This window comes from Amycolatopsis sp. NPDC051371, from assembly GCF_040682155.1.
Lineage (GTDB): Bacteria > Actinomycetota > Actinomycetes > Mycobacteriales > Pseudonocardiaceae > Amycolatopsis.
In genome coordinates, this window is the sequence record NZ_JBFBAG010000007.1 from 1 (window position 1) to 55309 (window position 55309).

Sequence of the window (55309 nt, forward strand, 5' to 3'; positions counted from 1 at the left end):
GCGCGAGCCGCGTTCAGGATGTTCTCCCGACTGCTCAGTCCGGTTGCGGCCGGCGCGGAGCCGGAGTCCCTCACCATGGCGTCATGATAGGTCCGGCCGGCCTCGCTCCCCCACCGGGCACGCCGCGGCGACACCCCTCCGGGTTCGGGGTTCCGGCCGGACTGACCGGGTGCATCAGCCCGGCCGGAGACGTCAGGCGACGGTCGCGTCGACGGTCACCGGGATGTTGCCGCGGGTCGCGTTGGAGTACGGGCAGATCGCGTGCGCCGCTTCGACGAGCTCGTCCGCCGCCGCCTGGTCCACACCGGACAGTTCGACGTGCAGCTCGGCGCTGAGGCTGAACCCGCCCTCCGGAGTGGCGTGCACCTGCACCTCCGCGACCACCGCGGAGTCGGTGACCGGGGTCTTCCGCTGCGCCGCCACGGCCTTGAGTGCCGAGTGGAAGCACGACGCCCACCCCGCCGCGAACAGCTGCTCCGGGTTGGTCGCGCCGCCGGGGCCGCCCATCTCCTTGGGGATCGCCAGCGTGACGTCGAGCAGGCCGTCGTCGGACCTGGCCTGCCCTCCCGCGCGGCCGTCGCCGGTGGAGGTGGCGATGCCGAGGTACAGGGGGTTGCTCATGACGGGAGGTTCCTTTCTCCATCGCGCACCGAGACCGCGATACCGAACGTTCTATCGCTATCCATCATGAGAGACCTGCCTACCCCTGTCAAGACCGAACGTTCTATCCTCTTGTCGCGACCAGCTGTAGAATGATCGCTACATACAGCGTGCGGGACGAAGGGGCGAAGCGTGACCGAAGCACGAACCGCGGGGGATTCGTCGAGCAGGATCACCCTCGGCGACAAAGTGGTGTCACGGCTGGCCTTCGGCGCCATGCGGCTGGCCGATTCCCGGATCTGGGGTCCGCCGGCGGACCGGGCGCATTCGATCCGGTTGGCCCGGAAGGCGATCGAGCTCGGTGTCGAGCACATCGACACGGCCGACACCTACGGGTTCGGCGTGGTCGAGGACATCCTGCGGGAAGCCCTGCACCCCTACCCCCACGATCTGCTACTCGCCACGAAGGTGGGCCAAGTCCAGCCACGGCCTGGTGAATGGGTGCCGATCGGCCACCCCGCCTTCCTTCGGCACCAGTGCGAGCTGAGCCTGCGCCGGCTGGGCGTGGAGCGGATCGACCTCCTCTACCTGCACCGCGCCGACCCGCAGATCCCCTTCCTCGATCAGGTGGGCACCCTGCGGGAACTGCGGGACGAGGGCAAGATCGCCCACGTCGGACTGTCCGAAGTGGGAGTCGAGCAGATCGAGGCCGCCCGGACGATCATCGACGTCGCGGCGGTGCAGAACATCTACAACCTGACGACCCGCACCTGGGACGCGGTCCTGAACCACTGCGAGCGCCATCGCATCCCGTTCGTCGCCTGGTTCCCCGTCATGCGCGGTGAACTCGCCAAGCCCGGCGGCGCCGCCGCCGAGATCGCGGCGGAGACCGGAGCGACACCGGCCCAGGTGGCGCTCTCCTGGTTGCTGGCGCGATCCGACGTGCTCTGCCCGGTTCCCGGCACGTCGTCGCTCGCCCACCTCGAGGAGAACGTCGCGGCCGCCTCCCTGCGGCTCACCGGCGACCAGATCGCCCAGCTCACCTCGGCATGACTGCCGCGGTGTTCACCAGCAAGTCGCTCGGCGCGCTGACCGGCCTCGTCATCGAGCGCCTTCGCGTGAGTGACGACGTGGCCGCAGCCAAGTTCGGCACCGGCTCACCGATCGACGACCCCGCCCGTGAGCAGCAGGTGCTCGACCACGTGCGGAATCAGGCCGGCGCTCTGGGGCTGGACCCGGAGGCGGTGACGGCGTTCTTCCGCGACCAGATCACCGCGAGCAAGGTGGTGCAGAAGGGGCTGTTCGCCCGGTGGACGGCGTACCCGCACGAAGCTCCCACCACGCGGCCGGACCTGGCCCGGATCCGCGCGCGTCTCGACCGGCTGACCACGGCGCTGCTCCGGCAACTCGAGGCCACTGTGGACGTCCTTACCGAATCCGCCCCCGGCCCCGTCCCGCTCGCGCCGGCCGACGGTTCGGCGGTGGTCCCGGACCGGCTGGACGCCCTGCACCGCCGGGCGCTCGGTACCGCACTGCACTCGGTCGTCCGCACCGGATAGCGGCAAGATCGGTCAGGACTCGATGCCCGCCGTCCGGAGCCACACCACCCGGCAAGTCTCGGCCGCCTGGTCGAGCGCCTCCGGCGAAACCGCCGACGCCCGGTAGAACGTCCGCTCGACCATCCAACACAGCGCGCCCGCGAGAGCCCCGGCGCCATCGGGCCCCTCGTGGGACGCGACGCCCGCGCGGACCAGGATCGCCGTGATGGCGTCGACGAAGATCTCCGCGGTCTCCGTCCACAACGCCCCGATCTCGGGGATGGCCGGGGACTGGTCGATCGCGACCCGCATCATCAGCCCGTGCTCCCGCCAGCGGTCGAGGGTGCGCCGCATGGCCGTCGCGATCGCCTCCCGCGGCTCCGCGGGGTCGCCGGCCGCCGCGCGGGACTTCTCCTGCAGCGCTTCGACAGTCTTGGCGAAGAGGGCGACCAGCGCCTCCTGCTTGGAGCTGAAGTAGAAGTACATCGACGCGCGCGACAGCCCGGCGCGCTCGGCGATGTCGTTCGTCGTCAGCGCGTCGAAGCTCTTGAGCGCGAGCAGGTCCTCCAGGGCTTCGAGGATCTCGGCTTCGCGCCGGTCCCCTTTGGACGGCGCGGCGGAGCGCCGGCGCCCCGCCTTGACCGGATCGGGCATCGTCAGTTCACCGCGATCTGGTGGCCGTCCGGGAAGTCCGTCGACCGCGACAGCTCTTCCCACGCTTCGATGTCGGCGGCCACCGCGGCCCGGCCGCTCGCGACGAGCCGCAACGCGTCCGAACCGAGCACGAGGTGCACCGGCGGCTTCTCCGCCTCGATGACGGCGAGCACGGCTTCGGCGGCCTTGGCCGGGTCGCCCAGCTGGTTGCCGCTGGCGGCCTGGCGGGCCGCCCGGATCGGCTCGAAGAGCTCGTCGTAGTCCACGATCGACCGGTCGCTGCGCACCATCGAACGGCCCGCCCAGTCCGTCCGGAACGAACCGGGCTCGATGATCGTCACCCGCACCCCGAACCCCGCGACCTCCTTGGCGAGGGTCTCCAGCATGCCCTCCACCGCGTACTTGCTGCCGCAGTAGTACGCCAGCCCGGGCACGGTCATCAGCCCGCCCATCGAACTGACGGCGAAGATGTGCCCCGAGCGCCGCTTCCGCATCCTGGGGAGCACCGCGTGGACGGTGGCCGCCACCCCGAACACGTTGACGTCGAACTGCGCGCGCAGTTCGGCCATCGGGGACTCCTCGAACACACCCTCGTGCCCGTAGCCGGCGTTCGCGATCAGCACGTCGATCGGGGCGACACCGCGCTCGACCTCGCCGACCACGGCGAGGACCGCCTCGTCGTCGGTCACGTCGAGCAGCCGCGCGTGAGCGCGTCCGGGCGCCAGCGCCTCGAACCGCTCGAGGTCTTCGGCCCTGCGCACCGTACCTACGACGGTGTGACCGGCCGCCAGGGCGCCTTCGGCGAAAGCGCGGCCGAGACCGCTGCTCGCGCCGGTGATCAGGAACGTTCGTTGCGTCATGCACCCGACTCTACATGGTGTCCATTAAAATCGACACTGTGTCGACTATCTCCCCGGGCCTTGAGCGGCGGCCGTGGCTGTCCCCTTCGACACTGGCCCGGTGGGTCACGGCTTGCGACCGACGGCGGCGTAAAAGCACGGCCGGGCCGGATCATCGGCGGCCACCGGCTTGACGGCGCGCCAGTCCGCGGCGAAGGACACACCGGGATCGAAGAGGTCGAGCCCGGCGAAGAACCGGGTGAATTCCTCCTTGCTGCGCGCGGTGGAGGGAAGGGGTGTGCTGCCGTACGCCTCCTGACCGGCTCGCAACTGCCGGCGCGCCTCTTCGGTCGCCTCCTCGACACTGACGTGCGAAGCCACGAGGTGACTACCGGAGGGAAGCGCGTCGAGGTAGCGCGCGACGAGGGCGTGCGGCTCGTCGCCGGGAGCCACGAAGTTCAGCACCGCGACCAGCAGCAGCCCGACCGGCTCGGTGAGATCGAGCATGCCGTGAAGTACCGGGTTGTCCAGGATGGTTTCCGGGCGGCGCAGGTCGCCGTGGATCATGGTGGCGTGGGGTTCGCCGGCCAGTTCGCGTTGTGCGGTGGCGATGGCTTCACCGTCGAAGTCCACGTAGACGACGCGGCTGTCCGGGGCGGTGGCGTGCGCGATCTGGTGCACGTTCGGCGCGGTCGGGATGCCGGAGCCGACGTCGATGAACTGGCGGATTCCGGCCGAGACCAGTGCTTCGACCGCACGGGTGAGAAAGCCTCGGTTGTAGATCGCCAGGTCGGGCGTGAACGGGCAGAGGGCCACGACCCGCGCGGCGAACTCCTCGTCGACGGGGTAGTGGTGCTTCCCGCCGAGGTAGTGGTCGTAGAGGCGGGCCGCACTCGGCTTGGTGAGGTCGAGGCGTGCGTCGTCGGGCATCGGCAGGGCTCCGTACGGGGATTGACGAGTCACCGGATCATCGAGCTGATCGGACCGTCCGGCGGGGGAGATCGGGAGGCTTCCGCGATCTCGGCGCGTCCGTGCACAGCTCTGTATGTAGCGATCACTATACACAGTTGCGCAGAGATCAGCCGGAGTCCGCGAGAGCACTCGCAGCCGAAGGAGCGCGAACCGACGTCTCAGCCCGGAAGGGGGAAACCCTACGCCGTCAAGGCCGCGTGGGCGGCGTCCTCGTCCTGATGGACGGTTCCGCCCGAGATGCCGAGGCCGCCCACGCACACGCCGTCGTCGAACAGCGGGAAGCCGCCGCCCACGGCCCCACACGCGGATCGGTGACCAGGGAGTTCCAGGTGTGCGTCGCGAGCCGGAACGAGGCCGCGGTCCACGCCTTGTCGACCGCGACTTCGGCGGCGAGGAACGGAACCCCGTCGGCGCGCTCGAAAGCCACCAGGTGGCCACCGGCGTCGGTGACCGCCGTCGCGACACCGAAACCGGCCGTGGCGGCCTCGTCACGCACGGCCTCGATCAGCGCGACGGCCGCGGCGCGGCTGATCGAGCGCGCGCTGTGCGTCCTCGGCCCGCTCACTTCAGCCCGGAATTCGGGGTGGGGACGACCCTGGTGACCTTGATCCGGTCGACGAGCAGCAGCCGCTTCACCTCCGGGTCGAACTCGTTTCGCCAGCGGTCGCTCTGGTAGACGTTGGCGTAGAGGGTCTCCCGCTCCTGTTCGTCTTCGAACCGGCGGATCCACACGTAGCCGTCCGGGTCCTCCTCGTCCACAAAGGACGCCGTGACCGACATGCCCTGTCCGGTTTGGAACGGGATGACGGCGTCCTCCATGTAGCGGACCCATTCGTCGCGGTGCCCGGGCCGGACCTGGTAGCGGCGGATTTCGTAGAACATCGGGTGCTCCAGTTCTGGTTGCCGGGCCTCAGGACGCGACGCGCAGGACGAGCTTGCCGCGGGTGCGGTTGGACTCGCCTCGGGTGTGCGCCTCGGCGACCTGCTCGAGCGGGAACACCTCTTCGACCTCCACCACGACCTCGCCGGAGTCGATCAGCGCACCGATGGCGGTGAGCGCGGGCCCGTCCGGCTCGACCAGGAACGGTGACACCCGCATGCCCTTCGCCTCGGCCGCGGCGGCCAGCTCGGGCGACACACCGGCCGGAACTGCGACGAGCAGCCCACCCGGGCGCAGCACGTCCAGCGACCGCGTGCTGGTGTCGTCGTGGTGGTCGCCGACCAGGTCGAGCACGACGTCGACGTCGGAGACCGCGTCCTCGAACCGGACGGTGGTGTAGTCGATCAACTCGTCCGCGCCGAGCTTGGTGAGCCAGTCGTGACCGCCGGCCCGCGCGGTGCCGACCACATGGGCGCCGAGGTGCTTGGCGAACTGGACCGCCAGGTGCCCGACACCGCCGGCGGCGGCGTGCACCAGCACGCGCTGCCCCGGCCGGACGTGCGCGGCGTCCACCAGGGCCTGCCACGCGGTGAGCGCGGCGAGCGGCACCGCCGCGGCCTGCTCGTGACTGACACTCGTGGGCTTGCGGGCGAACTGCCGCGCCGGTGCGGTGACGTATTCGGCGTAGCCGCCGGCGGCCCGCGGGAACCAGGGCATGCCGTAGACCTCGTCACCTTCCTGCAGGGTCGTGACCCCGAAGCCGACCTTCTCCACCACACCGGAGACATCCCAGCCCAGGATGAACGGTGGCTCGCCGAGCACGCCGGCCATCCCGGCCCCGGCCCGCGTCTTCCAGTCCACCGGATTGACGCCGGCCGCGTGCACCTTCACCCGGACTTCGGTCGGCAACGGTTCCGGGCGGGGTACTCGCTGCACCGAAAGCACCTCGGGACCGCCGAGGGTGTGCTGGACGACGGCGCGCATCGATGTGTCGGACACTGGTTCTCTCCTCGGATCAGCTACCGGGAAAGACCACGACGTGATCTTTCCCTTGACCCGGCCAAGGTATCCGCGGGGATATAGTTACCCGCAAGGGTTGCAACTTCCCAAACGGAAGTATCGAGGTGAAAGGCTTACCATGACCACTGTCTGCCTGACGGGACAGCATTCCGACCACGACGTCTACGCGGCACAGTGCCCGTGCCGGGCGATGCTGGACCTGCTGGCGAACAAGTGGTCCGCACTGGCCATCGGCGCGCTCGAGGACGGTCCGCAGCGGTTCGGCCGGCTCCAGCGTCACCTGCAGGGAGTCAGCCCGAAAGTGCTGACCCAGACCTTGCGGCGCCTGGAGGATTCCGGCCTGGTCGATCGCACTGTCTACCCCGCGGTGCCACCCCACGTCGAATACTCGCTCACCGAACTGGGGCACAGCGCAGCCGTGCCCCTGCGGATGCTGCGCAGCTGGGTCGAGGACAACATCGACAACGCCGCCCGCGCCGGCGCGTCAGCGGCATCCTGCCTCGGCGAGAACACAGCGCAAGCCTGAACGCACCACGGCTCGGAAATCCACTGTGGACTCGATGCCGGGTCCGGGCTCGACGAGCAGCTCTCGAGTGAAGCGCGCGAACCAGCGAGACGGCAGCGAGGCTCTCATACAGCGTCATCGGCGGTCTACGCTGGTGCAGAACGGCTTCCACGTGGGTCCGGCTGGACGCACGGGTTCGTGGGCGACGCACCGCTTTCGCCTCAAGGCCGGCAATGCGAAGTCGTTGCTGTCGGCGAGGCATACGAGCAAGTCAGGCGCCCCGGGCAGGCGGTGAGGCCGTACAGCGAGCTGCCGCAGGGGCTCCGATCGTCGAAGCGCGATCTGCCCTGCTGGTCTAACGCTGAGTCGCAACCCAGCTGCTTGCCCTGAAATAAGGACCATAAGGTCCATCTTTGGCGGGGGTGGATGTGCACGGCCAGAGCGGGCGCGACTACTGTGCAGGCCATGACGGCCGACTGGTACGACGGGCGCTGCCCGCGTCTCGACACATCGGAGCCGGATTCTCGTGCACGCGTTGTGGCAGCAGCGACCGCACTCCTGATGCACCACGGCGTCAGCTCGCTCATCCCGGCGCGCATCCAAGCTGCCGCCCGCGTGAGCCGAGCCGAATTCGAGCAGTTGTTTCCGGACTCGGACGCGATCGTGGAGGCGATCGTGTTCACCCAGCTCGACGCTGTGCTACGAGTTCAGCGTTCCAGCCTGGAGGCCGTCCAGCATCTCGCAGATCTGGAACAGTGGCTGTCACGGCCGTTCGCCCCACCCGCTTCGGAAAGCAGCTGCGTACTCGGCTCGCTGATCCACCACCTCGCCGACCGGCACGATCGGGGCCACCAAGCGCTCGCCAGGGCGTTCTCCCAGTGGAAGACGATGCTGGCTTCAGTCTTGTCCCGCCTCCAGGCGGCCGGCGAGCTCGAACTCGGCGCAGCCCCCGAGACACTCGCCGTCGGCCTCATCGCCGCCCTGCAAGGAGGTCACCTGCTGGCGCACCTCACCCAAGACGCCGACCAATTGCGCGTGACGCTCGAGATGGCATTCGACCAGGTTCGCACCTATGCGACATGATGGACGATATGGTCCACGTGAGGAACGGTGGCCAGCGCGAGACGGAGCTCTCCCTTCGCCGGGCACGGCGATCTCGCGTCCGGCCACCACTACGCATGCGCACGGTCGGCTCAGCCGGTCGGTCCGAACCGGCTGACACGGATCCGCTTCACGTCGGCTCCGACGCCGACGAGCAGGCTGGTGGCCGTGTCGCAAAATCCCTGCGAACCGCACACGTAGATCTCGCGATCGGCCTCGGCAAGAGGACGGAGATCCTCGGCCGTGAGGTGGCCCACGGGCCGGGAACTGCGCGCCGGAGCTTGGCGGGTGTAGACGACAGTGGTCTCCGGACCGGCGATTTCGTCTGCGTAGTAGAGCTCTTCGGGTGATCGTACGGACACGATCAGCCGCATCACGTCGGCGCGGTTCGCGCGTCGGGCGAGCCGCAGCATGGACATGAGCGGGACCACTCCGGAGCCCCCGGCGACGCCCAGGATCGGTGCGGCACCGTCCCAGGAGAAGAACCTGCCGATCGGGCCGCGGACCTGCAGGACGTCACCGACTTCGACCACGTCGTGCAGAAACGCCGACACTTCGCCGTCCGGCAGCTTCTCCACCGTGAGCTCGATCTCGTCTCCGCCGGGGGCACTGGCCACGGAGTAGTCCCGCTGGGCGTGGTAGCCGTCCGGGGCGGTCAGCCGGACGACGTAGAACTGGCCGGCCCGGTGCGTCCGGGGTTCGGCGAGCCGCAGCCGAAACGTCTTCGCGTGCGGCGTCTCCTCGCCGATCGCGGTCACCACGCCGGTCTGCCAGGACGAAGCAGTAGCCATCAGTCCCCCTGGTAACGCTGCTCGAGCCACGGGTCGCCGTGGTCGTGATAACCGTTTCGTTCCCAGAAACCCTGCTCGTCCTCGGCCATGAACTTCAGGCCGGACACCCACTTCGCGCTCTTCCAGAAGTACAGGTGCGGCACCAACAGCCGCGCCGGGCCACCGTGGATGTCGTCCAGCGGTGCGCCGTTGACGTCCCACACCACCCAGGCCCGGCCGTCGACCACGTCCTCGATCGGCAGGTTGGTCGTGTAGCCGGTGTGCGACCGCGCCAGAACGTAGGCCGCGTCGTCCTGCAGTCCGGTGACCTCGAGCAGCGTGTCGACGGAGACCCCGTCGAACGTCATGCCGAACTTGGACCACGTCGTGACGCAGTGGATGGCACCCTCGTACCGATCGCGTTCGAGCTCGTGGATCTCGTCCCACGTCCAGCTCGTCGGCGTGTCGACGAGACCGTCCACGGTGAACGTCCAGTCCTCGGTGTCGATCGAGGGCGTCGCTTCCGCGTGCAGTACCGGCCAATCGCTGCCCGCGTCGTACTGCCCGGGTGGTAGCCGCGGATCCTGGCTGGAGCGCCCCCGCCCGACGAAGCCTCTGGTGATTGCCATACGTGTCTGCCTTTCTCGATCGTGTGCGTCGCGTCGACGGTCATTCCGCCACGATGTGGATGGCTGCTTCTTCGGCTGACGCCGCAGCGCCGTCCACGCCCACGTCGGAGGCGAACAGGTAAGGATACGCCTCGTCGGCGTCCGGGTCCTCGACCAGCCGTCCTGCTCGAAGCACGCCGACTTGGCCGTCGTACAGTTCCCCGTCCGTATCGGACGCGTCACCGAGCCCGTCACCCTGATCCGCGACGGGAAAAACGTCCGGCAGCTCCCGTGCGAGCCGTTTGCCGAGCTCCTCGTGGCCGGCGGCCTCCCGCGCCGTCGTGCCCCAGTCGAAGACCGCGATGGGGTGGTCCGGCGGCGTGTAACCCTCGTCCAGAACGTCCGACACCCCGCGGTCCACGAGGCTGTCCTCGGGTTCCAGCAGACCGTTGTCCAGGTCGAAACCGCCGTCGTACTCGTCAGAGTCGTCGCTCATGGAGTTCTTCCATCCGATCCGCCGCGTTGTTTCGGCAACCCTAGCTCTACTGGACTATTTAGTCCACGAGAGTGATTCGGTTCAGAGGACACCTGGTAGTCACGCGGCGTGTTCGGGTTCTCGTCGATGTCGATCTTGGCGATGGTCAGGTTCCTGATTTGCTCGGCAGCCACCCGCGACCTCCGCATCACAACATGGACGCCATAGTTCATTAGTGTCGGCCCAGACCTGCCTCTTTCTGTCCGGGGGCAGAAATTTACGGGGGCATGCCACCTCGTGACACGGACGGTCGAGTCCATGTCGAACGGGCGGGTGGCCGCCGCGCTCCAGTTCTTACGGAAGAAGAACGTCCTCGCCGGCCGGGGGAATAGAGCTGGTTCGTGGCGTGTCTGTACATCTGCACGTCCAGGTGCGTTTCACCTGATCCCCCAGCTTCACGCCACAAGGCGGGGAAGGGAGAGCTGTGCCTCAGCAGGCCAACTACCACAAGAGTCCGGAAGCTGTGTCTCGGCTGAATCCGGAGCAGTACCGCGTGACCCAGCAGGACGGCACGGAACGTCCCTTCGCGAACGCGTACTGGGACAACCACGAGCCGGGCATCTACGTCGATGTCGTGTCCGGCGAGCCGCTGTTCGCTTCGGTCGACAAGTACGACAGCCGGTCCGGCTGGCCGAGCTTCACCAAGCCGATCGTCAAGTCGAACGTCGTCGAGCGCGGAGACTTCAGCCACGGGATGATCCGGGCGGAGGTCCGCTCGCTGAACGGAGACAGCCACCTCGGCCACGTCTTCGACGACGGCCCGCTCGACAAGGGCGGTCAGCGCTACTGCATCAACTCCGCGTCGTTGCGGTTCATCCACCTCGACGACCTGGAAAACGCGGGCTACGGCGACTACCGCAGCCTGTTCACCAGCGACACCGACGACAAGTGAGGAGACGACACGGCGACCGGCGCGCTGGTGTCGTGTCCACCCGCCCTTGTCACCGCCCCCGGCCCGGCAGGGCCCTCCCCAGCCGGCCGGCGGCTTGATGCGTCCGGCGCGCGGACCCCGGTTCGCGCGCCGGCGTGTACCCAGCAGAGCCAGTGCGAGCGAGGAGAGCCCCGTGTCGGACCAGCCCCAGGCGATCGATCCGCTTGTCGCGACCACCGTGGTGGAGATCGTCGCCCTGCTGGTCTCCCCCGTACACGCCTTCGAAGGCCGCCCCGCGGACGGAGCGCGGCCCGACCCGGACCCCGTCGAGCGCGACGAGGTCTCCGTGCGCGCCGGGCTCGGGCTCGTCGGCGACCGGTATTTCAACCATCCCGCCCACCGCCGAGCCGCCGTGACCCTCTTCGCCGCCGAGTCACTCGACGTTCTCGCCCGAGACCTCGATCTCGCCGCGGTGCCACACCCTCACCTGCCACGACGCAACATCGTCGTGCGCGGGTTCCCCGTCGACGAGCTGGCTGCGCCGCGGGGTGGGGTCGGGGCTGTCTTCGGCCTCGACTCCGGGGCGGGCGAAGTCCGGTTCCAGGCCTATCGCCCTGCCCACCCGTGCGCATGGATGGATGTGGTCCTGGCGCCTGGTGCGTTCCGCGGGCTGCGCGGGCGCGGCGGCGTGCGTTGCGCCCCTCTCGACGACGGGCTGCTGCGCGTCGGTCCCGCAACTCTCACCGTGGTGCGCTCCTCAGCGGCCCACCATCCGGCGTAGCCGCCGGCGGGTGGTGCTCTCGCGCCGGGAAGTGCTCAGAGAGCACCGGGCGGAAGCCGCGATCCGCACGACCAGAGCCGGGTTGGTCTCAGGGCTGGTAGCTGCGGATGTGGTCGATGGCCATGTCGAGCGCGATGCGCATCGGCTTGACGTCGTGCTCGGTCTGCGCGAGCAGATACCCGCCTTGGAGAGCACCCATCAGGCCGATGGCGAGCCGTTCGGGATCGGCATCAGACCGCAGCTTGCCGGAGTCTCGCATCCGCCGCAGACCGTCGGTGATCAGGCCACGCCAGGTCTCGAAGTGACCCGCGAGAGCCGACCGCGCCCGCTCGTTCTGGTCGGAAAGCTCGCTCGCCAGAGAGCCGAGCCGGCAACCGTGAGCCCCGTTGCGCAGAGCGCTGCGCTGGATGATCGCGTCTCGCCAGCGCTCGAGCCCGCGGATCGAGTTGAGCCGGCGCAGCTGCTCCCCCTGGCCGGTCAGCACGTCCTCGGCCTGGTACTCGATCACGTCTTGGACCAGGGCGTCCTTATCGGGATAGTGGTTGTAGAGCTGCGACTTACTGGTGCTGCTCGCCGCGCGGACATCGTCGAGCGTGGTGGCGGCCACGCCTTTCACCGTCATCAAGTCGACCGCGGCCCGGAGAATCCGCGCCCGGGTCGCCTCACCACGCGCTGTGCGCCGAACAGGCTTCACAGTGCTCTCCGGTTCCACCACGGCACCAGGTTATCGCACCGGCACCGACCACGACGTCAGACGCGGCGGAAGACGGACTCTGCGGACCACTTCCGAGTCGGCGAGAGTATGCAGGCGGCCTGGCCGCGCGCCGTCATCTGCGGTCATCCGTGTCCCAGGACAGTCGAGACTTGCCGGGCCAGCTCGGGTACGACCTCGGCCTCGAACCACGTGTTCCTGGCATGCCAGCGGTAGTTCAGCGGTGACGGGTGCACCAGCGGGAACTCGCCAGGGAGGAATTCGCCGTAGGCGCGCACGGTCTCGGTGAGGTTCGGCTTGGCCCGGCCCGCGAGGTAGAACCGCTGTGCGTGCGCGCCGATGAGCACTCGGAGGGCCACCTCGGGCATCCCGGCCAAGATCCGCGGATGCCACCGCGGCGCGAAGTCCCTGCGCGGCGGCAGGTCGCCCGTCTTGCCCTTGCCCGGGAAGTAGAAATCCATCGGTACGATGGCGAACAGCTCGGGATCGTAGAACTCGTCGTCGCGGACACCGAGCCACGAGCGCAACCGCACGCCGCTGGCGTCGTCCCACGGGATCCCGCTCTCCTGGGCACGCCTTCCTGGCGCCTGGCCGATGATCACGATGCGCGCCGAGGGCGACCCGGCCCACACCGGACGGTAGCCGAGATCACGAGCCCACGCGTTGGAAGGGTCTGACGTCAGCTCGTCCACGACCGCGCGCAAAACGTCTGCCAACTGCACTCCGGGTCTGGTTGTCGGGAACTTCGGGCGCACCGCGTCCGAGCTGACGCACGACGCTGAGCGAGACGATAGTCGAAGTGGACTATCTCGTCCACCTAGCTGGAACGGTGGGGACACTTCGCCGCTGCAGGCGACCGTCCTCTCCAGACGGTGTTCCGGATCAGCTTTCGCGCATAGTGTCGAACCATGCAGACTTGGCGTTCGGTTGCCGTGCCCCGCGTCCCTGGAACCCCGCCCCCGTTGCGGCTTCACGACACCGCGACCGGTCAGCTCAGGCCTACGGCACCGGGCCCCGAGGCGAAGATGTACGTCTGCGGCATCACGCCCTACGACGCGACCCACCTCGGCCACGCGGCGACGTACCTGGCCTTCGACCTCGTCCACCGGCTGTGGCGCGATGCCGGCCACGACGTCCACTACGTGCAGAACGTCACCGACATCGACGAGCCCCTGCTGGAGCGGGCCGAGCGGGACCACGAAGACTGGGTGGTGCTCGGCAGGCGCGAGACCGCGCTGTTCCGTGAGGACATGGAGGCACTGCGTGTGCTGCCGCCGCGGGAGTTCGTCGGCGCTGTGGAGTCCATCCCCGAGATCGTGGAGATGATCGGCGAACTCCTCGCGAACGGCTCGGCCTACCGAGCTGAGGACCCTGTCCACCCGGACATCTACTTCGACCGGTCGTACACAGGCCGCTTCGGCTACGAGTCGAACTACGACGAGGCGACCATGGCCGGGTTCTTCGCCGAGCGCGGCGGCGACCCCGGCCGCCCGGGCAAGCGCGACCCGCTCGACGCGCTGTTGTGGCGGCTCGCCCGGCCCGGCGAGCCCTCGCGGGAATCCGAGCTCGGCGCGGGACGGCCCGGCTGGCACGTCCAGTGCAGCGCCATCGCGCTCAACCGGCTCGGCCTCCGGTTCGACGTCCAGGGCGGCGGGTCGGACCTCGTGTTCCCCCACCACGAGTACAGCGCAGCACACGCGGAGGCCCTCACGGGCGACCATCCGTTCGCAGGGCACTACGTCCACGCCGGGATGATCGGGCTTGCCGGCGAGAAGATGTCGAAGTCGAAAGGCAATCTGGTGTTGGTGTCGCGGCTGCGGGCCGACGACGTCGACCCGTCGGCGATGCGGCTGGCGCTGTTCGCCGGGCACTACCGCACCGATCGCGGGTGGACCGATGAGCTGCTGCACCAGGCGCAGGAGCGGCTCGCGCGCTGGCGGGAGGCGACGTCGGCGCAGGCGGGCCCAGCTGCCGAAGGCACGATCGCCAAGCTGAGGGACCGTCTCGCCGACGACCTGGACACCCCGTCGGCGCTCGGCGCCGTCGACGCGTGGGTGGTGGACGCGCTGGAGCACCGGGGCACCGACACCGACGCCCCCGCCTCGATCCGGAACGCCGTCGACGCTCTCCTCGGAGTCGCCCTGTAGCGGGGCCCGGTCCAAGTCGGCGAGAACCGCATCCCGGCGGCACGGTAAGAGGCGGTCGCCGGTGGCCACCAACAATCGATCACCCACCGGGAGGGGCCGCCTGATCATGCCGTCCGCCGTCGATCGACTCCGCGCCGAGCTCGACTTCGCAGCGGCCGTCCGCCGCGGCAGTACCGCTGCCGGTTCCGGATCATCGCTTGGCGGTCGGTGATCTCCCTGACGGACGAGAGCGATCGTGAACTCGTCCTCCACCACCGCCTTCCGGCCTATCTCGCGGCCGTGAGCACGGCCGTCGGCGTGGGCGTGGAGTCCTGCACGGCCGATTTCGGCAACCCCGCGTCCGCGTACATCGCGCTGGACACGCGGCTACCGCGTCATCCGGGCCGGGACGTCGCCCTGCTGTGGGACGAGCGGCACGGCTGGTCGGGCCGCGATCGAGAACGACTCCGGGCAGGACCTGCTGGTGGTCGCCTACCTCGGCGGCGAGCTGGTGCCCCGGCCGCAGCGGCTGGTCCGCTTCCTGGCCGCGGTGCGGCGCGGCGACGTTCCCGCCGTGCCGGTCACACCTGTGCTGCGCGACGGCGAAGCGGTGCTGCTGGCGGGGCTGCGCCGCTACCGGCCCGACGGCTGGCACCGGCCTGAGTGAGCGACGGCGAACGACCGCCTGGTCGACGATCCGGACGCTATCCGGGTTCCGCGCCTTGCTTCTTCCGCGTGGCCGAAATCTCAGTCCGGACACGTACACCGCACGATCCCGAGCACCAGGTGCGCCCCCGACGACCGAAGTCGAGGAAGTAGTTGGAGCATCCGGCCGCCGGACAGGCACGAAGGCGCTGCCGGTCACGGCCGCCGAAGAGCTCCACCGCCTGACGGGCGATCTGACCGACGGCCACGACACCGCCCGGCACGTCGCCCTGGACGCTCACCTCGGGCTCAGACCGCGGTCGCCACACCAACGCCGGCCAGTGGGGTGCCCCGGCGACCGCACTGTTGACGACTTCCAGCGCCGTCGCGCGATCCAAGACCGTCGGGAGGATCTTCGAGCCTCGGTCCCCCGTCAGTTCATGCGCCAGGCAGCGAATTGCGTCACGGAGCCTCCTCAAGTCGTAGGCGGCCATGTGAGCGCTCAGCGGAGTCGCCGACGCCAGCCAATGCGTGAACGATCGAGGCTGCTGAGGCAGCCGCGGCGCGATCTCCCGGACCCAGTCCATCGCGGACTCCGGGGTGGCCAGGACGTCGCTGACGCCACCGGGGGCCGACCACACCGTGTTCATGAGGTCGACCGGCAATTCCTCGCCGATGAGCCGCGCGTGGCGCTGGGTCGTCAGCATCTTTCACCTTCTTCTCATGAGCCGCGTGTTCCCCTGCGTAAGAACCACCGAAGATCAGGTGCTAACGGTCCAGGACCGCGGGTCGAAACTCTCGAGGTAAAACATGAGCGACTGGGACGCACTGAACGAGTTCCTCCGGACCGATCCGCGGGACATCGGGTGTGACCTCGCCCTCGACGCACTCCACACCTACTCGGAGATGGCGGCCGCCGGCGCGAACCCCGAAGAGCTTTTCCCCGGGCTGGCTGTGCACCTGAAGTCGTGCCGGGCCTGTTCAGGGGATCACGACGCCCTGGTCCGCGCGATACGCGAATTCGGTGGCGACGAACGCCGCTGATCAGTCAGGGTCACTGCTCGCCGGCGTTGTCCTCGGAGTGGTCTCCCGGGATCACCGCTTCGGTGAGCACCTGCGACGGCGCGCTCCCGTGGCTGTTGACCCGCTGCTTGCCGAAGAAGCCGATCTCGCCCTCGTTGTGGAGACGCTCGATCATGTGCGGGTAGTGCAGCTCGAACGCGGGCCGCTCGGAACGGATCCGGGGCAGCTCGGTGAAGTTGTGCCGCGGCGGCGGGCAGGACGTCGCCCACTCCAGGGAGTTGCCGTAGCCCCACGGGTCGTCCACCGTCGCGATCTCGCCGTAGCGGTAGCTCTTGAAGACATTCCAGATGAACGGCAGCGTCGAGGCACCGAGGATGTACGCGCCGATCGTCGAGATCGTGTTCAGCGTGGTGAAGCCGTCACTGGTCAGGTAGTCCGCGTACCGGCGCGGCATGCCTTCGGCACCCAGCCAGTGCTGGACGAGGAACGTGCCGTGGAAGCCGATGAACGTGGTCCAGAAGTGCCACTTGCCGAGCTTCTCGTCCATCATCCGGCCGGTGATCTTCGGGAACCAGAAGTAGATGCCGGCGAAGGTCGCGAAGGCGATGGTGCCGTAGAGCACGTAGTGGAAGTGCGCGACGACGAAGTAGGTGTCGGAGACGTGGAAGTCGATCGCCGGCGCGGCCAGCATGATGCCGGTCAGGCCGCCGAAGAGGAACGTGACGAGGAACCCCACCGCGAAGATCATCGGCGTCTCGAAGGACAGCTGGCCCTTCCACATCGTGCCGATCCAGTTGAAGAACTTCACGCCGGTCGGGACCGCGATCAGGAAGGTCATGAAGGAGAAGAACGGCAGCAGCACGGCGCCGGTGGCGTAGAGGTGGTGCGCCCAGACGGAGAACGAAAGCGCGGCGATGGCCAGCGTCGCGAAGACCAATCCCTTGTAGCCGAAGATGGGTTTGCGACTGAAGACCGGGAAGATCTCCGACACGATCCCGAAGAACGGGAGCGCGATGATGTAGACCTCGGGGTGGCCGAAGAACCAGAACAGGTGCTGCCAGAGGATCACCCCGCCGTTGGCGGGGTCGAACACGTGCGCACCCAGCCGGCGATCGGCTTCCAGCCCGAAGAACGCCGCGGTGAGGATGGGGAACGCGACGAGGATCAGGATCGACGTCACCAGGATGTTCCAGGTGAAGATCGGCATCCGGTACATCGTCATGCCCGGCGCGCGCAGCGAGACCACGGTGGTGATCATGTTGACGGCGCCGAGAATGGTGCCCAGGCCGCTGACGATCAGGCCCATGATCCACAGGTCGGTGCCGGGACCGGGGGTGTGCGTGGCTTCGGACAACGGCGTGTAGCCGGTCCAGCCGAACTCCGCCGCGCCGCCGGGGGTGAGGAAGCCCGAGACGACGGTCAGGCTGCCGAAGAGGTAGAGCCAGTACGAGAACGCGTTCAGCCGTGGAAAGGCGACGTCGGGCGAGCCGATCTGCAGCGGCAGGATGAAGTTCGCGAAGCCGAACAGGATCGGGGTCGCGTACATCAGCAGCATGATCGTGCCGTGCATGGTGAACAGCTGGTTGTACTGCTCCTGCGAGAGGAACTGCAGGCCGGGCCGCGCGAGCTCGGTGCGGACCAGCATCGCCATCGCCCCGCCGATCATGAAGAAGGCGAAGGCCGTGACCAGGTACATCACGCCGATCTGCTTGTGGTCCGTGGTGCGCATCAGCCGCAGCAACGCCGAACCCTTCACGGAACGGCGTACCGGGTAGGGCCGTGTGACGATGGGGCCGGGGGCGGTGGTCTTCATGGTTTGCTCCAGCTGGACACGGAGTTTTCCGGCGGTTCCCCACCGTTGACGAACGCGGTGCGGGGCTGCTGCACCGACGCCAGCGAGACGATGTCGCGGCCGAACAGCCCGGCGGTCAGCCAGATCGCCAGCACGCGGACCTTGCGTTCCCAGCTGGGAATCGCCAGCACGTGGTAGCCGCGGTGGAGCAGCCAGGCGAGCGGCCCTGTGAGCACCAGCCGCCGGTACTGGAAGATGCCGTGCCCGATGCCGAGCGTCGCCACCGCGCCGAGACTGCGGTGCCGGTAGTTCTTCGGCTTGCCGCCGTGCAGGGTCGCGGCGATGTTGCGGGCGACCAGTTTGCCCTGGCGGACGGCGTGCTGGGCGTTGGGCACCGTGCGGGTGCCCGGGACGGGAGCGGTGAGGTCCTCGATCCCGGCGTCGTCCCCGGCGGCCCACGCGTCGGGGACCGGCTCGATGTCGGTCCCGACCCGGAGGTCGGGCCGGACGACGAGGAACCCGCGCTCGTCGACCGGCAGATCGGTGTGCCTGCCCACGACCGGGTTCGCCGCGTTGCCCGCTGTCCACACGATCAGCTCCGAGTCGAACGTCTCGCCGGTGGAGAGCACCACTCGTCCACCGGTCGCCGACTCGATCTGGGTGTTCAGGTGCACCCGTCCCCCTCGCCGTTGCAGGAAGCGCACCACCCAGCGGCCGGGCGAGCCGGTCACCTCGGGCAGGATCCGCCCGGACGCCTCGACCAGGTGGAACCGCGGCTCGTCGTGGTGCAGTTCGGGATAGTGACGCAGGAGCGAGGTCGCCAGCGACAGCACCTCGGCGAAGCCTTCGACGCCGGAGAAGCCGCCGCCGACGAAGGTGACGGTGAGCAGTTTCCGCCGCGACGGCCCCGGAGGGAGCGTGGCCGCCCGGTCGAAGGACGTCAGCAACCGGTCGCGGATCGCGACCGCCTCTTCCACGTGCTTGAGCCCGATTGCCTGCTCCGCGATGCCGGGCACCGGGAACTTGCGGGTGACCGCGCCCGCGGTGACCACCACGACGTCGTAGCCCAGTTCGAACGTGTCGCCCTCGGCGGGCCGGACCGTGACCACCCGGTGCTTGTGGTCCATCGCGGTGACCATGCCGGTGATGACGCGCGTGCGGTGCAGGTGGCGGCGCAGCGACACCGCGGCGTGCCGGGCCTCGATCGAACCGGCCACCACCTCCGGCAGGAACGGCTGGTACGTCATGTACGGCCGCGGGTCGACCACCGTGACCTCGAACTGGCCCCGCCGCAGCTTCTTTTCGAGCTTCCACGCGGCGTAGAAGCCCGCATAGCCGCCGCCGACGATCAAGATCTTGCGCATGCCGTCTCGCCTCACCCGGGAAGCCGGCCGAGGGACAAGATCGACGTCCGGCGGCGCAAGGCGAGCGCGGCGACCAGCAGGGCCGCCGCGCTCGCGGCCACCTGGAGCGTCACGGCGACTTCGAAGACCCGGGCCAGGACGCCCGCCCCGGAATGCACGACGACACGGAGGCGGGCGGGCCCACCGAGGACGAAGTGGAACAGCACGCCCAGGACCAGCGAGCCGGACGCCGAGGCGAGGACGAGAGCCGCTCCGTCCCGTGCCGCGACCCGGAAGTGGCGTGTGATGCCGATCGCGGGACCGACGATGCCGAAGACGGCGAGGCACGCCCCTTCCAGCACGGCGACACCTCCGGCGAGCAGCCCCAGCAGCAGGAAGTCGGCCAGCACGAGCACGGCCTGCACCGTGACCACGGCCGCCAGCACCCGGTCCACCTTCGCGACCAATCGGGGCAGGCGGAGCACCGCCGTGCCGTTCACTGCGTTCGTCATGGTTGCTTGGCGCCCGGCCGGCCGGACTTCTTACCGCCGGTTCGTGCGGCCCGCGCTCAGGCGTAGCGGCCGGAGAACTCCGAACCGTCTTCGGTGTGGGTGAAGCGCAGACCGACGATCGAGCCGCCTTCGACCAGCCACCGCAAGTCGTACGACGCGCGGTAGCTGGGTGGCCAGAACGACGCGAAGCGGCCGTGGCTGTCGACGTACCACTCCCCGCGCGTCGGGTGGCCGCGCTCGACGTAGGTGGTGACGCCGTCGGTGTCGAAGACTTGTCCGGTGCCGTCGTCGTAGACGATCCGGCCGGCCGTCAGGGCGGCGACCAGGTTCTTCGCGGCCACTCGCTCGCCATCAGCGGGGCTGAGTGACTCCAGTGAACGGGGCATGGGATTCCTTTCAAGGCCGGATGCCGACCGAGGCGTGCAGGGCGACCCAGCTGGCCGCGAACCTCGCGACGCCCTCCTGCTCGAGCGTGGTGCCGACGTCGTCGAGGTCGATCCCGGCCGCGGCGAGGGCGGCGATGTCCGCCGCCGCCTCTTCGCCGCGTCCGGCGACCTGGTCCCCCGCGACGTCGCCGTGGTCGGCGAACGCCGAGAGCGTCGCGGGCGGCATCGTGAACACGGTCCCGGGCGTGACCAGCCCGGTGATGTACTTGGTGTCCGGAAAGGACGGATCCTTCACCCCCGTGGAGGCCCACAGGAGCCGCTGCGGGCGGGCGCCGTCTTCGGCCAGGCTCCGCCACCGGTCGCCCTCCCACACTTCCGCCAGGGCTTGGTGAGCGAGCCGCGCGTTGGCCAGGGCTGCGCGGCCGCGCAGCTCCCGGATGCCCTTGGCGTCGAGCCGCTTGTCGACCTCGGTGTCCACTCTCGACACGAACAGCGAAGACACGGAGTGGATCGACGTGAGGTCGTGGCCGTTCTCGCGTGCCTGCTCGAGCCCGTCGACGTAGGCCGCCCCGACTTCGGCGCAGCGCCGCGCCGAGAAGACCAGGGTGACGTTCACGTTCACCCCGGCGGCGAGGGCTCCGGTGACGGCTCGGACGCCGGCCCGCGTGGCCGGGATCTTGACCAGGAGGTTCGGCCGGTCGACGAGCTCCCAGAGCTGGACGGCCTCCGCGATGGTCGCGGCGGTGTCGTCGGCGAGTTCGGGGCTCACCTCCAGCGAAACCCGGCCGTCGACGCCGCCGGTCTTTTCCCAGACCGGACGGAGCACGTCGGCCGCGCGCTGGACGTCCCAGATCATCACCGCGAACGGCCTCTTCGACGTCGATCCCGTTCGCGGCCAAGTGTTTCAACTGTTGATCGTAGCGGCTGCCGCGGGCGACAGCGTTCGCGAAGATCGTCGGGTTCGTCGTGACGCCCACGACCGAGCAGTCTCGCACCAGACGTTCGAACTCGCCGTCCTCCAAGATGTCGCGGGAGAGTTCGTCCAGCCAGATCGAAACGCCGGCGTCGCTGAGCGCGCGGAGCCGGTCGGGCTTGTCTTCGGTCACTTGGTCTGCTCCTGTTCCAGCGCCGCGGTCTCCTCCGGCGGGTCCGGTGTCCACAGTGAACCGGGTACCGCCCGCCCGCCGGACCCGAGCTTGTTCATCTTCTTCGGCACCGGTGCGCCCTGGTAGTCGAGCGGGGTGGTGGCCAGGGGCTGGTGGATTTCGATGAACGCACCGTGTGGCAGGCGTTTGATGACGCCGGTCTCGACGCCGTGTTCCAGCACCTCGCGGTCGGCCCGCTGCAGGCCCAGGCAGATCCGGTACGTCACGTAGTAGGCGATCGGCGGCACGAGCAGCACGCCGATGCGCCCCGCCCACGTGGTGGCGTTCAGCGAGATGTGGAACTGGTCGGCGATGATGTCGTTGAACCCCGACAGCTCGATGACCAAGAGGAACCCGAGCGCCATCATGCCCAGCGCCGTGCGGACCGGTGCGTCGCGCGGCCGCTGGAGCAGGTTGCGATGACCGGTGTCCTTCGCGAGCTTCCGCTCGATCCACGGGTAGAGGATCAAGATGCCGAAGAGCAGCGGCATGCCGACGGCGCCGGGGAAGAACACCGCCGGGATCGTGTGGTCCCCGAGGTAGACCTCCCAGGCCGGCCAGATCCGGAGCATGCCGTCGGCCCAGGCCATGTACCAGTCCGGTTGCGAGCCGGCCGACACCTGCGCCGGGTTGTACGGGCCGAAGTTCCACACCGGGTTGATCTGGAACAGACCTGCCAGGAGAGCGGTCACGCCCGTGACGAGCACGGCGAGCGCGCCGCCGTGGAGGGCGAATTCGGGCACGATCCGGATGCCGACGACGTTGGTTTCCTTGCGGCGCACGCCCGGGAACTGCGTGTGCTTCTGGTACCACACCAGCGCCAGGTGCGCGCCGGTCAGGGCGAGGAGGATGCCCGGCAGCACGAGGATGTGCAGCGTGTAGAGCCGCGGGATGATCTGGTCGCCGGGGAACTCCCCGCCGAAGAGCGCCCAGTGGATCCAGGTGCCGATGACGGGCACCGACAGCACGATGCCCGAGAGCGTCGCGCGGATGCCGGTGCCGGACAGCAGGTCGTCCGGGAGCGAGTAGCCGAAGAAGCCCTCGAACATGCTGATCAGGAGCAGCAGCACCCCGATGACCCAGTTGGCCTCCCGCGGGCGCCGGAAGGCGCCGGTGAAGAAGATCCGGAAGGTGTGCAGGAGGGACGCGGCGATGAAGATCAGCGCACCCCAGTGGTGCAGCTGCCGCACGAAGAGGCCGCCGCGGACGTCGAAGGAGATGTCCAGCGTCGTGCGGAACGCCTGGGACATCTCCAGGCCCTGCATGTTCGTGAAGCTGCCGTGGTAGACGACTTCCTGCATCGAGGGGTCGAAGAAGAGCGTCAGGTACACGCCGGTCGCGATGACGAGGAGGAAGCTGTACAGCGCCACCTCACCGATCAGGAAGGACCAGTGGGTCGGGAACACCTTGTTCATCTGGTGGCGCAGACCCTTGGCGAGGTGGTACCGCTGATCCGCGTTGCCCGCGGCCTCCCCGAGACGCCTTTCCAGCGCGCCGGCACCCCGGGTCGGCGTGGTCAGTGAGCTCATGGTGTATTTGTGTCGGCGACCGGGGTCGGTCTTACTTTCACCTACGGGCGCACGCGGATGATCGTTTTTCCTTTGGTGCGTTCGGTCGGGTTGAACGCGGCGACGGCGTCGTCGAGGCTCGCCACGGTGCCGATGTTGGTCCGCAGCCGGCCGTCGCGCACCCGCTGCACGATCTCGCCCAGCTGGACGCGGTCGGCTTCCACGACGAAGTCGACCGCGCGGCCCTCGGTGGGCCGGACCTCAGGCGGGCCGGCGATCGTCACCAGCGTCCCCCCGGCCCGGACCAGGCGCGCCGACCGCGCGCCGAGGTCACCGCCGAACACGTCGAACGCCAGGTCGACCTCGCCGACGTCCTCCAGCTTGTCGTTCTCCAGGTCGACGAACTCGTTCGCCCCGAAATCCCGCGCTGCTTCCCTGTCCGCCGCGCGCCCCGTGCCCACCACATGGGCTCCCGCCTCACGCGCGAGCTGCGCCACCACCGACCCGACTCCCCCGGCCACGCCGTGCACGAGAACACTTTGCCCCGCCTCCAGCCGACCGTGCACGAACAAGCCCTGCCACGCCGTCAGACCCGAGATCGGCAGGCTCGCGGCCACCGTGAAGTCGACGTCGCCCGGCAGCGGCGCCAGGTTGCGCGCCTCGACGACCGCGAACTCCGCCAGCGTGCCGTCCCGGGTCCAGTCCGTCAGGCCGAACACCCGCCGGCCCACCGACAACCCGGCGGTCCCGTAACCCAGGGTCGCGACCACACCGGCGACCTCGTGCCCGGGGATCGACGGCGTCCGATCCCGGTCCAGGCGGTCCGTCCACGTCGAGGGCCACGACAGCTCTCCTGGAGTGAACCCCGACGCGTGCACCTCGACCAGGACGTCGTTTCCCGCCGGCGCCGGATCGGGCCGGTCCGCCAGCTTCATCCCGGCCGTTCCGGCGGCCTCGTCCGACACCACGATCGCCTTCATCCGGCACCTTCCTCTGTGTAGGGGATCTCTACATGAAAGTGAACAGCCGGTCTGCTTCGAACCGCGAGATCGGGCCCTTGTACGCCTTTTCCCGGTCGGGGTAGCCGAGAGCCATCAGCACGGTCGTGGTGTGCCCGGTCTCGCGGATCTTGAACGCCTTGTCGACACTGGTCGGGTCGAACCCTTCCAGCGGCGTCGCGTCGAAGCCGAGCTCGACGGCCGCCATCATGGTCATCCCCATCACCATGTACGTCTGCTTTTCCATCCAGTGGTTGAGATCCTTGTAGGCGTAGTTGCGCAGGTTCAGGAAGTCCCGGGTCATGTACTGCCACATCGCGCGCTTCGCCGGGTCGGGGAAGCGTCCGTCGGCGTCTTCCTTGCCGAACACCTCGTCGAGGTGGCTGTCCGGCACGTCCGCCCGGGTGGTGAGGATGAGGGCGTGGGACGAGTTCAGGATCTTCCCGCTGTTGTCCTGGAACCGTTCCCCCAGATTGTCCGCGAGCTGCCTCTTGGCTTCGGCCGACGCGAGGACGTAGAAGTGGTTGGGCTGGATGTTCGTCGACGTCGGCGCGGACCGCAGGAACCGCAGCAGCTGCTGGAGAGATTCTTCCGGAATGGTTTTGCTGCCGTCGAAGGCCCTCGTGAGGTGCTGGTTCATGAGCTTGTCGAGATCCATGTCGATCTGCCTCTTCTTCCGAGCGATAGGTGAACGGCGGTGGTGGGTGGTTCAGTTTTTGGCGCCAGCGATCAGTTCGCCGATCCGGTCGAAGCCCATTCCCGCGGTGGCGGCCGCGAGGTCACCCGCGACGAGCGCCTTCGTGGCTTGTTCGAGGGCGGCCATCGCGCCGGCGTACAGGAACGGGCCCGTACTGATGCGCTTGACGCCTGCCTGCCGCAGTTCCACGACGGTCAACACCTCGTCCGAAGGCGACACGAGAACATTGACCGGTGTCGGCGCGACGGCCGCGACGATCGCGCCGAGTGCTTCGAGGTCGGGCGGGAACGGCGCGTACACCACATCCGCGCCGACCTCCGCGAAGGCCGTCAAGCGCCGGATCGTGTCGTCGAGATCCGGCCGGCCCTGGATGAAGTTGTCGGTGCGGCCGGTGACGACGATGCGCCGCTTCGCCGCGGCCACGGCGACGCGCACGCGGTCGACGGCTTCGTCGAAGTCGCGGATGGGCCGGTCGGGATCACCCGAGGTGTCTTCGATCCCGATGCCGGCCAAGCCGTGCTCGACGGCGGCTTCGATGGTCGCCGCGACGGCTTCGCTCGTGTCGCCGTAGCCGTCCTCGAAGTCCCCGTTGACCGGCAACCCGGTGAGCCGGCCGAGCAGGTCGGCGTGCTCGAGGTGCTCGCCACGGGTGACTTCGTGCCTGCCGTCGGGCCGGCCGAGCGTGGCGGCCAGCGCCGCCGACGAGGTCGCGATGGCCTCGAACCCGGCATCGGCCAGTACCAGAGCGGAGAGGCCGTCCCAGGCGTTCGGCATGACGAGGCCGCCTTCGCGGGTGTGCAGCGCCATGAATTCCTCATAGAGCTCGGAGCCCGGCATTTCGCACCTTTCCTGGTTCTGCGGCCTCGACGAGAATCGTGGTGCTCAACCGGGCAGGCCTGCCGAGTCGGCGGCGGGGATGTCGATGCCGGTCTGGTTGACGTTGTTGATGAAGTTGGTGAGCAGCGCCTGCACCGCGACCGCGACGATCGCCAGGATCTGCGAGTCGGTGTACCCGGCCGCACGCACACCGGCCAGGTCCTCGTCGCCGACCCGGCCGCGGCTGTCCACCAACCGGTGCGCGAAGCCGGCGGCCGCGGCGCGCTTGGGGTCGACCGAGCTGCCGGCCCGTCCCAAGGCGATGTCCTCGTTCGACATGCCGCCGAGCTCGGACGACACGTACGTGTGCATGGCCAGGCAGTAGTCGCAGCCGTTCGCTTCCGACACGGCCAGCGCGATGCTGTGCCGGGTCCGCGCATCCAGCACCCGGCTCAGCGTGCCCTGCAACGTCGTGACGACCTCGAGCACGGTCGGGTTAGACGCGATGACCTTGAACATCTCCGGGACGAAGCCGAGCTGCGCGCCGACCCCTTCGAGGATCTGCCGCGAGCCGGCGGGGATGTCCTCGGCGGCGGGAACGTCCAATCGTGACACGGTGAATCGACCTCCGGTGGGTGTGTGAGTTGTCAGCGTCGAGCCGGAGCCGGCTCTTACGCCTCACTGTGGACCATATAGTCCACATAGAGCCGATGGGCTTGTGGCGGACAGCCTTGACCTCGGCCGGATGACCGGCCTGGCGCTCGCCGGTCGCCCACTGGCCGACGAGGAGGTCGAAGCGTTCTACCGGCCGTGGCGGCCCCACCGGTACCGGGTGGTCCGCGTCCTCGAGCTCACGCCGGGCGCGGCGCCGCGGCGCAGTCACCGGGCGCCGCGCGCGGCCGTTCCGATGACGAAGCCGCGTCAGCGCCGCGATCATCGTGCCGGTGGTTCTCCGGTCGGCGCGGCATGCGGATCGCGGGCGGCGAGCACGGTGAACACGGTGGCGACGAGGGCGAGCCCGCCGTAGCCGACGGCGATCTGCGGGAGTGAGAACATCGCGGAAAGCCGACCGGCGACGAGGGCAGGAATCGTCGCGCCGCAGTAGGAGAGGAGGTAGACGACCGTGAAAATCGGTGCCCGGTCGGCCACCCCGCTGCCCGCCAGCAGGCCGCGGGTGACGGCGCTGATCGCGATGCCTTGGCTCGCACCCGCGACCACGGTCGCCACGAAGAACAGCACCAGTGCACCGGTCGCGATCGCCGCGATGATGCCGCACATGCCGGCCAGGAACCCGATCATGCCGGCCCGCTGGCCCACCGCGGGCGCGAACCGGCCGTTGATCGGCGCGCCGAGCACACTCGGTCCCATGTACGCGGCGAACACCAGGCCGAGGACAAGCGGGCTGCGCGTGTGGAGCCGGTCTTCGACGAGCGCCGGCACGAACGCCTGGTAGAACGCCCCGGTCGCCCAGGTCGCCAGCAACACCGCTGCCGCGACGGGGAGCAGGTGCTTGACTCCGGCCGGAACGCCGACCCGGGGACGCAGCGACCGCCAGAGGCCCGGCTTCGGAGTCGCGGTTTCCGGGCTGACGGCGATGAGCGCGGCGGAGAGCAGGAGCAGGCCGATCACCACCAGGTAGATCAGCTCGCGCGGCCAGGGACCGAACTGCACCAGCGCGCCGGAGCCGATGGCGCCGACCGCGAGACCGAGCATGACCGTCTGGCTCGACGCGACCGAGGCCAGCCAGGCCGGCTTGGCCGGTGCGGCGTCGACGATGTACGACGTGAGGCTGCTGCTGGCCACGCCGGCACCGAAGCCCATCAAGAGCCGGCCCGCGATCAGGACTCCGAGGTGGTGCACGTTCAGCAGGAGCACGCAGCCCAGCAGGAGCAGACCGAGGCTCGCGATCGAGGTGGGCCGCCGCCCCAGGTGGCCGGAGACCCGGCCCAGCACCAGCAAAGTGCTGAGGGTGGCGACGGAGTAGGCGACAACGGTGAGCGAGATGTCGGCGTTGGTGAACCCCTCCTCGGCCCGGTAGATGTTGAACAGCGGGATCGTGGAGCCCACTGCGGCGAACGACGCCACGAGGGACACCACCCCGGCCGGGAACGCCGGAGAGAGCCGTTCGCCGCGCCGGGCGACGTCGGGTCTCGGTGCCGCGTCTCGCATCAGGTAACGCCCTTCTCGATCGGTGAGGCCGCGCGCCGCACCGCGCCTCGACCTCCACTTGGACTATACCGTCCTCTTTGCGGCAGGATAGGCGCGAGCCGTCCAGCAAAGACGACAACCGGAGTGGAGTGATCGCCATGTCGGCACGTACGGTCCTGATCACGGGCGGTACCAGCGGAATCGGGAAGGCGACCGCCGAGGCCCTGCACAGCCGCGGATACCGCGTCGCAGTCACCGGGCAACGCCCGGAAAGCGTCGCCCGCGCGCGCGAGGAGCTGCCCGAGGACGTTCTGGTCCTGCAGGCCGACGCGCGCTCGCTGGCGGACACGGACAAGGTCGTGGCCGAAGTCGGAGCCCGGTTCGGGAGCCTGACAACGCTGTTCCTGAACGCCGGCGTCAGCCTTCCGATGACCTTGGACAACTGCGATGAAGCCGCGTATGACGAAGTGTTCGCCGTCAACACCAAGGGCCAGTTCTTCACGCTGGCCAAGGCGTTGCCGCTGCTCTCCGACGGCGCATCCGTCATCGTCACCGTCGGCATCGGAGCCACCCGCAGCCTCACCGGCAACAGTGTCGCGGCCGGGTCGCACGGCGCGATGCTGGCCATGATCCCGACCCTTGCCCTCGAGCTCGCCCCGCGCCGCATCCGGATCAACGCGGTGAGCCCGGGGTTCACCGACACCCCGATGACGCGTACCGCGTTGGGCACGGAATCCGACGACGTCGCGGCGACGATGAAGGCCATGGCGGAGAAGAACCCGTTCGGCCGCCTCGGCCAGCCCGAGGACATCGCCGGCGTCGTCGCGTTCCTGGCTTGGGACGAGGCCGCCTACGTGACCGGGCAGGAGATCGTGGTGTCCGGTGGCGCCGGGTTGGCCATCTGATCGGACAACCATCGAAGCACTGGCGAAGGAGCCGAGCACCATGGACGAACAGCAACTGCAGCGGATCGCCGGTGACTACGCCGCGGATCTTCCGGACGCCACCCTCGAGCACCGGTCCGCGCCCGACTGGGACCTTTACAAGGTGTGCGGGAAGGTCTTCATGCTCATGACCGACCTACCGGGACACCCGGTCGTGATCCTGAAGTCCGACCCGGACCACGCCGCGGCCCTGCGCGAACAGCACTCGGACATCACCCCCGGGTATCACATGAACAAGAAGCACTGGATCACGGTGGAGGGCGGCGGCACCGTCGACGAGGAACTGGTGAAGGAGCTCGTGATCGACTCCTACCGGCTGGTGGCCGAGGGACTCCCCCGGTCGCGGCGGCCGGTCGTCCCGAACCCTCGCGATCGCGACTCCCGGCCTTCGCCCACCGAGGTGTAAGACCACGCCGGCCGCCGCCACTAACCGTGGTGCAGCCGAGCGCGAAGGGAAGTGGTTCCGGATGAAGGCGATGGTCGTGACGGACGAGGCCGCGGGCAGGGCGGGGATGACGCTGGTGGAGCGCCCCGATCCGGACGCGGCGAAGCTCGCCGACCTCTCCGGGGCGAACTACGGCGATGCGGTCGTCGAAGTCCATGCGTCCGGGTTCACCTGGGACGAGCTGTCGTGGCCCTCGACCTGGATCGACCGCCGTGGCCACGACAGAACGCCGTCGATCCCCGGACACGAGGTGGCGGGCGTGGTTTCCGCGCTGAGCTACGGCGCCGCCGGGCTGTCGGTCGGTCAGCGGGTGTTCGGCCTGACGGACTGGACTCGCGACGGAACCCTGGCGGAGTACGCGGTCGTCGAGGCACGCAACCTGGCGCCGCTGCCCGGCGACATCGACTTCACCACCGGCGCGGGTGTCGTCATGTCCGGCCTCACCGCGTGGCAGGGCCTGTTCGTGCACGGCCGCCTGGAGGCAGGACAAAGCGTCCTCGTGCACGGCGCGGCCGGCGCCGTCGGCTCGATGGCGACGCAGCTCGCGCGCGAGGCGGGCGCCTACGTCGTCGGCACCGGGCGCGCCGCCGACGCCCGGACCGCACGGGATTTCGGGGCGAACGAGTTCGTCGACCTGGAGAACGACAAGCTGGCGGACGTCGGCGAGGTCGACCTGGTTTTCGACGTGTTCGGCGGAGACCTCGGGGCGCGCTCGGCACGCCTGATCCGGGCCGGCGGAACGCTGGTCACGATCGCCGGCCCGCCCGAGGTCCGGCCCACCGACGGCCGCGCGATCGACTTCGTGGTCGAGGCCGATCGGGCCCAGCTGGGTGAGATCGCGCAGCGGGTGCGCGACGGACGGGTGCGGACCAACATCGGGACCATCGCGTCTCTCGACGACGCCGTCGCCGCCTTCAACCCGGCCGAACGCAAGAAGGGCAAGACGATCATCCGCGTGCGCCCGTAGCGGCGGCGCGGCCGTCGCCGCGCGGATCCGGTCAGGACATGAAGCCGTTGGCCACGAGGTGTGCGCGGATGTTGCGCCGGGCGTCGAACATCGCCTTGTAGATGGCGTTGCGGTTGGTGTCCAGTTTCGCCGCGAGGGCGTCCATCGGGATGTTGTCGACAGCCAGGGCGACGAAGACGGTCCGCTGGCGTTCGGTCAGCGCGTTTCCGATGGCGTGGTCGAGGGCGGCCCGCAGCTCGCTGGCCTCCACCTGGTGAAGCGGTTCGTCGCCGGCGGCGGCCGGGGCGCGGTCGGTCTCGCCGGCGCTGTCGAAGGACCTCCGGTGGTCGCGCCAGAAGTGCCGGCCGACCTTCGTCGACACCTCGAGGATGACGAACTTGAAAGCCCAGGTCTTGAACTGCGCGTCACCGCGGAACTCGCCGATCTTGCGGGTGATCCGCATGAGCGCGTCGGCCGCGGCCTGGTGGGCCAGGTCCTCGAGTTCCGGACCGGTCAGCCGCAGGGTCGGCGACCTGCGCACGGTCTCTCTCCTCGCGATCTTGAAGAGCATCGCGTACAGCCTGCGGCAAGCGGCTTCGAAGGTCGGGCTGCCCGGGCTGAGTTCCCGGACCCAGTCGGCGGACTCGGGGTCGAAGCTTCGTCCATCGACCAGGACCCGTCCGCCGACTTCCGAGGTGATCATGCGAACCGGGGTTTCGGCCCGGTGCCGGTGGTGCATCTCGACCGGACGTGGAACACACCAGACGTCATGCCGCGTCCCCTCTCCTTGATCGATCTTCGGCAACTTCGCGAATCAGCGGGCGAACGCCGCGGGCTACCACCTTCCTAGCAAAAGAGGACCAAAAAGTCCAGATTGCTGGGGCGACGGCTCGAGTCGGCGACGTCGTTCACCTTTCGTACCAGGCGAACCCGGCCCCCGCTCCGACAGCGACGACCGCGTTCACCCAGCCGCCGGCACAGCCGGTTACGGTCGAGGCACCAACCGATCGAGGTCGGCGACTTCGGCTGCCGTCAGCCGGATGTCAGCCGCGGCCACGTTCTCCCTCAGATGCCGGACGCTCAGCGTGCCGGGGGTGGGAAGCAGCGCCGGCGAGCGGTTCAAGAGCCAGGCCAACGCGATCTGTGCCGGCGAGACACCGCGCCATCGGGCCGCCTCGGCCACCGGGCCGTTTTCGCCGGCCAGTGCACCGGTCGCCAACGGGAGCCACGGGATGAACCCGATGTTCGCCGATTCCGCGTAGTCCACGAGCGGGTCGGCCGCGCGGTTGACGAGGTTGTACTCGGCTTGGACCGTCGCGATGTCGGCGAATTCACCGGCTTCCCGCAGTTCGGCCGGCGTCACTTCCGCCAGCCCGATCTGCCCGATCTTCCCCTCGCGTTGCAGATCGGTGAGGAGCCCCAACTGATCGGCGATCGGTGCGCGCGGGCTGAACCCGTGCAGCTGGAACAGCGGGATGCGGTCGAGCTTCAGGTACCACAGCCGCGTCTCGATCTGTTTCCGGAGGAACGAAGGCCGCGGCAACGGCTCCCACTGCCCCTGAGGCGATCGGAGCAGCCCGCCTTTGATCATCAGCAGCAGATCTTCGGGATACGGGCTCAGTGACTGGGCGATGAGCTCCTCGTAGTCGAAGGGCCCGGACGACTCGGCGACGTCGATGAGGTTCACCCCGAGATCGACTGCTTCCCGGAGAACACGCGCCGCTTCAGCGGCGTTTTCAGGATGACTCCAGGCACCGGACTCGTTTATCTGAGCGGTCCCGAGCCCGAGCCGGGTGATTTCGTGGCCGCCGATCGCGTAAGTGCCGCATCGGTCGGGAAGGGTCCCAGGCATGTCGTTTCTCTTTCGGCGCGTGGGTCGGTCTATGTCGACGTGCATCGGTCAGATGTCGGCGGGCTCGCCCGGCGGTTCCGCTTCCGGTGGCGCCAGGCCGGCCGGTACGTCCAGGTCGTACCGGCGCAGGCGGAACACGTCGAGCCTCGTGTCGTAGTACTTGTCGGTCTGCCCGACCCAGTCCATCCCCATCCGCCGCGCGGCGGCCGCGGCGCGTCGGTTGGCAGGGCGTGAGACGGCGAAGATCTCGTCCACGCCGGCGTCGAACGCGTAGTGCGCGACCGCGTCGCCGACTTCACCGGCGTAGCCGTTGCCCCACGAGCCGCGGATGATCTGGACGCCGACCTCGAAGTCGATGTCGTCGGGCGGCAACGGCAGCAGCGAGACCGCGCCCACCACCCGCCCACCGGCGCGTTCGGCGACCTTCCACTGGCCGACCGGCGGCTCGGCATCCGAACCGGCCGAGACCCAGCCGGCAAGCAGCTGCCGCATGGCGGCCAGGTTCGCGACGCGCGCCATGGCCGGTGCCAGCCACCGGGCCACTTCCCCGTCACCGAAGATGCCCAGAGCCGCTTCGGCGTCCGACGCCGTCCACGGGGCAAGGTGCAGGCGAGCGGTCCGGATCAGAGTTCCGTCGATCTCGACCGAATGCGATGCCCGGGTCAAATCCGTACTCCTTGGTGATCGTGCCGGCGCTTATCCCGCCGCCGTCCGCGCATTCGCCTGTGCGCGTTCGCGTGGCGCGCGCTCGGGCACCGTCGCCCGCCCGGGGAATCGACCGTCGACCAGGTCCTGGTATTCGGGGTGATCGGCGATGTAGTCCGCGACGAAAGTGCAGTAATTGGTGAGCTTTTGATCTCGTGTGCGCAGATCGTCCAATGCGTGCTTCACGAGCCCGGTCGCGATGCCTCTGCCCCGGAACTCGGGTTCGACGATCGTATGGCTCAAGGTCACCCGCTGCGCACCGTGCGGGACGTGGTAGACGATCATGCCGACGACCTGTCCGTCGACCACGGCTTCGTACGATCCGGTGTCGCCGTTGCGCCGGACGTCCATCTCGGTGTTCATTTCACTTCTCCTGATGTCTTATTCGGCGCTTCGGCCGAAGTTCCGAAGGCAGCAGGTGGTCGCTGCCGTCGGCGGCGATGACGGCCGAGGACAGCTTCAGGGCCCCGTCGGCCGGAGACCTCGCCGCGAAGCCCAGCTGCTCAGTCACCGTGGTGGCCCTTCTCGCGATCTACGACGAGTCCACGCGCTCGACGGCACCCAGTGCCCGGCGCGGCTTCGTTCTCCGGCGCCCATCATGCCCCAAAGAGAACCATTTAGTCCAGTAGCTGTATCGAAACCCGTCCGTGCACGTCAGATACGACCATGATGGGACCAGAAGGTCCATCACGGCCCGACGAAAGACCAGGTCACGACTGCGGCCGCACCGCCGAACGCAGGGCGGTAAAGCTGACCCGGCCCCGATAGACGCGACCATCGATGAACAACGCCGGTGTGCCACGGACTCCCAGCTCGGCCCCGGAGGTGTAGTCGGCCTCGACGGCGGAACGGAATCGCTGCACAGCGGCGCCGGTGACGACGCCGGCCCCGATCCGTGCCGCGTAGGCCTGCAGGTGGACGTCCTGCAGCTCACTCTGGTGGGTGAGCAGCAAGTCGTGCATCTCCCAGAACAGGTCCCCTGACGCCTCGGCGGCAAGAGCCGCCGTGAGCGCGTACGGGTGGATCGTGAAGATCGGGAAATGGCGGAACACCAGCCGGATCGAGCCCTCCGAGCCGTCGACCAGCTTGCGCAGCTCGGGTGCGGCCGCCGCGCAGTACGGGCACTCGAAGTCCCCGTACTCCACCACGGTCACGGAAGCCGAGGGATTGCCGTACACGTGGCGATCCGGATCGACCTCACTCGGCGTCGTCACAGGCGTTCCCTCCGCGGCACAACGGGTCCGATCCGGACAGTGCTTGCTCGACGTTACCCGGTTGCCCGTCAGGCATACTCGGCCTGTGAAACCCGACTCGAGCCGGTTCACCGAAGGACTCCTCCCCCAGCTGCCGGCCACCACCCGTCGCGTGAGCTCACCCCTGCCGTACGTGACGGCCGGGTTCCGCCGGTTCCTGCTCACCGAAGCCGGCAGCGCGGTCCTGCTCCTCGCCGCCACGGCGGCCGCGCTCGTGTGGGCGAACGCGGCGGGTGCGAGCTACGACGCGTTCTGGGGAATCCAGGCCGGCGTGGAAGCCGGCGGCGCGCACTTCACGCTGGATCTTCGCGACTGGGTGAACGACGTGGCCATGGTCGTGTTCTTCGCCGTGGTGGGCTTGGAGATCAGCCGCGAGGTGTCCGTCGGTGAGCTCCACGACCTGCGCTCGATCGTCGTCCCGGCCTGCGGCGCGCTCGGCGGACTGGCCCTGCCCGCGATCATCTACTTCGGTTTCACCGGTTCGGGCGCGGCCGCCGCCGGCTGGGGCATCCCGATGTCGAGCGACACCGCCTTCCTGATCGGCGTCCTGGCGCTGTTCGGTCCCCGCTGCCCCGACCAGCTGCGGCTCTTCCTGCTCACGCTCGCGATCGGCGACGACATCGGGGCGATCACGGTGATGGCCGTGTTCTACACGCACCACGTGTCCATCGTGGCGCTCGCTGCGGCGGCGGTGCTGGTCCTGGCGCTGTTCGCCCTGCGAAGGCTGGGCGTGTGGCGGCTGGCGCCATACCTGGTCGTCGGCGCCGGGTTGTGGTTCGCGGTCGACGCGTCCGGGGTTCATCCGACCCTGGCCGGCGTGCTCATCGGTTTGCTCGTGCCGGCCGGCGAGGTCGGCGGCCACACCCGCGAACGACTCCGCCTCTACGGGCGGGCAGTGATCGAGCGCGCGGACTCGATGCGTGTGCGGCTCGCCACCACGGCGATGAAAGCCACGCTCTCCGCGAACGAGCGTCTTCAGGCGATTCTGCACCCGATCAGCGCCTTCGCGATCATCCCCGCGTTCGGCTTGGCCAACGCCGGCGTGCACCTCGACGGCAACGCCTTGCGGGCAGCGACGTCCTCCACCGTCACCCTCGGCGTCGCGGTCGGCCTGGTCGCCGGCAACACCATCGGTATTTCCCTGGGTGCGGGAATCGCGCTCCGGACCGGAATAGCGACACTGCCCGGCCGCGTCCGCTACAGCCACCTCATCGGCGGCGCGGTGCTGGCCGGCATCGGCTTCACGATCGCGTTGTTCATCACCGATCTCGCGTTCACCGATCCCGGGCTTCAGCAGCAGGCCAAGGTCGGCGTCCTCGCCGGATCCCTCTGTTCGGCGGTGCTGGGGTCCGTCGTGCTGCGGTTCCTCGGCGAACGGCTCCCCCTCTGCTCCTTCGACGAGCAGTTCGCGCTCCCGGCGCTGCCCGAAGGCCCGTGGCTGGACCCGAGCTTGGCCTAGCGGCATCGTGAGCAGCCATTATCGTTGACCCGTGAGCGACCGAACGGCCGAGCGCCGACCCCGGACGACGGGCCTCGACCTGCACCTGGGGCGGCTCGACGGGAACGTGCGGGCCAGCCTCATGGACGCCGTTCGCGAGGCGATCCGCGCCGGCCGGCTCGCGCCCGGGACCCGGCTGCCGTCGAGCCGTGCCCTGGCCGCCGACCTGCAGGTGGCCCGCAACACCGTCGTCCGGGTCTACTCCGAGCTCATCAACGAGGGCTGGCTCACCGGGCTGCAGGGTTCCGGCACCCAGGTTGCGGAGGGGGTGGCCGAATTCGTCGGCGAACGACCGCGGCCGGCCGACACCCGCTCGCGGCCGGGGCACGATCTGCGGGCCGGGCATCCGGACCTGTCATCGTTCCCCCGCGACGAGTGGATTCGCGCGGTGAAGAAGACGGTCGCCACCGCGCCGTTCGAGGCGTTCGGCTACGCGGATCCGCGCGGCCGGGGCGAACTCCGCGACACTCTCGCCCGGTACCTCACGCGGGCCCGCGGGCTGCGCGCGCACGCCGGCAACGTCGTCGTGTGCAGTGGCGCCGCGGAGGGGTTGCGGCTCGTGGCGGCCGCGCTCGCGGCGGCCGGGGCGACGCGGGTGGCGGTCGAGGAGTTCGGCCTGCCGACCCAGCGCCACACGCTGGCCGACGCCGGGCTCGAAACCGTTCCCCTCGCCGTCGATGCCGACGGCGTCGACCCGTCGGTACTGGACGGATCACCGACGATCGGTGCCGTTCTCCTCACCCCCTCACACCAGTTCCCCCTGGGTGTCTCGCTGCGTTACGACCGGCGCGCGGCGATCGTCGAGTGGGCCCGCCGGCGCGGCGCGCTGGTCATCGAAGACGACTACGACGGCGAGTTCCGTTACGACCGGTCCCCCGTCGGCGCACTGCAGGGCCTCGACCGCGATCACGTGCTGTACCTGGGCACCGCGAGCAAATCGCTCGCGCCGGGCCTGCGCCTCGGCTGGCTCGTGGTGCCCGACCGCCTCGTCGACGCGATCGTCGCCCAGAAGGGGGAAACGGAGGAGACCGTCGGGTTCGTGAACCAGCTGGCGATGACCGAGTTCGTGGAGTCGGGCGCCTACGACCGGCACATCCGGGCGATGCGCGCGCAGTACCGCCGCAGGCGCCGGCACCTGGTCGAGACGCTCGCCGAGCACGCGCCGGAAGTGCGGGTGGCGGGGACGGCCGCCGGCTTGCACGTGCTGCTCGAACAACCCGGGCGCACGGGACACGAACTCGTGCGGCGGATCGCCGCCGAGCACCTGACGGTCGAACCACTGGGCTTCTTCCGGCATCCCGACACCGCCTCGGACCGCGACGGCGTGGTGATCGGTTTCGCCGCACCGTCGCCGAGCGGGTGGTCGCGGGTTCTCGACGCGCTGGTCCGCGCGCTCGCGTGACCTGACTGGTCCCCGCTCGCGGGTTCCAAGTGGACCCAGGTGCCGAGCCGAACCGGAGCTAGCCTCGCGGACGGGCCGGCGAACGCCGGCGGCCACCAATTGCCCGCTCACCACGAGGACTCAGCATGAAAGCCATCATCGTCAAGGACCCCGACGCCGGGGTCGAAGGGTTGACCCTGACCGACCACCCGGCCCCGCACGCCGCGGGGAACGACGTCATCGTGCGGGTGCACGCGGCCGGCTTCACCTCCGGCGAACTGGAGTGGCCAGGCACCTGGACCGACCGGGCAGGCCGCGACCGGACACCCAGCGTGCCCGGTCACGAGCTGTCGGGTGTCGTCACCGAGCTCGGCTACGGCACCACCGGCCTCACTGTCGGGCAGCGCGTGTTCGGGCTCGCCGACTGGACCCGCGACGGTTCGCTCGCCGAGTTCACCGCCGTCGAAGCCCGCAACCTCGCGCCGCTGCCGGCCGACGTCGAGCACGCCGTCGGCGCCGCGTTGCCGATCTCCGGGCTGACCGCGTGGCAGGCCTTGTTCGACCACGGCCGGCTCCAGGCGGGGCAGACCGCACTGATCCACGGCGCGGCCGGCGGGGTCGGCTCGATCGCGGTGCAGCTGGCGAAGCGGGCTGGCGCGACTGTGATCGGCACGGGCCGCGCCCACAACCGTGAGGTCGCCCTCGACCTGGGTGCCGACGCGTTCGTCGACCTGCAGAACGACCGGCTGGAAGACGTCGGCGAAGTCGACGTGGTCCTCGACGTGTTCGGCGAGGAGATCGGCGTGCGTTCCGCCGGCTTGGTACGGGCGGGCGGCACGCTGGTCACCATCGCCGCACCGCCGGAGTTCGAGCCGCGTTACGGGCGGTCGGTCTTCTTCGTCGTGGAACCGGACCGGGCCCGGCTCGCCCAACTGGCCGCGCTCGTGCGCGAAGGCAGCCTGCGCGTGCTGATCGGGTCACGCTATTCGCTGGCCGACGTGCCGAAGGCCTTCGGCACTGGTCGGCAAGGCGGCGGGAAACCGATCGTCGTGGTCGACGAGTCCTAGGCTGCGCGGCTCTGGAGAAGGCTGGCACTCACCTCCCCTGGATCTCCGAGCTCGGCATCACTGCGCACCGGATCAGGTACACGACTCTTACGTGGGTCGAACGCAACTACAGCTACGCGGTGGCTCCGACCTTCGCCGGTCACACTGTCCGCTACGGCAGCGTGGCGCGGGCGGGACAAGTCAGCCAGACTCCTTCGATGGCTTCCGAATACGCCCAGACCGACCAATTCCGCGGTGCCCGTATCCACCTGTGCAACCTCGCTGGCCTCGAGATCCGCGACTGCGAAGTGAACGGTCTGAAGATCGTCGACTGCTACGGCAGCGACGTCTACCTCGGGGGCTACTTCGAGCGCGTCGTCGTCAACGACGTCGACGTAACCGCCTACGTCGAGGCCGAACTCGACCGTCGGCACCCCGCGCGGGCGCTGGCGCGGGACGCGGCGTCCCCCGAGGACTACCGGGCTGCTTGGGACGCCATCGAGACTCTGTGGGGCACGACGCTCAGCCGGGCGAGGCTGTTGCCCGAGGCCAAACTCCACGAGCAGGTCGATGGCGAATGGTCGTTCGTCGAGACACAACGGCATCTGCTGTTCGCCTGCGATGCCTGGCTCGGCAACGCCGTGCTCGAGGAGGAAGCGCCCTACCACCCGTTGGGCTTCCCCGCCGGCGGGACGCCGTCCGATGAGGCGGCGAAGCTCGGCCTCGCCCTCGAAGCCACCCCGACACTCGACGAGGTGCTCGCGCCGCGGCGCGCCCGCATGGCCGCAATGCGGCGTGTCGTCGACGGGCTCACCACGGCCGAGCTCGACCGGGTGTGTGGTCGCAAGCCGGCTGACATGTATCCCGAGCAGGAGTACGTCGTGCGCCGCTGCCTCAAGGTAGTGCTGAAGGAAGAAGCCGAGCACCACCGTTACGCGGTGCGCGACCTCGCGGTGCTCGAGGCGGGTGTCTGACCCGCTGTAGTCGCCGAGCGGTTCCCTGGCCAAGTGCCGACGCGGGAGCGGTCGCTTGCGTCCGCGCTGGGCAGCGGACGACCCTGCCGAGCCGAAGAAGGGCGCCCGGTGGGTCGGCGGGCGCGACAGCGCGCCCCCGGCATTGCTGGAGAACGCCGACATCCTGGCGGCAGGCCGTCCGCACCTCTGGTCCTACCTGGACGAAGCCAAGCACGCGCTCGCCGGCGACTTCAAGCCGGACCGTGACTTCTCACCGCCGCTGGACAAGTTCGACCAGGCCGGGCTCAACGACGTGCAGAGCAACCACTGGAACAACAAGCTGGGCGAGCTGGAGCCCGTCGACCACGCCGTGCTCGACGGGCTCCAGCAGCCCGAGTTCGCCGCCCGTCCCCTGGAGCGGGTGGACGTGCCCGACCGGGGCGCCCACCACTTCGACCGGGTTTACACGGACGCCGACGGCAACTACGTGATCGTCGAAGCGAAAGGCCCCTCGGCAGATCTCGCGGGCAACGGCGGGTACCAGCAAGGACACCCGGAATACGTCCGGAACATCAGCGCCAAGATGATCGGGCGGGGCGAACCCGAGGCGACCCACGCGTACGAGATCCTGAAGCAGCTCACAAGCAAGCTGCGCTACTTCTCCGTGCACGCCAAGGTCGAGAAGCCCGATCTTAGCGGGTACACCGACGGGCCCTGACAGCCTCGCCGGGCCGCGCCGGTTCGACAGCCACTTCGCGGGTATCTGGAACGGTTGCAGCATCTGACTGACGGGTGGCCGCGTCGCGGGATTGCGCGAAGAGCGCGATGGTGCCAGTCTGACCAGCACACTCTACGCATCGGACACGCCATGGAATTGACGCCCTGGGACGGCTCGAGAATCGGGTTGGATCAGGAGGAGATGCGTCGGCACAATCGCGGTACTTTTCTTCGCCTCGTGCACCTGAGCGGCGGAATCTCGCGGGCTGAACTCGCGAGACGGATGAACCTCAACCGAAGCACGATCAAGACGTTGACGGCGGAAGTGAGCGCAGCGGGCCTGGTCCGGGAAGTGTCGCAGACAGACAATCGTCACCAGGGCCGCCCTTCGCTCATTGTGCGGCCGGAGACTCAGCGTTTCCACGTATTGGCGTTCGACGTCGCGGTGGACCGCTTGGTCGCCGCCCGGATCGGCCTCGGCGGTGTCATCCTGGATCGCAAGGTCGCTGCCCGGCGCCGGTCCGGAGTCGATCTCGACTATGTGGTCACGACGCTCGCGAACCTCGGCCACCAGTTGACCGAGGCAGCGCCGTCGACGTCGACTTGCGTGGGGCTGGGGGCCTCGTACTGCGGAATGATCCGACCCGACGACGGGACCGTCCGTTTCGGCCCCGACCTCGGATGGGTCGACCAGGCGTTCGGCGCTGAACTGGCACGCCGGCTGGGGCTGGGGCTGCGGGTGCCGGTCGGAAACGAGGCGCATCTCGGAGCGCTCGCGGAGCACCTTCGTGGGGCCGGGATGGGGGTGCAGAACCTTGTCTACCTGCACGGCGACGTCGGCGTCGGTGGCGGGATCATCGTCGGCGGCACGGTGCTGGACGGCGACGCGGGGTACGGCTGCGAGCTGGGCCATATGGTCGTCAACCCGCACGGCGGGCGACCTTGTGGCTGCGGCTCCAGCGGGTGCCTCGAGGCCGAAGCCGGTGAACGGGCCTTGCTGGACGCCGCACGCCGACCGCCGGAGGTCTTCGGTCGTGACGCCGTGCGGGCGGTGGCCGCCGACGCTGCCACGGGCGACGCCGACGCTCGAGACGCGCTCGATTACGTCGGGGATTGGCTGGGCATCGGCGTGGCCAATCTCATCAATCTCTTCAATCCAGCGGTGGTCGTCTTCGGCGGAATGTTGCGGGATGTGTACGCCGGTGTCTTGCCGCGAGTACGTAGTCGCGTCGCACGCAATGTGCTGCCGGTGGCGAGGGAAAAAGTGCGCCTGAGTGTGTCGGCTCTCGGGGACGACGCCACCCTGATCGGCGCCGGCGAGCTCGGATTCTCGCGACTGCTCCACGATCCATTGAGCGAAACGCCGCGGGTTTCGCCGACCGCTTGGTGATCCGGGCGCGGCGTGTCATCCGGACGCGAGCGACATGCGCGACGCGCGGTCGCGGACGTCGGTGTCCGGGTGGTCGCGTAGCACCAGCACCACTTCGCGCCACTCCCGCGGGCAGCCGGCCCGGGCACAGGCCTGGCTTGCGATAGCTGCTGCGGACAACGCCTCCGCCGCGCCGGCGGTGAGGGCTCGGGAGGGGCGAGGCAATCCGGGCCCGGTCGTGGCCGATCAGCCAGCGGTTCGTTGTCCCGCCAGGTCAGGGCGGGATGGGCGGCGCGGGCAGCGATCCGGCGGACGCCCGGCAACAGGTCGCCGCGGCGTGGCAGGGCTATGACGGCGAGCAGCGTCCATCCGGTATGCCGTCCGCTCGACCGGCGCCAGTACCAGAACGTCCCTGCGGGTCCGTACTTCCCGTCCCACACCATCAAGCTCGTCGCCGGCGGGACCAGCCACGTGATCGTGACCGCCTCGACGGCCGCCGCCGGGCCAGGCATGCGCGCTGCACGCCGGCGGCTGCTCGTTCGACAGGGTCGAATACCACACCCAAAAGCCGCGCCTCCAACTCGACCGGGTGTCGGCGGACTGCAGCAGGCGAACGCTTCAACCACTGGCGGCGGATGTGACGTCCCCAACGCCCGGAGCCGCCTGCCGAACGTGTGCTCAGCGCCGGTCTTCGTCGACCCGGACCACCATCGTCCGCGCCACCAGGTCGCCGAGCCGTTGGCGGCGCTTGGTCGCGGCGATGGTGACGACCGCTACCAGCCCCAGCAGCAGCCCGTCGACCGTAAGAAGCACCCAGCGGATCAGGTAGGCGCGCCCGTTCGGCTGCCCGCCGCGCAGCGTCTCGACCCGCAGGCCCATCACCAGCATCCCGGGGGTGACCCCGCCGCGGCGCACCGGGACCCAGATCTGGATCACGATGTCACCGGCGTAGGAGACCGCGATGAACGTGATCAGCGGCCCCCACAGGATCAGCTTCGGGGGCACCCAACCCCACCGCAGCAGCGGAATCGCGATCAGGCCGATCCCGAGGGCGGCGAACACCCCGACGCCGGTGGCGAGAGCCCGGTCCAGCACCGCCTGGACGACCCGGCGCCCCGCCATTCCCAGCCGCTCCGTCACCTCCGCCTTCCGGTCGGGCTCTGGCAGTTCTGGAGCTGGCTCAACCGAGGCGGTGGTCGCGCTGACAGCACACTCGGCGAGTCTTGCACGCCGGTCAAGCGGCGACGTCATCCGAGCAGACCTTGCTGCCAGGCCCAGACGGCGATCTCGGTCCGGTTGCGGAGTTCGAGCTTGCGCTGGACGCTGGTCAGGTGCGTCTTGATCGTCGACAAGGACACACGGAGGTCGTCGGCGATTTCGGCGTTGGTCCGGCCTCGGGCGACCGCGAGGACCACATCGGATTCGCGGTCGGTCAGCGGGGTCGCCACCGGCTGCGCGCGCCGCCGGGCCTGTTCTGTGAACCGGGCCAGCAGACGCACAGTCACCGACGGCGACACCATCGCTTCGCCCCCGGCCACCGCGCGCACGGCGTCCACCAGCATCCGCGGGCCCGCGTCCTTGAGCAGGAACCCGCAGGCACCCGCAACCAGTGCGGCGTAAACGTTTTCGTCGGCGTCGTAGGTCGTCACCACCACGACCCGGAGCGGCTCCGCCACCGCCGTCCCGGCGAGCAGCTCGGTCGCCCGTAGACCGTCCACCTTGGGCATTCGGATGTCCATCAGCGTGACGTCGGGCCGCAGCTGCCGCGCGAGCCGGACCGCGGCTTCCCCGTCGGGGGCCTCGGCGATCACCTCGATGTCCGGCGCGGCGTCGAGCACCAGCCGGAAACCGGTGCGCACCATGAGCTGGTCGTCCGCGACGAGTACCCGGATGGTCATCAGATCCCCTGCGGCAACGACCCGAACGGCGCGTCCTCGGCGCCGAGCGGAAGCCGAACCTCGACCCGCCAGCACGAACCGGCCTCCCGTTCCGCAGTCAGGCTACCGCCCAGCATCGCGACGCGTTCCGCCATCCCGACGATCCCGAAACCGCCCGGTGACGGCAGCGGTACCGCCGGGACGGCGTCGTTGCGTACCCGGAGCACCAGGTCCTCGCCCTCGACGTGCGCGGAGACCGACACGTCGGTCGCCTCCGGTGCGTGCCTGCGGACGTTGGTCAGCGCTTCGGTCACGACGCGGTGGATGGTCGTGGCCAGCTGCGCCGGTACCGGAAGCTGGTCCAGTTCCTCGGCGACGTCGACCCGGGCGGCGGAACCGGTGGCCGCACGCACCGCGTCTCCGAGAGCGGCGCCGGACGGTGGAGGCACGTCTTCGGTGTCCCGCAACATGCCGACGAGCCGGCGCGCGGCGGCCAGCGCGGCGACCCCGGCTTCCTCGATCTCGCGATAGACCGCCGTGTGGTTCCCCACGTCGGCCTCCGCTTCGGTGATCGCGCGGGCGGCCTGCACCCGGACGACGATCCCGCTCACGTGGTGGGAAACCAAGTCGTGCAGCTCCCTGGCCAGCTGCAGGCGTTCCTGGCCCCGCACCCGCTCCAGCGCGTCCCGCTGCCGTCCGTCCGCCGCCCGCAGGATGAGCCCGACCCCGAGACACGCCCCCCAGTACGCCGCGGCGGCCACCGCCAGCAGCGCCTCCGGCACGCCGGCACCGTAACGCAGCAGTGGCGCGGCGATCATCACCACGCCCAGCGCCGGTGCCAGCGCGAACGCGTGCTTCGGTTCGAGCTTGCGGCTGGCGGAGGCGGCGAGCACCCCGGCGGCCACGATCTCCGCGACCGGCGGCTGGGTCCGGACGTCCCCGGCGAACGGCACGATCGTGCCGATCGCCGACAGCGCGACGACGACGCTCCCCAGCACGCCGACGTGGCGGGGGAAGCGCCGCCGCAGCACGGCCAGCACAGGGATCGCCGTACCCGTGGATGCCAAGACCTCGGCCAGCGGGCCCAGCCCGCCGCGTTCCCCACCGGGCACCCGCAGCATCAGCACGATGTCGGCGACAACCGCCGCCGCCAGCACCGCGATCTCGCTGCCGAGCATGCCGCGCCGGGCTCTGGCGCCTGCTTCGCGCATGGCCGTCATGATCCGCCGGTCGGCCTCAACCCGCGCGTCGGACCGCGGCGATGAAGCGGCTGGACGGAGACAAGTAGCTGAGCACGGTCGCGACCACGGCCACCCCGCAGCTCACGTAGCCCGCCCACGACGGTTCGGTGGTCAGCAGTGAAGCGGCCTGCAGCAAGGTGAACACGGTCAGCGTGACGCGGGCCCAGTTCCGGCCCGCCTTGAGCTTGAACGCCAACCACAGGTAGACGAGCGCGACAACCGCGGCGATGGCGACCGGGATGACCTGTCCCAGCAGGGTCAGCCGGTCGAGCTGGTCCTGCGCCATCGCCGGATTCGCGCGGCGCAGGGCTGCCGCGATTTCGTCCCGTGAGTTCAAGATGAGCAGGCCACCGGCGATCGCGGAGACCGTGGACACCAGGAAGCCGAAGAACGCGGCGATGATCGTGCTGGGCGGGTTCTCCCGCACCGTTTCGGTAGTCATACCGGGAAATTAGGACTCCGGACGTCCCGGCACCCGCTGAGTCGCGCCGGTCTCGTACTTTCGGCCGAGGCCCCCTTGGCTCCGATCAGCGTCTCCGGCGCCGTGAAAAGCCACAGCGCCCATCCAGGAGACGCGAGGGCGCATCGACGCCGGCGGCGGCTCGCTCCCAAGCGCGTGCACGGCGGCGCAGACGACGTCGCTCGGCTGCCGGTCATCGCGGCGCCCGACGACGCCATCGCTCGCCTGATCACCGACGAGCCGAGCCGTCGACGCGCGATTGTTCGCTGATGGGATGCCCGCGCCCCTCACCTCGGGCACCCGTCACTAGCAGGCTGAGCCCAAGAGTGCGCCAGGCGTCCCCGTTCGAACGCTCGGGCCGAGGGTCGCAGTGCAGGCCGGAGGCCGGCGCCTCACGCTGTCCAATGTGGACAAGATGTGACCGGTCAACGCCAGTCGGGGGCGCCTGAAGAGGGCGCCAGGAGTGTCTCGATCTTCGACTGGACCTCCCGCATGACGGACACGATGCGGGATTCGTGGTCCACCGTGAGCCTGGCCAGCGGCACCGAGCAGCTGATCGCGTCGATCGCGGGCGCGTCATAGCGCAAGGCGAACCCGAAGCCTGCTATCCCCGGGACCGTCTCCTCGTGTTCGATCGAGTATCCACGCTCACGCACCTGCTCCAGATCGGCCAGCAGTGACGCGCGGTCGGTGTGCGTGTTGTCGGTCAGTGCGGTGAACGGCTCGGCCGGAAGCGAGAGCTCAGCGTTGGAGCGTTCGGCAAGCAGCGCCTTGCCGAGTGCTCCGGCGTGAGCTGGAACCCGGCGGCCGACGCGGCTTATCGTGCGCACGTATTCGTGGGATTCGCGGGTGGCGAGGTAGACGACGTCCGGATCGTCGAACCGGGCCAGGTGGATCGTCTCGCCGAGCGCGTCCGACGCCTCGTCCAGGTACGGCCGGATCACGCGCACGCGCCGATCGGTGTCGAGGTAGCTCGTGCCCGCGAGCAGCGCACGGATCCCGATCCCGTACAAGGAGCCGGTGACGTCCGTACGCACCCAACGGCAGTCGACGAGGGTCTGCAGCAGCTGATACATGCTGCTACGCGGCACGCCCAGCTCGGTCGCGAGCTCGTCCAGGCGAGCCGGCCGGTCGCCCCGCGCCGCGAGCAACTCCAACAGCGCGACCGTCCGAGCCGCCGACTTCACGCCGCGGACTCCCTTGATCTGGCCTTCATCACCCTCCGACATACCTCCATCGTAAATCCGGCTCAGCGTGGCCATTGACCCTGAGCATTCACCTGTCTACCCTCCATCTGCATACGTAGACGTCATCTGCATACAAGGACGTTGTTCATGAATCTGACCAACGCGCACGCACCCGAAGCCATCGCCGAGCGGCTGCGCGACGGCATGGCAGGCGGAGTCCTTTCCTTCCCGCTCACCAGCTTCCGAGACAACGGGGACCTCGACCCGGATTCGTACCGGCCGTACCTGGGCACGCAGCTCGCTGCCGGGCCCGGGGCGGTGTTCCCGGCGTGCGGGACAGGTGAGTTCGGCGCGCTGGACGAGGACGAGTACCGCACGGTCGTCACGACCGCGGTCGAGGTGGCCGGTGGCCGGCTGCCGGTGGTCGCAGGCATCGGCTACGGCTGGGCCCAGGCCCGGCGGTTCGCCCGGATCGCCGAGGAGGCCGGGGCGGACGCCCTGCTGGTGCTCCCCCACTACCTGGTCACTGCCCCGCAGAACGGGCTGGTGGAGCAGCTGCGCCGGATCGCCGACGGTACCCGCCTGCCGCTGATCGCCTACCAACGCGACCAAGTCTCCTTCACCCCCACCAGCCTGCGCCGGATCGCGGAAATCCCGACCGTCATCGGCCTCAAGGACGGCCGCAGCGACCTCGACCGGCTGCAGCGCCTCACCCTCGCCGCGCCGGGCGACTTCCTCTTCTTCAACGGCGCGGCCACCGCTGAGATCCAGGCTCGCGCCTACGCCACGGTCGGCGTGCCGGCCTACTCCTCGGCGGTCCACGCGTTCGCGCCCGAGATCGCGCACGCCTTCTTCACCGCTCTGAGCGCACGGGACGACGACGCTGTCGACCAGTTGCTGCGGGAGTTCTACGTGCCACTGGTGGAACTGCGCGACCGAGTGCCGGGTTACGCCGTCTCCCTGGTCAAGGCGGCCGCCCGGCTGCGCGGTCTCCCCGTCGGCCCCGTCCGTGCACCCCTGACCGACCCCGGCCCGGACGACCTCGCCGATCTGGCGAAAGTCATCGACGCCGGACTGGACCTCGTGGGAACCGCACGCCGGCTCGCTTGACCGAACCCGCCTTCTCGCCCACAGCTCAACCTCGCGACCCACAGTTCAAAGGGGAACTGACATGCCGCTCATCGTGGTCGGAATCAGCGTTGTGATTCTGCTCCTCCTGATGACCAAGCTGAAGCTCAACGGCTTCGCCGCGCTGCTGCTCGTCGCCGTGGCCGTCGCCATCGTCCGGGGCATTCCGCTGGTCGACATCCCCGACGTCCTGTCCGAGGGCATCGGGGGCCAGATCGGCGACACGATGCTCACCATCGGCCTCGGCGCGATGGTCGGCCGGGTGATGGGCGACTCCGGAGCCGCCCAGCGGATCGCCGGAAAGCTCCTCGACGCGTTCGGCCCACGGTCGGTCCAGGTGGCCATGGTCATCACGTCCATGCTCATCGGCGTGACCATGTTCTACGAGGTCGCCTTCGTCATCATCGTGCCCATCGCGTTCACCCTGGTCCGGGTCACCGGAGCCAAGCTGCTGTGGGTGGGGCTGCCGATGTCGATCGCCCTGTCGACCATGCACAGCTTCCTGCCGCCCCACCCCGGCCCGACCGCCGTCGCCGCGACCTTCCACGCCTCGGTCGGACTGACCCTGTTCTACGGCCTGTTCATCGCCATCCCGGCCGGCGCGCTCATCGCCTTGGTGTGGCCTCGGCTGCCGTTCGTCAAGCGAATGGATCCCGCCGTCCCCACCGGCCTGGTCGGCGAACGCGAGTTCACCGACGCGGAAATGCCCGGGCTCGGCTGGTCCCTGGGCGTCGCACTGTTCCCCGTGGTGCTGATCGCCGGCGCCGCGGTGGCCGAACTGGCCGTGTCCAGTGACAGCCACTTCATGCACTTGATCGCCTTCATCGGCTCGGCCCCGATCGCCCTGTTGCTCACCCTGCTCCTGGCGATCTGGGTGTTCGGCCCGCGAATCGGCCGGAGCCTGGACGAGGTCGGCAGCTCCTGCGCCTCGGCGGCCAAGGCGATGGCGATGATCCTGCTGGTCATCGGCGCCGGCGGCGCCTTCAAGAACGTGCTCGTCGAAGGCGGGATCTCCGACTACATCAAGGACGTCACGCACAGCTGGCCCATCTCGCCGCTCATCCTGGCGTGGCTCATCGCGGTCATCCTGCGGGTGGCGCTCGGCTCCGCCACGGTCGCCGTCGTCACCGCGTCCGGCGTCGTGCTGCCGCTGGTGGCGGCCAGCGGAATCCACCCCGAGATGATGGTGCTGGCCGTTTCGTGTGGTTCGATCGCCTTCTCCCACGTCAACGACCCGGGCTTCTGGCTGTTCAAGGAATACTTCAACCTCTCGGTCGTCGACGCGATCAAGGTCCGCACGAGCTACACCACGGTCCTCGCGATCCTCGGCCTCGGCGGGGTCCTCGCCGTCGAGGGCGTCCTCGGCGCCCTCAACATCTGATCAACCCGTCACAGAAAGACATCCATGAGCGTCAAGCAGCCCATCGTCACCGCTTTCTCCGTCTACCCGGTCGCCGGCCGGGACTGCATGGAGCTGAACCTCTCCGGCGCCCACGGGCCGTATTTCACCCGCAACGTCGTCGTCCTCGAAGACTCCGAGGGACGTACGGGGCTGGGAGAGGTACCGGGCGGGGAGAAGATCACCCAGACGCTGCGTGACGCCGGATCACTCGTCGTCGGCGCCAAGGTGGGCGACTACAAACGCGTCCTACGTGAGATCGGCGACCGGTTCGCCCACCGCGACACCGCCGGGCGCGGCGCCCAAACCTTCGACCTGCGCACCACCGTCCACGCCGTGACCGCCGTCGAGGCGGCGATGCTCGACCTGCTGGGGCAGCACCTCGACGTACCGGTCGCGGCCCTGCTCGGAGACGGGCAGCAACGCGACTCCGTCCGCGTCCTCGGCTACCTCTTCTACGTCGGTGATCCCGACCGCACAGATCTCGAGTACACCCGTGAACCCGGCTCGGCCGTCGACTGGCACCGGATCCGGCACGAGGAAGCGCTGACACCCGAAGCGATCGTCCGTCAGGCCGAGGCCGCCTACGACCGGTACGGCTTCCGCGACTTCAAGCTCAAGGGAGGCGTTCTGGAAGGAGCCGAAGAGGTCAAAGCCGTGCTCGCGCTCAAGGAACGCTTCCCCGAGGCCCGGATCACGCTCGACCCGAACGGCGCCTGGTCCCTACAGGAGGCGATCGAGCTCTGCCGGCCACTGGTCGGCACCCTCGCCTACGCCGAAGACCCCTGCGGCGCCGAGGACGGCTATTCCGGGCGCGAGATCCTCGCCGAATTCCGGCGAGCGACCGGACTTCCCACCGCGACCAACATGATCGCCACCGACTGGCGACAGCTGACCCACGCCCTGGCCCTGCAGTCGATCTCCATCCCCCTGGCCGACCCGCACTTCTGGACCATGCAGGGCTCGGTGCGCGTGGCCCAGCTCTGTCACGCGATGGGCCTGACCTGGGGATGTCACTCCAACAACCACTTCGACATCTCCCTGGCCATGGTCACCCACTGCGGCGCAGCCGCCCCAGGTGAATACAACGCCCTGGACACGCACTGGATCTGGCAAGAAGGCCTGGAACGACTCACCGTCGCCCCACCCCGCATCGTCGACGGCGAAATCGCGATTCCCAGCGCTCCTGGCCTCGGCATCGAGCTCGACCGAGAACGCCTCCTCGCCGCCCACGACCTCTACCAGCAGAAGACACTGGGAGCCCGGGACGACGCGATCGGGATGCGCTACCTGGTCCCCGGCTGGGAGTTCGACAGCAAACGCCCCTGCCTCGTGCGGTAATCACACCACCGGCGCCGGCGCACCCGAGCCTGGATCAACGTGGGCTGAGGCAGAGGCCCCCGCCACGACCGCCTTCCGCAGTCCTCGCCGCCGGCGAACACACTCGTCACTTCGGCGAGAGTGACTGGATCGCCGCCGCACTCGCCAAGCCAGGCCGACGTTCGGCACGCTGGCCGAAGTCTTCCGAACCGCGCACGGCCGCACCGAAACACTCTCGGACTTGGACGACGACCTTTTGCGTCGAGTCGTGGGAGGCGGCGAGTGCCCCGGGCCGGGCAGAACTCGATGCCGCCGGGAATGATCCCCGCCTTCAGGGATCGGGTAATCCAGGTGAGCCGCTGCTTGGTGGCGCCGCCTCGGCCCGCGGGATCCCGGGTCAGCTCAGGAACGACGGAACGCAGACGCATGGCACGGGACGCGGATGCACGGGATCGAGCGCGTTGAGGACATCCGCGCCGACTACCGGGTCGGAGAGGGTCGCGAAGTGCTCGGCGTTGCCGAGCAGGGCACTGCTCCCGGAGCGTGATGTGTGCACCCCGGCCGCGCTGCCGCTCGTGTACGGCACGGCGAGTTCGTCGTAGCGGGTGACGATGCTCGTGTACGCGACCCCGTTCACGACCGGGGGCGTATCCGACGCGGGCGGCCAGCCGGCTCGCGGTCGCGAACCCGGCGGCGTCGGTTTCCCGCCAGAACGGGGCCAACGCGACGAACTTGCCGACCTTGGCCGCGCCGCGCCGGTCGCGCCGCGCCGGTCGCGCCGCGCCGGGAAGCCCTTGACGACCGAACGGACGGGTTGCATACTCTGTCGACCTCAGTTTAATCGATTAAACAGCTCCGAGGAGACGACGCGATGACGCGGGTCCGGATGTCCGATGTCGCGGCTCGCGCCGGGGTCTCCACCGCGACGGTGTCGATGGTCCTCAACGGCGTGAACTCGACGCGCATCTCGCCGCAAACCCAGCAGCGTGTGCGCGACGCGGCCGAAGCAGTCGGCTACAAGCCGAACTCGGTGGCGCGGAGCCTGCGGACGCAGCAGACCCGCATGGTCGGCCTGATCTCGGACACCATCGCCAGCACGCCGTTCGCCGGCCGGATGCTGGCCGGGGCCAACGACGTGGCGCGGGAGCAGGGACATCTGGTGATCCTGGTCGACACCGAACACGATGCCGCCGCCGAGCGCCAAGCCCTGCACGCCCTCAGCGGGCAGCAGGTCGACGCCATGATCTACGCCTGTATGTGGCACCAGGTGGTCGAGGTGCCCGACGGCCTGCCCGCAGACGCCGTCCTGCTCGACTGCGCCCCGATCACGGCAGACCGGGCCGCGGTCGTCCCGGACGAACGGGCGGGCGGGATCGCCGCGGTGCGGGAGCTCGTGGCCGCCGGGCACCGCCGGATCGCGTTCCTGGACGCCGAAGAACGGTTCGGCCTCGTCGCTTCCCGGCTGCGGCACGAGGGGTATCTCGAAGTCTTGGCGGAGGCCGGGATCGAGCCGGACTCGGCCCTGCACGCCCGGGCCGAGCCGGTGGCCGGTGGTGGACGGGACGCCGCTGGGCGGCTGCTGGAGCTGCCGGCCGGGCGCCGGCCCACCGCGATGTTCTGCTTCAACGACCGCATGGCGATGGGCGCCTACGCGGCCGCACACCATCGGGGCCTGTCGGTCCCCGGTGATCTGTCCGTCGTCGGCTACGACGATCAGCAACTGGTCGCGGCCGAGCTTGACCCACCGCTGACGACGATCGCGCTGCCGCACTACGAAATGGGCCGGTGGGCGATGGAGGTCGCGCTCGGGCTGCGTCCAGCCGACCCGGCGGAACCGCACCTGATGCCGTGCCCGGTCATCCGCCGGGCTTCGGTGGGCCCGCCGCCGGCCGCGTTCGGCGGCTGACGGCGGACCGCACTTCTCACTGCATTCCACATGGCAGTTGGCGCTGCCATCCGGCACGGAGGCGACGGCCGGTCGCGCTCCGCAACAGAGAAAGAGATTGTACGGTGAAACGCAAATCCCTCCCCATCATGGTAGCGGCCGGCCTGGCCGCGGTGCTCGCGCTGGGCGGCTGTGCCCGCGCGAGCCAGGACTCTTCGTCCTCCGGCGGACCCGGTGAGATCACCATGTGGACGCACTCGGCGGGTAACCCCGGCGAGCTGGCGGTCTACCAGCGGATCATCTCCGACTTCAACGCGTCCCAGACCCAGTACAAGATCGTCCAGCAGAACTTCCCGCAGGGTTCCTACAACGACGCCATCACCGCGGCCGCCGCGGCGCGCAAGCTGCCCTGCCTGCTGGACATGGACGGCCCGGTGATGCCGAACTGGGCCTGGGCCGGCTACCTCCAGCCGCTGGGACTGCCGGATGACCTGATCAAGACCCTGCTGCCCACGACCGTCGGCCGCTACAAGGACACCGTCTACTCGGCGGGCTACTGGGACGCCGCGCTGTCGATCTTCGCGCGGAAGTCCGTGCTGGACAAGAACCAGATCAGGATCCCGACCGTCGAGAAGCCGTGGACGCTCGAGGAGTTCGACGCGGCCGTCGCCAAGCTGAAGGCCAACGGCTACCCCACGCCACTGGACCTGGGTGCCGCCGACAAGGGCGAGTGGTGGTCGTACGCCTACTCGCCGATGCTGCAGAGCGCCGGTGGCGACCTGATCGACCGCGCCACCATGAAGTCCGCCGACGGCGCGCTGAACGGCCCCGACGCGGTGAAGTTCTTCACCTGGTTCCAGCAGGCCTTCAAGAACGGCTGGGCGGACAACGCCGGCCAGGTCGGCAACCAGCGCTTCATCGACAACAAGGTCGCTCTCAGCTACACCGGCGTGTGGAACGCCAAAGACGCGCTCGAAAGCGTCGGCAACGACCTGCTGATCCTGCCGCCGGTGGACTTCGGCAAGGGCCCGAAGATCGGCGGCGGTTCCTGGCAATGGGGCATCTCCGCCGGCTGCACGAACGCCGACGGCGCCCGCGCGTACCTGAAGTTCAGCTTCCAGGACAAGTACCTCACCGCCTTCGCCGACAGCCAGATCGTCATCCCGAGCACCACGACCGCCGCGGCGGCGTCGAAGTACTTCGGCGACACCGCTCCCCTGCACCCGTTCGCCGTGCTGTCGCAGAAGTTCGCCCTCTCCCGCCCGGCCACCCCCGGCTACCCGGTCATCTCCTCGACCTTCGAGAAGGCCGCGAAAGACATCATGAGCGGCGCCGACGTCAAGCCGGCGCTCGACACCGCCGTGCAGGCGATCGACACCGACATCAAATCCCAGAACGGCTACGGCTTCTAGCTCGTCGCTCCCCCGCCCGGCGGCAACGCCGGGCGGGCCGACAGGGAAGGCACCTCCCATGACGGCGACCATCTCGCCGGACACCCGCGCCGCGAGCGCGGCCCCGAAACCCGTCTCCGGACGGGAACCCCGCCATGAACGGCGCTCCCAGCGTCGCGCCGGCTGGGCCATGGCCGCCCCGGCCGTACTGTTGCTGCTGGCGTTCCTGATCGTCCCGGTGATCCTCGGTTTCGTCCTGTCGTTCACCAACGCCCGCCTGGTTTCGCCGCAGCCGACCACCTTCACCGGCCTCGACAACTTCGTCCGGGCCTTCACCGCCGACCCGACGTTCCTCCGCTCGCTGGTGAACACGTTCTGCTTCGCCGCGGTCGTCGTGCCGGTGCAGGCCGGGTTCGGGCTGCTGCTGGCGATTCTGGTGAACCAGAAGATCCGCGGCGCGGTCGCGTTCCGGGTCATCTTCTTCATCCCGGTCGTGACCTCGATCGTCGTGGTCTCCATCCTGTGGAAGTTCATGTACCAGCCGGACGGGCTGATCAACTCCTTCATCGACTCGATCACCTTCGGCGCCTGGCAGGGCACCGCGTGGCTGAACAACCCGAGTACCGCCCTCATCGCGATCATCGTGCTGTCCATCTGGCAAGCGGTCGGCTTCCACATGCTGATCTGGCTCTCCGGGCTGCAGACCATCCCCGAGGAGCTCTACGAAGCCGCACGGATCGACGGCGCCGGCACCTGGCAGCAGTTCCGCAACGTGACCTGGCCGTGCCTGCGCCCGACCCGCGTCTTCGTGCTGATCACCATCACCATCGCCGCGCTCGGGCTGTTCGTGCAGATCGACGTGATGACCCAGGGCGGCCCGGTGGACTCCACCTCGACGCTGGTCTACGACGCCGTCCGCATGGGCTACCACCAGCAGCAGATCGGCTACGGCTCGGCCCTGTCGCTGGTGTTCTTCGTGCTGGTGCTCATCGTCGCGCTGCTCCAGCGCTTCCTGACCCGAGACAAGGACTGAGCCATGCCAGTCCACAATGGATACACAGTCCGTCGCGACCCGGGCGAGCGCGGCCTGCGCCGCCGACGACGGACCTGGAGCTACCTGGTCCTGATCGGACTCGCCGTCTTCTTCCTGTTCCCGCTGGTGTTCATGGTCGTCTCCAGCCTGAAACCCGACGGCCAGATCCTGTCCGACGTCGGCGGCTGGCGCGCGTTCCTGCCGGTCGGCGACATCGGCTTGCACAACTACGCCGAGGTGTTCGACCGCGTGCCGGTCGGACGGTTCCTGCTCAACTCGGTGATCGTCACGGTGGTGATCGTCGTCGCCGGGCTGCTGGTGAACTCCATGGCCGGGTTCGCGATCTCCCGGCTGCGCTGGACCGGCCGCGGGGTCGTGCTCAGCGTCATCATCGCCACGCTGATCGTCCCCTTCGAGACCATCGCGGTGCCGATGGTCTACTGGGTCTCGCAGCTGCCGACCCTGCTGTTCCAGAACGGACGGATCGAATACGACTTCGGGTGGCTGGACTCCTACCAGGTGCAGATCATCCCGTTCATCGCCAACGGCTTCTCGATCTTCCTGTTCACCCAGTACTTCTCCACCATCCCCACCGCCCTCGACGAAGCGGCGCGGATCGACGGCGCGAGCTGGTTCACCATCTACCGGAAGATCGTCGTGCCGCTGTCGGGGCCGGCGTTCGCCACCGTCGCGATCCTGACGTTCCTGCCGGCCTGGAACCAATACCTGTGGCCCAGCATGGTCGTCCAGGACGAGAAGCTGCGGCCGGTCATGGTCGGCATGCAGTACTTCTTCCAGGACAACACCGCCTGGGGCGAAGTCATGGCCTACACCTCGATGATCACGCTGCCGGTGCTCGTGGTCTTCCTCGCCTTCCAACGCGCGTTCGTCAGCAGCGTCGCGGCCAGCGGCATCAAGGAATGACGCTCTCCCGACCTTTCGAAAGGCTTTGCATGTTTTCGCTGCCCGACTCCTGGGTCTGGGACTTCTGGTTCGCCGACGACGGCGACCGCTACCACCTCTTCTTCCTCTACGCCTCACGCGCTCTGCACGACCCTGAAGCCCGGCATTACCGCGCCTCGATCGGCCATGCCGTCTCGACCGACCTGGTGAGCTGGACCCGGATCGAGGACGCGCTGGTCCGCGCGGACGCCCCGGCCTTCGACGACCTGGCGACCTGGACCGGGTCGGTCGTGCGGCACCCGGACGGGACGTGGTTCCTCTTCTACACCGGCTCCACGCGCGCTTCCGACGGCAAGAACATCCAGCGGATCGGCTATGCCACGTCACCAGATCTCGTGACCTGGCAACGCGCTGCGGAGAACCCCGTCCTGGCCGCGGATCCGCGCTGGTACGAAACGCTGGACGCCGGCTGGCACGACGAGGCGTTCCGCGACCCGTGGGTGTTCCCCGACCCGGACGGCGACGGCTGGCACATGCTCATCACCGCCCGCGCCGCTACCGGCGAGCCGTTCGAACGTGGCGTCGTCGGCCACGCCGTGTCCGCGGACCTGCGCCACTGGGACCTGCGCCCGCCGCTGACCGCGCCCGGGTCGCGCGGGTTCGGGCAGCTGGAGGTCCTGCAGGCCGAGGTGGTGGACGGCCGCCCGGTCCTGCTCTTCTCCTGCCTGGCCGAGCACGCCTCGGCCGACCGCCGGGCGACGGGCACGACCGGCGGCATCTGGGCCGCGCCCGCCGGCGGCCCTGCCGGGCCGTTCGACATCGCGGCCGCCGAACCCGTCACCGACGACCGC

At 69.2% G+C, this 55309-nt stretch carries 60 protein-coding genes and 3 pseudogenes (1 of these 63 cut by a window edge); 26 read left to right on the plus strand and 37 right to left on the minus strand.

Going from position 1 to position 55309, the window contains the following annotated elements:
- Positions 1–192 precede the first annotated feature (192 nt).
- Entirely contained in the window at positions 193–621 is a 429-nt protein-coding gene (locus AB0M59_RS11055; RefSeq protein ID WP_364612238.1) for an organic hydroperoxide resistance protein, read from the minus strand.
- A 171-nt stretch (positions 622–792) separates the two neighbouring features.
- On the opposite strand from AB0M59_RS11055, the gene AB0M59_RS11060 reads away from it, so the two are divergent.
- Positions 793–1653 (plus strand): aldo/keto reductase, encoded by an 861-nt coding sequence (locus tag AB0M59_RS11060; RefSeq protein ID WP_364612240.1) that lies wholly within the window; start codon positions 793–795, stop codon positions 1651–1653.
- Entirely contained in the window at positions 1650–2159 is a 510-nt protein-coding gene (gene aroQ, locus AB0M59_RS11065; protein WP_364612243.1) for a gamma subclass chorismate mutase AroQ, read from the plus strand. Before AB0M59_RS11060 ends, aroQ begins: the two co-directional genes overlap by 4 nt.
- Positions 2160–2171: 12 nt before the next feature.
- On the opposite strand, the gene AB0M59_RS11070 is transcribed toward aroQ, so the two are convergent.
- The 7 genes and pseudogenes from AB0M59_RS11070 to AB0M59_RS11100 form a co-directional block, all read right to left on the minus strand.
- Positions 2172–2792: a TetR/AcrR family transcriptional regulator gene (locus AB0M59_RS11070; RefSeq protein ID WP_364612246.1), complete on the minus strand. Its 621-nt coding sequence runs from the start codon at positions 2790–2792 to the stop codon at positions 2172–2174.
- A gap of 2 nt (positions 2793–2794) precedes the next feature.
- The gene (locus AB0M59_RS11075) at positions 2795–3652 is read right to left on the minus strand and encodes an oxidoreductase (protein ID WP_364612249.1); all 858 of its coding nucleotides are present in this window, start codon (positions 3650–3652) and stop codon (positions 2795–2797) included.
- A 105-nt stretch (positions 3653–3757) separates the two neighbouring features.
- The gene (locus AB0M59_RS11080) at positions 3758–4561 is read right to left on the minus strand and encodes an SAM-dependent methyltransferase (RefSeq protein ID WP_364612252.1); all 804 of its coding nucleotides are present in this window, start codon (positions 4559–4561) and stop codon (positions 3758–3760) included.
- Positions 4562–4782: 221 nt separating this feature from the next.
- A complete protein-coding gene (locus tag AB0M59_RS11085; protein ID WP_364612255.1) occupies positions 4783–4968 on the minus strand; it encodes a heme-binding protein in 186 nt (61 codons plus the stop codon).
- A gap of 5 nt (positions 4969–4973) precedes the next feature.
- A pseudogene (locus AB0M59_RS11090) lies at positions 4974–5168 on the minus strand (heme-binding protein); the annotation flags it as partial.
- Positions 5165–5485 carry an NIPSNAP family protein gene (locus AB0M59_RS11095; RefSeq protein ID WP_364612258.1) on the minus strand — a complete coding sequence of 107 codons (321 nt, stop codon included), beginning with the start codon at positions 5483–5485 and terminating at the stop codon, positions 5165–5167. The pseudogene AB0M59_RS11090 and the gene AB0M59_RS11095, both read right to left, overlap by 4 nt.
- A 28-nt stretch (positions 5486–5513) precedes the next feature.
- Positions 5514–6467, minus strand: a complete 954-nt coding sequence (locus AB0M59_RS11100) for an NADP-dependent oxidoreductase (protein ID WP_364612905.1) — start codon at positions 6465–6467, stop codon at positions 5514–5516.
- 154 nt (positions 6468–6621) lie between these two features.
- On the opposite strand from AB0M59_RS11100, the gene AB0M59_RS11105 reads away from it, so the two are divergent.
- Entirely contained in the window at positions 6622–7029 is a 408-nt protein-coding gene (locus AB0M59_RS11105) for a helix-turn-helix domain-containing protein (protein ID WP_364612261.1), read from the plus strand.
- Between the two features lie 444 nt (positions 7030–7473).
- Entirely contained in the window at positions 7474–8091 is a 618-nt protein-coding gene (locus AB0M59_RS11110) for a TetR family transcriptional regulator C-terminal domain-containing protein (RefSeq protein ID WP_364612264.1), read from the plus strand.
- 110 nt (positions 8092–8201) lie between these two features.
- Here the strand turns inward: AB0M59_RS11110 and AB0M59_RS11115 are convergent, their stop codons facing one another.
- Genes AB0M59_RS11115 through AB0M59_RS11125 form a run of 3 tightly spaced genes read right to left on the minus strand, consistent with a single transcriptional unit; the run spans position 8202 to position 9983 of the window.
- Positions 8202–8900 (minus strand): FAD-binding oxidoreductase, encoded by a 699-nt coding sequence (locus tag AB0M59_RS11115; protein WP_364612267.1) that lies wholly within the window; start codon positions 8898–8900, stop codon positions 8202–8204.
- Positions 8900–9508: a molybdopterin-dependent oxidoreductase gene (locus tag AB0M59_RS11120; protein ID WP_364612270.1), complete on the minus strand. Its 609-nt coding sequence runs from the start codon at positions 9506–9508 to the stop codon at positions 8900–8902. The genes AB0M59_RS11115 and AB0M59_RS11120 overlap by 1 nt, the downstream gene beginning before the upstream one ends.
- A 40-nt stretch (positions 9509–9548) precedes the next feature.
- Entirely contained in the window at positions 9549–9983 is a 435-nt protein-coding gene (locus tag AB0M59_RS11125) for a DUF5709 domain-containing protein (protein WP_364612273.1), read from the minus strand.
- Between the two features lie 463 nt (positions 9984–10446).
- Here AB0M59_RS11125 and msrB point away from each other — a divergent pair, with 463 nt between their 5' ends.
- Both msrB and AB0M59_RS11135 read left to right on the plus strand, forming a co-directional pair.
- Positions 10447–10914 carry a peptide-methionine (R)-S-oxide reductase MsrB gene (gene msrB / locus AB0M59_RS11130; RefSeq protein WP_364612276.1) on the plus strand — a complete coding sequence of 156 codons (468 nt, stop codon included), beginning with the start codon at positions 10447–10449 and terminating at the stop codon, positions 10912–10914.
- A gap of 172 nt (positions 10915–11086) precedes the next feature.
- Positions 11087–11674, plus strand: a complete 588-nt coding sequence (locus tag AB0M59_RS11135) for an MOSC domain-containing protein (protein WP_364612278.1) — start codon at positions 11087–11089, stop codon at positions 11672–11674.
- 88 nt (positions 11675–11762) lie between these two features.
- Here the strand turns inward: AB0M59_RS11135 and AB0M59_RS11140 are convergent, their stop codons facing one another.
- Both AB0M59_RS11140 and AB0M59_RS11145 read right to left on the minus strand, forming a co-directional pair.
- Positions 11763–12389: a TetR family transcriptional regulator C-terminal domain-containing protein gene (locus AB0M59_RS11140; RefSeq protein WP_364612281.1), complete on the minus strand. Its 627-nt coding sequence runs from the start codon at positions 12387–12389 to the stop codon at positions 11763–11765.
- Between the two features lie 122 nt (positions 12390–12511).
- Positions 12512–13102, minus strand: a complete 591-nt coding sequence (locus tag AB0M59_RS11145; protein WP_364612284.1) for a uracil-DNA glycosylase family protein — start codon at positions 13100–13102, stop codon at positions 12512–12514.
- A gap of 192 nt (positions 13103–13294) precedes the next feature.
- On the opposite strand from AB0M59_RS11145, the gene mshC reads away from it, so the two are divergent.
- Both mshC and AB0M59_RS11155 read left to right on the plus strand, forming a co-directional pair.
- Positions 13295–14533: a cysteine--1-D-myo-inosityl 2-amino-2-deoxy-alpha-D-glucopyranoside ligase gene (gene mshC / locus AB0M59_RS11150; protein WP_364612287.1), complete on the plus strand. Its 1239-nt coding sequence runs from the start codon at positions 13295–13297 to the stop codon at positions 14531–14533.
- Between the two features lie 210 nt (positions 14534–14743).
- Positions 14744–15179, plus strand: a pseudogene (locus tag AB0M59_RS11155) (DUF6292 family protein).
- Between the two features lie 37 nt (positions 15180–15216).
- Here the strand turns inward: AB0M59_RS11155 and AB0M59_RS11160 are convergent.
- Entirely contained in the window at positions 15217–15864 is a 648-nt protein-coding gene (locus tag AB0M59_RS11160) for a CGNR zinc finger domain-containing protein (protein ID WP_364612290.1), read from the minus strand.
- A 103-nt stretch (positions 15865–15967) separates the two neighbouring features.
- Between AB0M59_RS11160 and AB0M59_RS11165 the strand changes: the two genes are divergently transcribed.
- A complete protein-coding gene (locus AB0M59_RS11165) occupies positions 15968–16201 on the plus strand; it encodes a hypothetical protein (RefSeq protein WP_364612293.1) in 234 nt (77 codons plus the stop codon).
- A gap of 10 nt (positions 16202–16211) precedes the next feature.
- Here the strand turns inward: AB0M59_RS11165 and ctaD are convergent, their stop codons facing one another.
- The 11 genes and pseudogenes from ctaD to AB0M59_RS11220 form a co-directional block, all read right to left on the minus strand.
- Positions 16212–17993, minus strand: a complete 1782-nt coding sequence (gene ctaD / locus AB0M59_RS11170; protein ID WP_364612296.1) for a cytochrome c oxidase subunit I — start codon at positions 17991–17993, stop codon at positions 16212–16214.
- Complete coding sequence (locus AB0M59_RS11175; protein ID WP_364612299.1) at positions 17990–19336, minus strand: FAD-dependent oxidoreductase; 1347 nt, start codon at positions 19334–19336, stop codon at positions 17990–17992. The genes ctaD and AB0M59_RS11175 overlap by 4 nt, the downstream gene beginning before the upstream one ends.
- Before the next feature lie 11 nt (positions 19337–19347).
- Positions 19348–19827 carry a hypothetical protein gene (locus AB0M59_RS11180; RefSeq protein WP_364612301.1) on the minus strand — a complete coding sequence of 160 codons (480 nt, stop codon included), beginning with the start codon at positions 19825–19827 and terminating at the stop codon, positions 19348–19350.
- 56 nt (positions 19828–19883) lie between these two features.
- On the minus strand, positions 19884–20213 hold the full coding sequence (locus AB0M59_RS11185) for a hypothetical protein (protein ID WP_364612304.1): 330 nt from the start codon (positions 20211–20213) through the stop codon (positions 19884–19886).
- Between the two features lie 10 nt (positions 20214–20223).
- Positions 20224–21319 (minus strand): annotated as a pseudogene (tal, locus tag AB0M59_RS11190) (transaldolase).
- On the minus strand, positions 21316–22887 hold the full coding sequence (locus tag AB0M59_RS11195; protein WP_364612307.1) for a cytochrome bc complex cytochrome b subunit: 1572 nt from the start codon (positions 22885–22887) through the stop codon (positions 21316–21318). The pseudogene tal and the gene AB0M59_RS11195 overlap by 4 nt, the downstream one beginning before the upstream one ends.
- 41 nt (positions 22888–22928) lie before the next feature.
- Positions 22929–23846: an NADP-dependent oxidoreductase gene (locus tag AB0M59_RS11200; RefSeq protein WP_364612310.1), complete on the minus strand. Its 918-nt coding sequence runs from the start codon at positions 23844–23846 to the stop codon at positions 22929–22931.
- Positions 23847–23874: 28 nt separating this feature from the next.
- Entirely contained in the window at positions 23875–24522 is a 648-nt protein-coding gene (locus AB0M59_RS11205; protein ID WP_364612313.1) for a nitroreductase family protein, read from the minus strand.
- A gap of 51 nt (positions 24523–24573) precedes the next feature.
- Complete coding sequence (locus tag AB0M59_RS11210; protein WP_364612316.1) at positions 24574–25398, minus strand: isocitrate lyase/phosphoenolpyruvate mutase family protein; 825 nt, start codon at positions 25396–25398, stop codon at positions 24574–24576.
- Between the two features lie 45 nt (positions 25399–25443).
- Positions 25444–25992: a carboxymuconolactone decarboxylase family protein gene (locus AB0M59_RS11215; protein WP_364612319.1), complete on the minus strand. Its 549-nt coding sequence runs from the start codon at positions 25990–25992 to the stop codon at positions 25444–25446.
- 318 nt (positions 25993–26310) lie between these two features.
- The gene (locus tag AB0M59_RS11220) at positions 26311–27546 is read right to left on the minus strand and encodes an MFS transporter (protein WP_364612322.1); all 1236 of its coding nucleotides are present in this window, start codon (positions 27544–27546) and stop codon (positions 26311–26313) included.
- A 137-nt stretch (positions 27547–27683) separates the two neighbouring features.
- Here AB0M59_RS11220 and AB0M59_RS11225 point away from each other — a divergent pair, with 137 nt between their 5' ends.
- The 3 genes from AB0M59_RS11225 to AB0M59_RS11235 all read left to right on the plus strand — a co-directional run bounded on the left by AB0M59_RS11225 (position 27684) and on the right by AB0M59_RS11235 (position 29881).
- On the plus strand, positions 27684–28430 hold the full coding sequence (locus AB0M59_RS11225; RefSeq protein WP_364612324.1) for an SDR family oxidoreductase: 747 nt from the start codon (positions 27684–27686) through the stop codon (positions 28428–28430).
- A 40-nt stretch (positions 28431–28470) separates the two neighbouring features.
- On the plus strand, positions 28471–28875 hold the full coding sequence (locus AB0M59_RS11230; RefSeq protein ID WP_364612327.1) for an MmcQ/YjbR family DNA-binding protein: 405 nt from the start codon (positions 28471–28473) through the stop codon (positions 28873–28875).
- Positions 28876–28936: 61 nt separating this feature from the next.
- Positions 28937–29881 carry an NADP-dependent oxidoreductase gene (locus tag AB0M59_RS11235; protein ID WP_364612330.1) on the plus strand — a complete coding sequence of 315 codons (945 nt, stop codon included), beginning with the start codon at positions 28937–28939 and terminating at the stop codon, positions 29879–29881.
- 31 nt (positions 29882–29912) lie between these two features.
- On the opposite strand, the gene AB0M59_RS11240 is transcribed toward AB0M59_RS11235, so the two are convergent.
- The 6 genes from AB0M59_RS11240 to AB0M59_RS11265 all read right to left on the minus strand — a co-directional run bounded on the left by AB0M59_RS11240 (position 29913) and on the right by AB0M59_RS11265 (position 33631).
- A complete protein-coding gene (locus AB0M59_RS11240; protein ID WP_364612332.1) occupies positions 29913–30563 on the minus strand; it encodes a sigma-70 family RNA polymerase sigma factor in 651 nt (216 codons plus the stop codon).
- 282 nt (positions 30564–30845) lie between these two features.
- Positions 30846–31757: an aldo/keto reductase gene (locus AB0M59_RS11245; protein WP_364612335.1), complete on the minus strand. Its 912-nt coding sequence runs from the start codon at positions 31755–31757 to the stop codon at positions 30846–30848.
- 3 nt (positions 31758–31760) lie between these two features.
- Positions 31761–32378, minus strand: a complete 618-nt coding sequence (locus AB0M59_RS11250) for a GNAT family N-acetyltransferase (RefSeq protein ID WP_364612338.1) — start codon at positions 32376–32378, stop codon at positions 31761–31763.
- A 30-nt stretch (positions 32379–32408) separates the two neighbouring features.
- Positions 32409–32780 (minus strand): GNAT family N-acetyltransferase, encoded by a 372-nt coding sequence (locus AB0M59_RS11255; RefSeq protein ID WP_364612341.1) that lies wholly within the window; start codon positions 32778–32780, stop codon positions 32409–32411.
- A 1-nt stretch (position 32781) separates the two neighbouring features.
- Complete coding sequence (locus AB0M59_RS11260) at positions 32782–32928, minus strand: hypothetical protein (protein WP_364612344.1); 147 nt, start codon at positions 32926–32928, stop codon at positions 32782–32784.
- Between the two features lie 199 nt (positions 32929–33127).
- Positions 33128–33631 (minus strand): DsbA family protein, encoded by a 504-nt coding sequence (locus AB0M59_RS11265; protein WP_364612347.1) that lies wholly within the window; start codon positions 33629–33631, stop codon positions 33128–33130.
- Between the two features lie 85 nt (positions 33632–33716).
- Between AB0M59_RS11265 and nhaA the strand changes: the two genes are divergently transcribed.
- The 6 genes from nhaA to AB0M59_RS11295 all read left to right on the plus strand — a co-directional run bounded on the left by nhaA (position 33717) and on the right by AB0M59_RS11295 (position 40655).
- Entirely contained in the window at positions 33717–35129 is a 1413-nt protein-coding gene (nhaA, locus tag AB0M59_RS11270; RefSeq protein WP_364612349.1) for a Na+/H+ antiporter NhaA, read from the plus strand.
- A 31-nt stretch (positions 35130–35160) separates the two neighbouring features.
- Positions 35161–36570 (plus strand): PLP-dependent aminotransferase family protein, encoded by a 1410-nt coding sequence (locus AB0M59_RS11275; protein ID WP_364612352.1) that lies wholly within the window; start codon positions 35161–35163, stop codon positions 36568–36570.
- Positions 36571–36695: 125 nt separating this feature from the next.
- Positions 36696–37616 carry an NADP-dependent oxidoreductase gene (locus tag AB0M59_RS11280; protein ID WP_364612355.1) on the plus strand — a complete coding sequence of 307 codons (921 nt, stop codon included), beginning with the start codon at positions 36696–36698 and terminating at the stop codon, positions 37614–37616.
- Between the two features lie 119 nt (positions 37617–37735).
- Entirely contained in the window at positions 37736–38569 is an 834-nt protein-coding gene (locus AB0M59_RS11285) for a DinB family protein (RefSeq protein ID WP_364612358.1), read from the plus strand.
- A gap of 55 nt (positions 38570–38624) precedes the next feature.
- Positions 38625–39266 (plus strand): hypothetical protein, encoded by a 642-nt coding sequence (locus AB0M59_RS11290; RefSeq protein WP_364612361.1) that lies wholly within the window; start codon positions 38625–38627, stop codon positions 39264–39266.
- Positions 39267–39416: 150 nt separating this feature from the next.
- Positions 39417–40655, plus strand: a complete 1239-nt coding sequence (locus AB0M59_RS11295) for an ROK family transcriptional regulator (protein WP_364612363.1) — start codon at positions 39417–39419, stop codon at positions 40653–40655.
- Positions 40656–41312: 657 nt separating this feature from the next.
- Here AB0M59_RS11295 and AB0M59_RS11300 read toward each other — a convergent pair.
- The 5 genes from AB0M59_RS11300 to AB0M59_RS11320 form a co-directional block, all read right to left on the minus strand.
- Complete coding sequence (locus tag AB0M59_RS11300; protein ID WP_364612366.1) at positions 41313–41774, minus strand: RDD family protein; 462 nt, start codon at positions 41772–41774, stop codon at positions 41313–41315.
- Between the two features lie 107 nt (positions 41775–41881).
- The gene (locus AB0M59_RS11305; protein WP_364612369.1) at positions 41882–42532 is read right to left on the minus strand and encodes a response regulator transcription factor; all 651 of its coding nucleotides are present in this window, start codon (positions 42530–42532) and stop codon (positions 41882–41884) included.
- Positions 42532–43722, minus strand: a complete 1191-nt coding sequence (locus AB0M59_RS11310; RefSeq protein WP_364612372.1) for a histidine kinase — start codon at positions 43720–43722, stop codon at positions 42532–42534. Before AB0M59_RS11310 ends, AB0M59_RS11305 begins: the two co-directional genes overlap by 1 nt.
- Before the next feature lie 25 nt (positions 43723–43747).
- Entirely contained in the window at positions 43748–44194 is a 447-nt protein-coding gene (locus tag AB0M59_RS11315) for a hypothetical protein (RefSeq protein ID WP_364612375.1), read from the minus strand.
- A gap of 443 nt (positions 44195–44637) precedes the next feature.
- A complete protein-coding gene (locus tag AB0M59_RS11320; RefSeq protein WP_364612378.1) occupies positions 44638–45441 on the minus strand; it encodes an IclR family transcriptional regulator in 804 nt (267 codons plus the stop codon).
- A 105-nt stretch (positions 45442–45546) separates the two neighbouring features.
- On the opposite strand from AB0M59_RS11320, the gene AB0M59_RS11325 reads away from it, so the two are divergent.
- The 3 genes from AB0M59_RS11325 (at position 45547) to AB0M59_RS11335 (ending at position 49267) form a co-directional block, all read left to right on the plus strand.
- Positions 45547–46509, plus strand: a complete 963-nt coding sequence (locus AB0M59_RS11325) for a 5-dehydro-4-deoxyglucarate dehydratase (RefSeq protein ID WP_364612381.1) — start codon at positions 45547–45549, stop codon at positions 46507–46509.
- A 61-nt stretch (positions 46510–46570) separates the two neighbouring features.
- Positions 46571–47908: a gluconate:H+ symporter gene (locus AB0M59_RS11330; protein WP_364612384.1), complete on the plus strand. Its 1338-nt coding sequence runs from the start codon at positions 46571–46573 to the stop codon at positions 47906–47908.
- Positions 47909–47932: 24 nt separating this feature from the next.
- Positions 47933–49267, plus strand: coding sequence for an enolase C-terminal domain-like protein (locus tag AB0M59_RS11335; protein WP_364612387.1), 1335 nt, complete (start codon positions 47933–47935; stop codon positions 49265–49267).
- Positions 49268–49643: 376 nt separating this feature from the next.
- On the opposite strand, the gene AB0M59_RS11340 is transcribed toward AB0M59_RS11335, so the two are convergent.
- Positions 49644–49883 carry a hypothetical protein gene (locus tag AB0M59_RS11340; RefSeq protein WP_364612389.1) on the minus strand — a complete coding sequence of 80 codons (240 nt, stop codon included), beginning with the start codon at positions 49881–49883 and terminating at the stop codon, positions 49644–49646.
- Between the two features lie 234 nt (positions 49884–50117).
- On the opposite strand from AB0M59_RS11340, the gene AB0M59_RS11345 reads away from it, so the two are divergent.
- The 5 genes from AB0M59_RS11345 to AB0M59_RS11365 all read left to right on the plus strand — a co-directional run.
- Positions 50118–51152: a LacI family DNA-binding transcriptional regulator gene (locus tag AB0M59_RS11345; protein ID WP_364612392.1), complete on the plus strand. Its 1035-nt coding sequence runs from the start codon at positions 50118–50120 to the stop codon at positions 51150–51152.
- Between the two features lie 104 nt (positions 51153–51256).
- Positions 51257–52543, plus strand: coding sequence for an extracellular solute-binding protein (locus tag AB0M59_RS11350; protein ID WP_364612394.1), 1287 nt, complete (start codon positions 51257–51259; stop codon positions 52541–52543).
- A gap of 58 nt (positions 52544–52601) precedes the next feature.
- Positions 52602–53555, plus strand: coding sequence for a sugar ABC transporter permease (locus AB0M59_RS11355; RefSeq protein ID WP_364612397.1), 954 nt, complete (start codon positions 52602–52604; stop codon positions 53553–53555).
- A gap of 3 nt (positions 53556–53558) precedes the next feature.
- Positions 53559–54479 (plus strand): carbohydrate ABC transporter permease, encoded by a 921-nt coding sequence (locus AB0M59_RS11360; protein WP_364612400.1) that lies wholly within the window; start codon positions 53559–53561, stop codon positions 54477–54479.
- A gap of 29 nt (positions 54480–54508) precedes the next feature.
- A protein-coding gene (locus AB0M59_RS11365; RefSeq protein ID WP_364612403.1) for a glycosyl hydrolase family 32 crosses the window boundary here: on the plus strand, positions 54509–55309 show its 5' portion. The gene runs 153 nt beyond the window's last position; 801 of the gene's 954 nt are visible here — the first part of the coding sequence; its start codon is at positions 54509–54511; its stop codon lies beyond the right edge, outside the window.

Coding starts and splice junctions, on each gene's coding strand:
- AB0M59_RS11055 (WP_364612238.1), bottom strand. CDS start 621: ATGAGCAACCCCCTGTACCTCGGCATCGCCACCTCCACCGGCGACGGC.
- aroQ (WP_364612243.1), top strand. CDS start 1,650: ATGACTGCCGCGGTGTTCACCAGCAAGTCGCTCGGCGCGCTGACCGGC.
- AB0M59_RS11070 (WP_364612246.1), bottom strand. CDS start 2,792: ATGCCCGATCCGGTCAAGGCGGGGCGCCGGCGCTCCGCCGCGCCGTCC.
- AB0M59_RS11075 (WP_364612249.1), bottom strand. CDS start 3,652: ATGACGCAACGAACGTTCCTGATCACCGGCGCGAGCAGCGGTCTCGGC.
- AB0M59_RS11080 (WP_364612252.1), bottom strand. CDS start 4,561: ATGCCCGACGACGCACGCCTCGACCTCACCAAGCCGAGTGCGGCCCGC.
- AB0M59_RS11095 (WP_364612258.1), bottom strand. CDS start 5,485: ATGTTCTACGAAATCCGCCGCTACCAGGTCCGGCCCGGGCACCGCGAC.
- AB0M59_RS11100 (WP_364612905.1), bottom strand. CDS start 6,467: ATGCGCGCCGTCGTCCAGCACACCCTCGGCGGTCCCGAGGTGCTTTCG.
- AB0M59_RS11105 (WP_364612261.1), top strand. CDS start 6,622: ATGACCACTGTCTGCCTGACGGGACAGCATTCCGACCACGACGTCTAC.
- AB0M59_RS11110 (WP_364612264.1), top strand. CDS start 7,474: ATGACGGCCGACTGGTACGACGGGCGCTGCCCGCGTCTCGACACATCG.
- AB0M59_RS11115 (WP_364612267.1), bottom strand. CDS start 8,900: ATGGCTACTGCTTCGTCCTGGCAGACCGGCGTGGTGACCGCGATCGGC.
- AB0M59_RS11120 (WP_364612270.1), bottom strand. CDS start 9,508: ATGGCAATCACCAGAGGCTTCGTCGGGCGGGGGCGCTCCAGCCAGGAT.
- AB0M59_RS11125 (WP_364612273.1), bottom strand. CDS start 9,983: ATGAGCGACGACTCTGACGAGTACGACGGCGGTTTCGACCTGGACAAC.
- mshC (WP_364612287.1), top strand. CDS start 13,295: ATGCAGACTTGGCGTTCGGTTGCCGTGCCCCGCGTCCCTGGAACCCCG.
- AB0M59_RS11160 (WP_364612290.1), bottom strand. CDS start 15,864: ATGCTGACGACCCAGCGCCACGCGCGGCTCATCGGCGAGGAATTGCCG.
- AB0M59_RS11165 (WP_364612293.1), top strand. CDS start 15,968: ATGAGCGACTGGGACGCACTGAACGAGTTCCTCCGGACCGATCCGCGG.
- ctaD (WP_364612296.1), bottom strand. CDS start 17,993: ATGAAGACCACCGCCCCCGGCCCCATCGTCACACGGCCCTACCCGGTA.
- AB0M59_RS11175 (WP_364612299.1), bottom strand. CDS start 19,336: ATGCGCAAGATCTTGATCGTCGGCGGCGGCTATGCGGGCTTCTACGCC.
- AB0M59_RS11180 (WP_364612301.1), bottom strand. CDS start 19,827: ATGACGAACGCAGTGAACGGCACGGCGGTGCTCCGCCTGCCCCGATTG.
- AB0M59_RS11185 (WP_364612304.1), bottom strand. CDS start 20,213: ATGCCCCGTTCACTGGAGTCACTCAGCCCCGCTGATGGCGAGCGAGTG.
- AB0M59_RS11195 (WP_364612307.1), bottom strand. CDS start 22,887: ATGAGCTCACTGACCACGCCGACCCGGGGTGCCGGCGCGCTGGAAAGG.
- AB0M59_RS11200 (WP_364612310.1), bottom strand. CDS start 23,846: ATGAAGGCGATCGTGGTGTCGGACGAGGCCGCCGGAACGGCCGGGATG.
- AB0M59_RS11205 (WP_364612313.1), bottom strand. CDS start 24,522: ATGGATCTCGACAAGCTCATGAACCAGCACCTCACGAGGGCCTTCGAC.
- AB0M59_RS11210 (WP_364612316.1), bottom strand. CDS start 25,398: ATGCCGGGCTCCGAGCTCTATGAGGAATTCATGGCGCTGCACACCCGC.
- AB0M59_RS11220 (WP_364612322.1), bottom strand. CDS start 27,546: ATGCGAGACGCGGCACCGAGACCCGACGTCGCCCGGCGCGGCGAACGG.
- AB0M59_RS11225 (WP_364612324.1), top strand. CDS start 27,684: ATGTCGGCACGTACGGTCCTGATCACGGGCGGTACCAGCGGAATCGGG.
- AB0M59_RS11230 (WP_364612327.1), top strand. CDS start 28,471: ATGGACGAACAGCAACTGCAGCGGATCGCCGGTGACTACGCCGCGGAT.
- AB0M59_RS11235 (WP_364612330.1), top strand. CDS start 28,937: ATGAAGGCGATGGTCGTGACGGACGAGGCCGCGGGCAGGGCGGGGATG.
- AB0M59_RS11240 (WP_364612332.1), bottom strand. CDS start 30,563: ATGATCACCTCGGAAGTCGGCGGACGGGTCCTGGTCGATGGACGAAGC.
- AB0M59_RS11245 (WP_364612335.1), bottom strand. CDS start 31,757: ATGCACGTCGACATAGACCGACCCACGCGCCGAAAGAGAAACGACATG.
- AB0M59_RS11255 (WP_364612341.1), bottom strand. CDS start 32,780: ATGAACACCGAGATGGACGTCCGGCGCAACGGCGACACCGGATCGTAC.
- AB0M59_RS11280 (WP_364612355.1), top strand. CDS start 36,696: ATGAAAGCCATCATCGTCAAGGACCCCGACGCCGGGGTCGAAGGGTTG.
- AB0M59_RS11295 (WP_364612363.1), top strand. CDS start 39,417: ATGGAATTGACGCCCTGGGACGGCTCGAGAATCGGGTTGGATCAGGAG.
- AB0M59_RS11305 (WP_364612369.1), bottom strand. CDS start 42,532: ATGACCATCCGGGTACTCGTCGCGGACGACCAGCTCATGGTGCGCACC.
- AB0M59_RS11310 (WP_364612372.1), bottom strand. CDS start 43,722: ATGCGCGAAGCAGGCGCCAGAGCCCGGCGCGGCATGCTCGGCAGCGAG.
- AB0M59_RS11315 (WP_364612375.1), bottom strand. CDS start 44,194: ATGACTACCGAAACGGTGCGGGAGAACCCGCCCAGCACGATCATCGCC.
- AB0M59_RS11320 (WP_364612378.1), bottom strand. CDS start 45,441: ATGTCGGAGGGTGATGAAGGCCAGATCAAGGGAGTCCGCGGCGTGAAG.
- AB0M59_RS11325 (WP_364612381.1), top strand. CDS start 45,547: ATGAATCTGACCAACGCGCACGCACCCGAAGCCATCGCCGAGCGGCTG.
- AB0M59_RS11330 (WP_364612384.1), top strand. CDS start 46,571: ATGCCGCTCATCGTGGTCGGAATCAGCGTTGTGATTCTGCTCCTCCTG.
- AB0M59_RS11335 (WP_364612387.1), top strand. CDS start 47,933: ATGAGCGTCAAGCAGCCCATCGTCACCGCTTTCTCCGTCTACCCGGTC.
- AB0M59_RS11345 (WP_364612392.1), top strand. CDS start 50,118: ATGACGCGGGTCCGGATGTCCGATGTCGCGGCTCGCGCCGGGGTCTCC.
- AB0M59_RS11355 (WP_364612397.1), top strand. CDS start 52,602: ATGACGGCGACCATCTCGCCGGACACCCGCGCCGCGAGCGCGGCCCCG.
- AB0M59_RS11360 (WP_364612400.1), top strand. CDS start 53,559: ATGCCAGTCCACAATGGATACACAGTCCGTCGCGACCCGGGCGAGCGC.